This is a genomic window from Streptomyces sp. M41 (assembly GCF_043673425.1).
GTDB lineage: Bacteria > Actinomycetota > Actinomycetes > Streptomycetales > Streptomycetaceae > Streptomyces.
The window spans coordinates 115,344-166,314 of the sequence record NZ_JBIMKE010000018.1; the positions used below are offsets into that span (position 1 = coordinate 115,344).

Consider the following 50,971-nt stretch of genomic DNA (forward strand, 5'->3'; position numbering starts at 1 on the left):
AAGCGCCTCAGCAGGCGTACGGCGATGGCGGCGGGACTGGGCGCGGCGATCACGGTGGCGGGTACGGCGACGCACACCCGCGCGGCCCGGGGCGCCGCTGCGCCGGTGCTCACGATCCCGGGCGAGTCCCCGTCCCGTACGAACATCCCCGTGGCCCGCGACCGCCGCGCCTCCGGCGGCCGTTACCTCGCCCTGTCGACCACCGAGCCGCCCCCGGCGGACACCGGCTGGTACGCCACCTACCGCGTCCGCGTCCCGCGGGCGGGCGTCCACGCGCTGACCGCTGTCGCGACCGCGCCGGTGGAGACCGCGCACACGGAGGCGGTCGGTTCGTATCTTCAGCTGTCGGTCGACGACGGACCGTTCACCGACCTCGCCGGCTCACAGCCCCACTGGTACGCGTCCCGGCCGGCGTGGGGGGATCTGTCCGCACTGGAGCTGGGTGTGTGGGAACTCCGCGGTGGGGAGTGCACGTTCACTGTGCGAGTCGTCGAACCGACGGTCCTTGACAACAGCATCGCGTACGTCCTGTCCCTGGACCATCTCCTCCTGCGCCCCCTGCCCGGCGGACCCGCGCTCCGCGAGGTCTCCGTCCCCCGTCACCGCGCCGGTGAGCCCGCTCACCTGCGTCTGACCCTCCATGGCCGTGCCTCCCGCCCGTACCCCGTTCACTACGCCGTCGTCGACTACTTCGGCCAACGGGCAGCCGGCGGCCGTACGACCATCCCCGCAGGCCGCAGGAGCACCACCGTCGCCCTTCCGGCCGGCCTGCCGCCCGGCCACTACCGCGTCCACACCGACGACGGGACGACCGGCACCTTCGCCCGGCTCCCTGCGCGCCGCGCGGGCATCGACGCGTCCGTCAACCGCTTCGGTGTCAATGTCTGGTCCTCCTCACTGGTGCCACCTGCCCGGCTGGCCGAATTCGCCGCGGCCGTGCGGGACATGGGCGTGGGGTGGATCCGTGACGGTCAGTCCTGGCCGGCCGCGGAGCCCGCGCCCGGTGCGTACGACACCGCGCACCACGACCGGGCCACCCGCACCCTGCGCGCCCACGGTCTCGCCGTCCTGGACGTGCTCTCCCCCGCCCCCGAGTGGGCGATGACCGACGCCTCCCTGCCCCTCCCGGGGGATCTGCGGCACGCGTACCGCTATGCCCGCCGCCTGGCCCTGGCCGGCCCCGAGGCGCTCCAGCTGTCCAACGAACCCGACGTCGACACCACCCGCAGCACCGGCGACGCCCACGCCGCCTTCGTCAAGGCAGCCGCACTCGGCATCAGGGACGCCTGCGCCGAACCGCCCGCTGAACCGCCCGCCGAACCGCCCCTCGTCGTGCTGCCCGGCATCGCCCAGGCCGGCCCCTTCCAGGACCTGATGCTCGCCAACGACGTCGTCCGGTACGCCGACGCCTGGGCCTTCCACGGTTACCCGCACCCGGACGAGCAGCACGATCCCGCGTTCCCCGGCGCGGCGGACGAACAGCACGCGCTCGCCCGGCGGCACGGGGCGGACGCGGTGCCGCTGTGGATGACGGAATGCGGGGCGTTCCAGCAGACCCCGGACGATCTGACACCTCAGCAGGAGGTCGTCCAGGCGCGGTACCTGGTGCGCTCGATGGTGGAGGGGCTGGCCGCCGGGAACGCCCGGCAGTTCTGGTTCGCGGGCCCGCCGCTGCACGACGACGGCGTGTACTTCGGGCTGCTCGGCCGGGACTTCGGCCCCTGCCCGCGTACAGCGCCTTCGCCGCCCTGACCTCGCTGCTGGGCGCGGCCCGGTTCGTGGGGCGCCTGCGGCGGCTGCCGGAGGGTGTCCGCGGGTTCGTGTTCGACGACGGGTGCGGGCGGCGGGTGACCGTCGTATGGGCCGAGGCGCGGGCCGGCGCGGAGGCCGGGGGGCACGGGCGGGTGCGGGTTGCGCTGCCGGGGTCGGCGGGGGTGGCCTACGACATCATGGGACGCCGGATCGGGCAGCGGACCGCGGTGTTCGCCTCGCCGGATCCGGTGTACGTCGTCTCGCGCGCCCCCGCGTCCTCTGCCACTGCGGTCACCCCTCAGAGCCGGGGCGGGCATCGCTCGCGGTGTCCCCTGACCCCCGCCGAACACATCGTCCTCAGTCAGCGTTACGCCGCCCGCAACGCCGCTCACGGCAAGGACGACGGCGACGCGCCACCGCCGTACGGCTACCGCCTGGGCCGTCGCACGCGGATGACGGTCGACGTCTACAACTTCGGCGACTCGGCGCGGCCCGTGACCGTCACGGCGCAGGCGATGGGGGCGGGCTGGACGGTCGGGGCGGTGGGCGGCACGCGGGTGTATGTGCCGGCCGAGGGGTGTGTCGGTGTGGGTTTCGTGGTCGTCGCGGGACGGTCGGCGAAACGGCGCACGGACCAGCGTGTGGCGTTCCGGGCGAGGCTCGACGACGGGGACGAGGTACCGGGCAGCGTGGCGCTGGTTCACCTCAAGTGATCACCGGAAGTAGTGCCGCAATCGCTTGCCGTAGCCCACAGGGGCCCCAAAAGTCCGAGTTAACGCGAGTAACACCCCAGGTCAGACACAGTTTGGTGGAGAAACCGCATACCGACCACTCAGTTTGAGGAAACCCTCGCGTTTTCGCTTACTCCGAAGTAACGTGCGTGGCTCGCCCGCCCCCCACCTCCCTGCGGTCCGCCGCACCGGACCCGAGCCACGCAAGGAGTACGGGATGTCCCCGTCCTACGACTCGTCACCGCCCTACCCATACGGGCCAGGTGACCAGACACCGTCGTACGCCACCTACCCGTGGCAGCCCGCCGCCCCGCCGGAGCCCCCCACACCCCCACGGCACCGGACCCCCGACCACCCGCCCCTCGGGCACCACAGCGACCTGCGGATCCTGCGCACGGCCTACCGGTGGCAGCGGCGGGTGGCGACGCTCACCGCACTCGGCTACTTCACGCTGTTCCTCATCCTGTCCGCCGTCGCGCCCGGATTCATGTCGAGCTCGGTCACCGACGGACTGCCCGCCGGCCTGCTGCTCGCGCTGCTCCAACTCCCCGTCACCTGGCTGGCGATCTGGCTGTACGAGCACACCGCGCGCCGCCACGTCGACCCTCTCGCGGACCGCATCCGCAAGGAGGCCGCGGTGGACGCCAAGCGTGAGGCAGGCAAGAGGGGAACGGAACGATGACGGACTTCAGCTCCGACGCGCAGGCGATGTCCCTGGTCGCCTTCTGCGCCGTGGCCACGATCACGCTGCTGCTGTGCGTGATGACGGGCCCGGACCGGGACGACCTCGACGAGTTCTACACCGGCTACAGCTCCCTGTCGCCCATGCGCAACGGCCTGGCGATCGCGGGCGACTACATCAGCGCGGCGACCGTGCTCGGCACGACCGGCGTGATCGCGCTGTGCGGCTACGACGGCATCGTGCTGGCGCTGAGCACGGCCCTGTCACTGATGCTGCTGATGTTCCTGCTGGCCGAACCGCTGCGCAACGCGGGCCGGTTCACGATGGGCGACGCGCTGGCCCGCCGGATGCCCGGGCGGGGCGTGCGCATCGCGGCCTGCGTGGTGACCCTGGCCGCGCTGATGCCGCTGATGCTGGTGCAGCTGGCCGGTACGGGACAGTTGCTGGCGTTCATCCTGGGCTTCTCGGGCGATTCCTTCCAGACCGGATGCATCGTCGGTCTGGGCGTGCTGATGATCAGCTACGCGGCGATCGGCGGGATGAAGGGCACGGCCCTCATCCAGATCCTGAAGATGGTGATGCTGCTCGGCTCGGGCGCCGTCGTCGCCGTTCTGGTACTGGAGCGGTTCGACTGGGACCCGACCGCGTTGTTCAGTGCGGCGGCGCAGCAGAGCGGGGTCGGCTCGGCGTTCCTGGAGTCGGGGCTGCAGTTCGCGGGCGGACCGTATCCGCGCCTCGACATGATCAGCTCCCAGCTGGCGGTCGTTCTCGGCGGGGCGGTCCTGCCGCACATCACGATGCGCATGTACACCGCGAGCGGAGCGCGTCAGGTAAGGCGTTCGATGTCGTGGGCGGTGTCCAGCGTGGCGGTGTTCGTGCTGGTGATCACGGTGGTCGGCTTCGGCGCGACCGCGCTGATCGGCCGCCAGGTCATCGCCGGGGCGGACCCCCAGGGCAACACGGCGTATCTGCTGGGCTCCAGGGCCGCCTTCGGCGCCGAGGTCTCGACCGCGGAGACCCTGCTCTTCACGGCGGTCACCACGGCCATCTTCCTCACCGTGCTCGCCTCGGTCGCGGGCATGATCCTCGCCTGCGCCAACTCCCTCGCCCATGACGTGTTCGCCACCCGGGTACGGGAGCTGTCCGGACGCCGCGAGATGACGCTGGCACGGCTGTCGGCGCTGGCGGTGGGCGTCCCGGCGATCATTCTGGCGACGATGGTCCAGCACCGCAGCCTGCAACCCCTGGTGACGCTGTCCTTCACGCTGGGCGCCTCGGCGATCGCCCCGGCCCTCGTCTACAGCCTCTTCTGGCGCCGGTACACGAAGACCGGTCTGCTGTGGACGCTGATCGGCGGCACGGTCGTGGTCCTGGCGCTGATGCCGGGCACCAACCTGGTCTCCGGCTCCCCCATCTCGGCCTTCCCCGACGCCGACTTCAACTGGTTCCCGTTCACCACCCCCGGACTCGTGTCGGTCCCGGCCGGCTTCGCCCTCGGGTGGCTGGGCACGGTCCTGTCGGGCCGGGAGAAGACCGAGGAACAGCGGCAGCAGTACGAGGCCGTGGAGGCATGGATTCTGGCGGGGGCGGTGCGCAGGGGGAACTGACGGGGCGGTGACGGGTCGGGCGCGGCGGCCGGAGGTTCGGCCGCCGCGCATGACGGTTCATGCGGCACGCGTCATGCGTCAGGTGCCGGGTGCCGGGTATCGGGTGCCGGTGTCGGATGTCCCGCTCACTCCCGGGCCGTCTGCCCCGTAAGTGCCGTCAGGCTGTTGCGCATCTGGCCGATGTGCGCCCGCACCTCGTCCCACATCGCCTGGTGCTCGCGCAGCACGCGTTCCGTCTCCTCGGCGATCTGGTCCGTCCGCCGCCGGGCCTCCGCGAGCACCTCCGCCGCGCGCGCCTGCGCCTCCTCCTGCAGCCGCTCCGCCGCAGCCTCCGCCTCCACCAACTCCTGCCGCGCCTCCACCACCGAGGCCTCGGCCTGCGCCATCCGCTCCCCCTCCGCCGTCCCCAGCGCGATCAGCCGCTCCTCGTCCTCCCGCTCGGCCTCGGCCCACCGCTGCGCCTGCTCCTTGGCGAACTCGGCCTGCAACCTCGACGTTCGCTGCCGCACCTCGCGCAACGCGCCGAGCTCCTCCCCGCGCCCTTCCTTCACCGCACGCCGGGAGGCGATACGGATCTCCCCCGCCTCGGCGCGGGCCGCGGTCAGCCGCTGCCGGGCGTACTCGTCGGCGTCGGCGCTCACGACATCGGCATGCGCCTGTGCGGCCTCCCGCACGCCGTCCGCGTACGCCTGCGCCTCGTCCATCAGTCGCTGCGCCTCCTGACGCGCGCCCTCCCGGACGGTCGCCGCCTCCTCCTGAACCAGCTGGAAGACTTGCCGCGCCCGTTCGCCGAGCGTCTCGTACGTCTGCGGGGTGAGCTGCGCGACCACCTCCCGCAGCCGTTCCGCCTCCGCGTCCATCTCCTTGGCCAGCACGGTGAGCCGGGCGGCTCGTTCCCAGGCGGCGTCGCGGTCACGGAAGAGGGCGTCGACAAAGGCGTCGACCTGTTCGGGGCGGTAGCCACGCCCTCGTACGACCACGAAGTCGTGGGGCGAGACCGGTGAGCCGCTCATCCTGGGACCCCTTCCGCCGAACGGATGCGAAATGATGATTTAGCGCACATCTTGATGTATCGGACATAAGGGCTCATAACGCGACACTCCGCACGCAGGGGCGGCTGGGCGTGCGGAGAGGGGGAGAAGTGCAGGTGAGGAGGGTGGGGAAGGGGATCGAGGGAGGGTGGAGAAGGGTCGGGTGAGGCGCGCAGAAGAGGGGCGGGGCGCGGGGTCGGGTCAGCTGGGCATGCGAAAGGGCCGGCCCCGGTCGTGCAAGACGCACCGGAGACCGGCCCTTCGTGGCGCCCGTCGTACAGACCTCGTATCGCCCTCGGGTCAGTTGAGAGCCGTATCGCCTCGAATCAGCTGAGAGATGTACGCGGACGCCCTCACAGCAAGCCGTCCCACATCTGCTCCAGCAGCACCGACCACCAGCTCTCCGGCGAGCCGAGCGCCGCCGGGTCGAGGCCGGCGAGCTGGGCCTGGAAGTCGACGGTCCAACGGCCCGCCTGCTCCTGGTTCAGCCCGAACCGCAGCCGCCACATCCGGCCCAGCAGCGCCAGACAGCGCTGGAACTCGGGCAGCCCCGTGTTCACGAACTGCGGCGGCATCGGCGCACCGCCCGGCCCCGCCTCCACCGGCACGGCGACGATGTTCGCCGTCCCGTACTGCACACAGATCGCCCTGCCGAAGTCGCTGCCCATCACGAGGTACGAGCCCGAGTCCGACGCGGGCTGCACACCACGCTCCTGCGCCAGCTCCGCCAGCGTCGGAACGGGCCGCCCCGGCTGGGCCTGCGCCCAGAAGAACGGACCCATGTCCATCGGCAGGCCCCCGACCACCAGGCTGTGCGCCACGACCGGCGGCACGCCCTGCCGGGACACGGCGGCCTGCTCGAACCGGAAGATCCCCGGCCCGAACGCCCCCGCCAGCTCCTGCGCCACGCCCTCCGGCGGAATCGGCGGCACCGGGTGCACCGGCGGAAGCGGCGCCCTGACCGGCGCCGGCCGCGCAGGGCCGTCGGCCACCTGGTGCAACTCACCCTGATGCGCGAGCAGTTGCCCCATGCCCTGCTGCCGGCTGGCGTGATCCGTACCGTACGGCGCGATCGACGTGATCCGCGCCTGCGGCCACTGCTCCCGGATCATCCGCGCGCAGTAAGCGCCCGGCAGCTCGCACGACTCCAACTCGGTGTGCAGCTCCAGCACCTGGTCCGGCGGCACGTTCATGCCGCGCAGCTCGTGGAAGATCTGCCACTCCGGGTGCGGCGTACCCGGCGCCGAACGCCGGATCAGCTGCTGCTCCGACCCGTCCTGCGCGCGGTAGCGCAGCACAGCCTGATAGCCGGGGCCGACGGTCGGCTGACCGGTGGGCTGCTGCGGATAGCCGTAGGCCGGAGGCTGCCCCGGCACGGGCTGCCCCGGCACGGGCTGCCCGTGCGGCGGCGCGACGGCACCCGGGGCCACGGGAGGCTGCGGGCCGCCGGGAGGCACTCCGGGTCCGTGCGGTCCGCCGGGCGGGGCGGGAACACCCGGCCCACCGGGTACGCCGGGAGCGCCGGGCATGCCGGGAGCACCCGGCGCCTGCGGAGGCGGCGGCACACCCGGACCGCCGACCGGCGGCGCGGACAGCACGGTCTCCGCGTGGTGAACGGCACCAGGCCCCCCGCCCACGGAGCCCTGACCCCCCTGGCCACCGTGACTGCCGTGCCCACCGGGCACGCCCGGCGCACCGGGAGGCTGGGGAGCACCGGGAGGCTGTGGCGCGCCTGGCACACCAGGGACGCCGGGAGGACCGGGCGGCTGCGGCGCCCCCGGAGCGCCGGGCACCCCGGGGGCACCCGGAGGCGGCGGCGCACCGGGGCCACCGACCGGGGGCCCGGCCAGCACCGTGGCGGCATGATGCACACCGCCCGGAGGCGTACCGCCGGGCGCACCGGGCGGGTTGGGAGCACCCGGCGGGTTGGGAGCACCGGGCGGATTCGGTACGCCTGGCGCACCGGGCGTACCAGGGGCGCTGGGCACTCCGGGCGCACCCGGAGGACCGGGCGGCTGCGGAGCCCCCGGCCCGGCAGCACCCTCGGGCCCATCGAGCCCATCGGGCCCCAGTGCCGACACGAGCTGCGTCGGAACGTACCCACCACCGGCCGCCCCCGGAGCACCCGGCGCCCCCGGCGGCGGAGGCGGCGTCGCTCCGGCCCCCGGACGGTGAGCCGGAGGTGCGGCCTTGCTCGTCGCTGCATCGGCGATGTCCCCGGCGTTCGGGGCGTGCGGCGGCGTGGCACCCGGCGGCGGAGGTGTACCCGGCGCACCGGCACGCTGCGGATAGCCGTACGACGGCGCACCCGGCGGCGGAGGCGGAACAGCACCCGGCGCCCCCGGCGGCGGAGGGGTCGGACCTGCGTGCGGCGCACCCGGCGGCGGAGGCGTCGAACCTGCATGCGGCGCACCCGGCGGCGGCGTACCGCCCTGCGGGGCCCGCGCACCTGGCGCGTTCGGATCGTCCAGCGCCGGCTCCACAGCCGTACGCGGAAGCTGACTGCCACCCGACATCAGCGCGGTCTTGGCATCCGGCCCGACAGGCGGCGGCGCGATGTCATCGGCGTTCAGCGGAGGCGCGAAGACCGTCTCCGGCAACGGCACGGAACGGTCCTCGCCCGGATCGGCGTTGGTGTCCGTCCCGGCCCACGGAGTCGCCCCCTCGGGCACCCCGGGAACAACAGAGGCACCGGGTACGCCGGCTGCTCCCGGCGCGGAAGCGGCCGAAGCCCCGGCCGGCCCGCCGGAACCCGCCTCCGCCGGAACCCCGCCCTGTGTCTCGGCAAGCGCCCCGGCACCGGACGTACCACCGCCCGAACCGTCGGCACCACCGGAGACACCGGAACCGACCCCGGCCCCGGCCCCCGCGTCCACACCCGAACCGGAGGTCGAACCGGAACCCGAACCGGAGATCGAGCCGGAACCCGGACCGGAACCGGAATCAGCACCCGAAGCGGAGGCCGAACCAGAACCCGGACGAGCCTCCCGCCCATCCGGCCCGCCCATCCGATCCGCCGCCTCCTGCAACCACTCCGGCGGAGTCAGCAGGAACGACGTCTGGTTCAGATCCACCCGGGCCGGAGCAGCCGGCGCCGGTTCCGGGACCGTGCCCGCACGGCCGTACTCCTCCTCGTACCGGCGAATCACCTCACCCACCGGCAGCGAAGGCCACAGCGTCGCCTCCCCGCTGTCCCGGGCGATCACCAGCCGCTGCGCGCCACCGTCCGAACGCGGCCCGTCCGAACGGTCCTCCGCCCACACCACGAACCCGAGCTCGAACTCCCGCACCCGCACCTCACGATGCTGGTACGACGGCACATCCCCGTTGATCCACTCTTCCGCGCGCTCCTGCGCCTGCGCGAACGTCACCATCGCGAAGCTCACTCCCCCACAGCCGCGGCAGCCGCGGGCACCACACGAGCGAACCCACCGTCCACCATCAGATTCGCCACCGTCTCCAACTCCGGCGGAGAACCGGCCAGTCGGGACAGGAACGCGTCGAAGTCGTCACCGCACGGCAGCAGCAACCGCTCCACCCGCTCCGCCGGCGGCCACTCGGGATCCACATCCCGCGCGTCGTCGTACGCGCAGAACCACACCGAACCGATCCGGTCGCCCTTCACCTTCACGGCCAGCAAACCGCCCTGCACGAACCCGACACCCAGATAGTCCTTGGTCAGATGGTCCCGCAGGCACTTGTTGACATACACCAGGTCATTGACCGCCGCCTCGTCCCGCACCGTGAACAGCGGCTGATCGACCAGCAGACCCAACTCCGGGTCCAGAGCAGTCCCCACCGGAGCACACCCGCCGGCCGCCTTCAAGAACGACCGATACGCACCCGGCAACCGGTACCCGAGGTCCTCCTCAGCCCCCAGCACCTGCGACTCCGTCACCGCCACACCCGACTTCGGCAGCCGGAAATGCGCCGGCCGCGTCTCCTGCAACGGCCGCGTGCCCCGCTTGTCCTGGTCCACGTCCGACGTGGCTATCCCACCGTGATGCCGCAGCAACGCCTTCACCTCGACCGGAACCAACTCCAGCCGCCGCGAACCCATCACGTGATGCCATGTCCACCCGTGCGGCGTGGCCACCGCCGGAACCGTGTCCCACAGATCGTGCCCCGACGCCGCCAGCGCCGCATTCGCCGACACATAGTCCGTCAGCCGCAACTCGTCGACACCGAAACCCTCCGGCGGCTCAGCGATCTCCACCGCAGCACGCGCATAAGGGGAGAAGTCCGGATAACCGCGCTCGTCGACCCGTACTCCTCTCGGGTGACGGGTCGCACGCACCGGATCCGGGAAATGCACGACCTGCCCGGCGTAGGCCGCGTTCGGCGGCACGGCTTGTCCCCCGGCCTGGCGGCCGGGAGGTGCCCCCAGCCCGAGCCGACCTGTCGTCATGGCGGTTGCCCCCTGCGGCGTTCTGATACGACCCGCCACGACCACTCTCGGTCACAACGGCCTCGTATCGACTGTCTCGTCTGCGTCCACGCGTCACCGCATGGAAAGCGGTGCCGACAGCCTATGCGGTACGACGACACCGGTCACCGGCGCCGGTCACGACCCCCTCCGCTTCCGTGACCAGCCGTCACCCCACCGTGACAGCCCGCCCAAACCCGGGCGTGTCGCGCCGCCCCAGCTTCCGCACCCGCCACGGCATTTGGCACTCTGTGACCTCCGAGAGCATGCCCGGGGGATGCTCGGGAGGGGATGATGACCATGAACGCCACGCAGACGGGCCCGCACGCAGGCAGGTCCGGCGACCCCCGCATCAGCTGGAGCGCCACCGAAAACCCCCACGCACCCGCCCTGCGCCACCGCCGCGACGGCATACTCCCCACCGTCGCCGCCGCACTCTCCGTCCGCGGCGCCACCCTCACCGGCACCGCCGCCCGCGGCGACCAGCCCCCCGCCCTGCACCACCTCGTCCAGGACTTCCTCGACACCCTCACCAGCGGTCAACGCGACCGCTTCACCGGCCGCTGCGCCGAAACCATCCTCATCTCACGCCACATCACCAACGCCGACGCCGCCCGCAGCAAACGCTCCGCCCGCAAACCCATGACCAACGGCGAAGCCCGCAAAGCCCTCAAACAGTCCAAACTCACCGCCCGCCGGATCCGCGAGGACGGCGACCCCCTGCACGGCAGCTTCGCCACCCCCTGCCGCGCCTGCACCGCCCTCAGCGCCCACTTCGGCGTCCGCATCGTCGACCCCGCCGCGACGGACGACTGACCCCCGCCACCCCACGCCCCACGCCCCACGCCCACGCCCCCCCACTCCTCACACCCCGGCCCCCCACCTCCCCCGCACATCCCGTAGGCACAGACGAACGAAGGGCAGATGCACACCGACCGCACCTCCTCCACCCGCTTCCCCGTCCCCGTCGACGCCGCCCTGCGCGCCGCCGGCTGGCAACCCGGACGCTGGGACATCAAACAAGCCGAGATCTGGGCCGACATACTGCGCGAACACGCCTCACCAGCCGGCCACCGCCACGCCGTCTTCCCCGCCGCCGTGGAAGCCTGGGCCGAATTCGGCGGCCTCCACATCACCCCCACCGGCACCGGCCGCCAGGTCGCCCCCGCCAACCTCCACTTCGACCCCCTGCACGGCCTCCACATGGCCCGCACCCTCGGCGACCTCGGCCGCGCCCTCGACACCGAGGTCTGCCCCCTCGGCGCCGAGACCGACACCCAAGCCCTCCTCGCCATCGACAACGAAGGCCGCATCTACACCCTCGACCACACCGGCGACTGGTACCTCGGCCCCGACATCGACCACGCCCTCGCAGGACTCGTCGCAGGCATAGAACCGGCACGACTCACAGCCGGCTGAACAGGCCACCCGCCCCCGAGCACACAAAGACGCGCCCATACGCCCGCCGAGCGCACGGACGCCACGCCGACGAGCCCACGGACGCTACGCCGCCGGAATCACCGCCGACACCCGAAAACCACCCGCATCCGTCGGCCCCGACACAAACACCCCACCCAACGCGGCCACCCGCTCCTTCATCCCCACCAGACCATTGCCCCCCGACGGCAACCGCGCCGACGACGCCGACGACAACTCCGGCGGCGGCTCGTTCTCCACCTGCATCGCGATCTCCGACCCCCGATGCGCCAGCCGCACGTGCGTCTTCGCCCCCGCCGCATGCTTGTGGACGTTCGTCAACGCCTCCTGCACCACCCGGAACGCCGTCTGCTCCACCTCCCGCGCATACACACGCGACTCCCCCTCCACCGACAGAGCCACCACCATGCCCGCCGCGGCCGACTGACCGATCAACTCATCCAGCTCCGACAGACAAGGCCCCTCACCGGCCCCCTCCTCACCACCGGACCACCCCCGATCAGCAGCCGCGGCAGCCGCCGCCCCCACCGCCGCGAGCGGCACCACAGCCCGCTGCTCCCGCTCCGCGACACCCCCACTGCGCAACACCCCGAGCATCTCCCGCAACTCGGTCAACGCCTGCCGGCCCATGTCCCCCACCAACGCGGCGTTCTTCACCGCCTTCTCCGGATCCTTGCGCGCGACCGCCTGAAGCGCCGCCGCATGCACCACCATCAAACTCACCCGATGCGCGACGACGTCATGCATCTCCCGCGCGATCCGCGTCCGCTCCTCGCCCCGCGCCCACTCCGCGCGCTCCTCCGCCCGCTCGGCGAGCAGCTGAAGCTCCCGCTCCAGACTGTCCGCCCGCTCCCGCAGACTCTCCATCAGCCGCCGCCTGGCCCCCACATACAAGCCCAGGAGCAGCGGAGGCGCCGTCAGTCCGATCGCCGTGGTCACGGAGGCGAACGGAATCACCCAGTCACCGAAGGTCAGATTCCCCCGCGCCACGTCCTGCCGCACCCACACGAACGTCACGATCAGCGTCCCGACGAACGACATCCCGGCGAGCGAGGCGATGATCCGCCGCGGCAGCTCCGAGGCGGCGAGGGTGTACAGGCCGACGATGCCCATCAGGAACCCCATCTGGGCGGGCATGACGGCGATCGACACCAGAACGACGGCGATCGGCCACCGCCGCCGCACCACGAGCACCGCCCCGGCCAGTACGCCGAACACCACCCCCGCGGCCACCGGGATCCCGGCATCCCGCGCGAACCGAACCCCCTCGGCACCACACTCCAGCGCGGACGCGACCCCCAGACCGACATCCAGCACGGCGCTGCGCAACCTGCCCCACCACCACGGCCCCGCACCCGGTGGCGGGTGCCCGGCGTGGTCTTCCCCCGTCGTGGTCATGCCTCCAGCCTACGGGCGGGCCCACCCGGTTTTCCGGCGACTTTTACGGACTGGCCTACACCACAGCGCGTAACCGAACGTAAGCGAAACAGCCCGATATCCCTCGAACTGCTGAACCACCCGCCGATCGCCCCGGAACCGCTCGTTCCACTCGGACGGTATGCCCATGGCACATTCACGGGGCAAATACGCCGACTTCGAGGGGCTGCGGGAGCAGGCGGTGGCGCTGCGGCGCGCAGGTCTCAGCCGACGCCAGATCCGCGACCGGCTGCACGTCGACAACAACGACATCCTCAACCGCCTCCTTCAGGGCGAGCCCCCACCGGAGTGGACCAAGCGCCCGAACGCGAAGGACGACTTGCGGGACAGGGCACGGGAGCTCCGCCTCCAGGGCTGGACGTACGACCAGATCCAGGTCGAGCTGGGGTGCTCGAAGAGTTCGATCTCGCTGTGGGTACGGGATCTGCCGAAGCCGGAACGCAGGCGCAGCACCGACGAAGCAGCGGCGATCGGCAGGCGAGGCTGGGAGGCGAGGCTGCGCATCCGCGACGAGGAGCGGCGACAGACCAAGGAAGTCGCCAAGCAGGCGATCGGCGGCCTTTCGGCTCGCGAGCTTTTCCTGGTGGGCGTGAGTCTCTACTGGGCGGAGGGCAGCAAGGACAAACCTTACGCGCGGCGCGAGAACGTGACCTTCGTCAACAGCGATCCGGGCATGATCCAGGTCTACCTCTCATGGCTCGACCTCCTCGGCGTCGACCGTGATCGACTCCGGTTCAACGTCATGATCCACGAGACTGCGGACGTGCCGGGCGCCGAGCAGTTCTGGGCCGACCTGGTCGGCGCCGACCGCTCCGCCTTCAACAAGACGACCCTCAAGAAGCACAACCCCAAGACGGTCCGCAAGAACGTCGGTGACGCCTACCGAGGCTGCCTGGTGATCAAAGTCCTCAAGGGTGCCGACTTGTACCGTCGCATCGAGGGGTCTTGGTACGGCATAGTGGAGTCCACGCGCGAACCCGATCAACAGAATCGGACATAGCGCATAAACCATCCCGGATCGTCTAAGGGCAGGACAAACGGTTTTGGTCCGTTGAATGAGGGTTCGAATCCTTCTCCGGGAGCTCACAGAACACACCGGCACGGTTCGGGCCCTGACACCCAAGTCAGGGCCCGCTCTCATGTCCCCCGCGAAACGCCCCGGTATCCTGCGGATGTCACCCCACCCCCTCCACAGCCGAAGGGCATCCCGTGAGCGCCATTCGCCCGGCAGCCGTCGTCGTTCTCGCAGCGGGTGAGGGCACCCGTATGAAGTCGGCCACACCGAAGGTCCTCCACGAGCTCTGCGGGCGCAGCCTCGTGGGGCATGTGCTCGCCGCCTCGCGCGAGTTGCGGCCCGAGAACCTGGTCGTGGTCGTGGGGCACGCGCGCGAGAAGGTCGCCGCGCATCTCGCCGAGATCGACTCCGAAGTGCGCACTGCGGTGCAGGCGCAGCAGAACGGCACGGGTCATGCCGTTCGGATGGCGTTGGAGGAGCTGGGCGGGGCTGTGGACGGGACGGTCGTGGTGGTGTGTGGTGACACTCCGCTGTTGACCGGTGAGACGTTGCGGCGGCTGGCCGAGACGCACTCCGCGGACGGTAATGCCGTGACTGTTTTGACGGCTGAGGTTCCGGATGCGACCGGGTATGGGCGGATCGTGCGGGACGAGGCGTCGGGTGCGGTGACGGCGATCGTCGAGCACAAGGACGCGAGTGAGGCGCAGCGGGCGATCCGGGAGATCAATTCCGGGGTGTTCGCGTTCGACGGGCAGTTGTTGGCGGATGCGTTGGGCAAGGTGCGTACCGACAACAGTCAGGGCGAGGAGTACTTGACCGATGTGCTCGGGATTCTTCGTGAGGCGGGGCATCGGGTCGGTGCGTCGGTGGCGGGTGATCATCGGGAGATCGCCGGGATCAACAATCGGGTGCAGCTCGCGGAGGCGCGGCGCATCCTGAACGATCGGTTGCTCACGTCGGCGATGCTGGACGGTGTCACGGTGGTGGATCCTGCGACGACGTGGGTGGATGTGACGGTGTCGTTCGAGCAGGACGTGGTGGTGCACCCAGGGACGCAGTTGCAGGGGGCGACGCATCTGGGTGCGGGTGCGGAGGTCGGGCCGAACTGCCGGCTGCGGGACACGCGGGTGGGTGCGGGTGCTCGTGTGGACAACACGGTGGCGGAGCGTGCCGTGGTGGGGGCGGAGGCGAGTGTGGGGCCGTTCGCCTTTTTGCGGCCGGGTACGCGGTTGGGTGCGAAGGGCAAGATCGGGACGTATGTGGAGACGAAGAACGCCTCCATCGGTGAGGGTACGAAGGTGCCGCATCTGTCCTATGTGGGTGACGCGACGATCGGTGAGTATTCGAACATCGGTGCCGCGAGTGTGTTTGTGAACTATGACGGACAGGACAAGCACCACACGACGATCGGTTCGCATTGCCGTACTGGTTCGGACAACATGTTTGTGGCTCCCGTCACGGTCGGGGACGGTGCCTATACGGCGGCCGGCTCTGTGATCACGAAGGATGTGCCGCCCGGTTCGCTCGCTGTGGCCCGTGGTCAGCAGCGGAATATCGAGGGCTGGGTGGCTCGTAAGCGTCCGGGCAGTGCGGCTGCGAAGGCGGCTGAGGCGGCCTCTCGCCAGGGTGAGCGCGAGGACTGACCGGAAACCGGTGCGTGAAACACGGCGTACCGTGATAAGTGCACACCCGCACCCCACCAGCTGAGACGGCTTCCCGCTGCCAGTCGGGACGGCCTGCTCGAACACCCAGCTGCGACACCTCTGAGGAGACAGTGCTGTGACCGGGATCAAGACGACCGGCGAGAAGAAGTTGATGTTCTTCTCCGGCCGCGCCCACCCCGAGCTTGCCGAGGAGGTCGCCAGGCAGTTGGGTGTCGGGGTCGTCCCGACGAAGGCCTTCGACTTCGCCAATGGCGAGATCTATGTGCGGTACCAGGAGTCGGCGCGTGGTGCGGACTGTTTCCTGATCCAGAGCCACACGGCTCCGATCAACAAGTGGATCATGGAGCAGTTGATCATGATCGACGCGCTGAAGCGTGCGTCGGCCCGCTCCATCACGGTCATCGTGCCGTTCTACGGTTACGCGCGGCAGGACAAGAAGCACCGTGGGCGTGAACCGATCTCGGCGCGCATGATCGCGGATCTGATGAAGACGGCGGGTGCCGATCGCATTCTGACCGTGGATCTGCACACGGATCAGATCCAGGGTTTCTTCGACGGGCCGGTCGATCACCTGTTCGCGCTTCCGCTGCTCGCGGACTATGTGGGTCAGAAGGTGGACCGGGAGAAGCTGACGGTCGTTTCGCCGGACGCCGGCCGGGTGCGGGTGGCGGACCGTTGGTGCGACCGGCTGGGTGCGCCGCTGGCGATCGTGCACAAGCGGCGTGACAAGGACGTGGCGAACCAGGTGACCGTCCACGAGGTCGTGGGTGAAGTCAAGGGCCGCGTGTGTGTCCTGGTGGACGACATGATCGACACGGGTGGCACGATCTGTGCGGCTGCGGACGCGCTGTTCGCGCACGGGGCCGAGGATGTCATCGTGACGGCGACGCACGGTGTGCTGTCGGGGCCCGCGGCGGACCGGTTGAAGAACTCGCGGGTGAGTGAGTTCGTGTTCACGAACACGCTGCCGACGCCGGGTGAGCTTAGCCGGGATCTGGACAAGCTGAAGGTGCTGTCGATCGCGCCGACGATCGCGAGTGCGGTGCGTGAGGTGTTCGAGGACGGGTCTGTCACGAGCCTGTTCGACGAGCAGTAGAAGTGCGCGTCAGGGGTCTGCGGTAGAGATCCTTTTGGGTGCGGCCTCCTGGTCCGAGTAGACTGCTTCAGTTGCTCGGCGAGGGAGGCCGTTTCCCTGTGTGGGATGCGGTGGTCCGTTATCGACGCGCTCTTCGTAGCAGGCCGTTCGTGGCCGGGTGACCACGTCCGTCTCTACTTCTACGAGGAGTGATCCATATGTCCGAGGTGAAGCTCAGCGCCGAGACGCGCACCGAGTTCGGCAAGGGTGCCGCGCGCCGTATCCGTCGTGACGACAAGGTTCCGGGTGTGCTGTACGGCCACGGTTCCGACCCGCTGCACCTGACCCTGCCGGGCCACGACCTGCTGCTGGCGCTGCGTACGCCGAACGTCCTGATCTCCCTGGACATCGACGGCAAGACGAACGAGCTGGCGATCCCGAAGGCCGTGCAGCGTGACCCGCTGAAGGGCTTCCTGGAGCACGTGGACCTGCTGCTGGTCAAGCGCGGCGAGAAGGTCACGGTCGAGGTTCCGGTGCACGCCGAGGGCGAGCTGGCCCCGGGTGGCAACCTGCTGGAGCACGTCCTGAACGCGCTGCCGGTCGAGGCCGAGGCCACGCACATCCCCGAGTCGCTCACCGTGTCGGTGGAGGGCCTGGAGGCCGGTGCCTCGGTGCTCGCCAAGGACATCACGCTGCCGAAGGGCACCACGCTGGCCGTCGAGGAGGACGCTGTCGTCCTGCAGGTCCTGGCCGCGCAGGCCGAGGAGGTCGTCGAGGGCGAGGAGACCGAGGGCGAGGAAGTCGCCGAGGCCTGATCCTCTGCGCGGCCGGGGTCCGTTCCCCGGTTCGGCCGGGGTCGGTTTCCCCGGCTCTGTCATCGGTTCGTCAGCCGCTGTTCCCGGTGGGGGCAGCGGCTGGCGTGTATCAAGGAGACGTGGACGTGGGGACATGGACGTGACGACCGACCCGAGCGCCCCTTGGCTGATCGCCGGCCTCGGCAATCCGGGGCCGGATTACGCGATGAACCGGCACAACGTGGGGTTCATGGTGGTGGATCTGCTGGCGGAGCGGATCGGGGGGAAGTTCAAGCGGGCGGGCAAGGCTCAGGCGCAGGTCGTCGAGGGGCGGATCGGGCCGCCGGGGCCGCTGAGCCGTCGGGTGATCCTGGCGAAGCCGATGTCGTACATGAATGTCTCGGGTGGTCCGGTGACCGCGTTGCGGGACTTCTACAAGGTGCCGGTGGCCAACATCGTCGCTGTTCATGACGAGTTGGACATCGATTACGGCACGTTGCGTCTGAAGCTTGGCGGTGGCGACAACGGGCACAACGGGCTGAAGTCGATGACGAAGGCGATGGGGTCGGACTATCACCGGGCGCGGTTCGGGATCGGGCGGCCTCCGGGGCGTCAGCCGGTGGCGGACTTCGTGCTGAAGGATTTCTCCGCTGCCGAGCGCAAGGAGTTGGACTATTTCGTGGATCGTGCGGCGGACGCGGTGGAGTGTCTGGTGATCGAGGGGTTGGAGCGGGCGCAAAGCACGTACAACTCCTGACTTGTCCGCCCGGGGCGGCGGACCGAAGTTGACCGAGCGCAGGGGCATGGCCAAGGATCGCGGCCATGCCTTCTGCCGTTGTCTCCACTCAGGGCGCCGTGACCGTGCTGCGGTTCGGGCGGTTGGCCGCGATGGGCACGGTCGCGATGCTGATCCTGATCGCGGGTGTGTGGGCGTCGTGGGGCAGTGCCCAGCATGTGATGCTCACAAAGGGGCGGGAGAGCGGCACGATCGAGGTGGCGCGGTGTGGTGCGGATACGTGCAGTGGGCCGTATGCGCCGATTTCAGCCGGTTCGCAGGCGCGGAAGTCGGTCGTCATCGAGAACAACGCGGCCGTGCGGGTGGGACAGACGTACACGGTCGTGGTGAAGCCGGGCAGTGACGCGGTGGTGCGGTCGGGGCCGGCAGGTGTCCTGTATGCCTGGGTTCCCCTCGGTGGTGCGTTGCTGCTGGCGTCGGTGGTGGTCGCGGGCGGACTGCGGCGCACCCGGGTGGCGTGGCTGCTGGCGGGCTCGGGGACGGCGCTGCTCACGGCGGCGTTCCTGGTGGTCTGAGGGGCCACTGGGGTCGGCCGTAGGGCTCGGGGAGAGCCGTAGGGCCCGTTGAGAAGTGGGAAGGGCAAGGGCAGTGCCCCCCGTGTACCTACGCGGCACGAGGGGCACTGCCCTTCCCGTTGTTCCCGGTCCGGCCGGTCAGCCCGTGTTGCGCAGGCCCGCCGCTACGCCGTTGACGGTGAGCAGCAGGGCGCGGGAGAGCAGCGGGTCGGGTTCGGTGCCGGTGGCCGCCGCCTCGCGCTGGCGCTTGAGGAGGGCGACCTGGAGGTAGGAGATCGGGTCCAGGTAGGCGTCGCGGATGGTGAAGGTCTGCTTGAGGACGGGGGTCGCGTCGAGGAGTTCGCTCTCGCCGGTCACCTTCAGCACTTCGGCGACGGTGAGTTCGTGTTCGGCGCGGATGGTGTCGAAGACGTGCTTGAGCTCGTCCGGGACGAGGGTGTCGACGTAGTGCGCGGCGATCCGCAGGTCGGTCTTCGCGAGGGTCATCTCGACGTTGGAGATGAAGTTGCGGAAGAAGTGCCACTGTTCGTGCATCTCGTCGAGCACGGTGTCGAGGCCGGCCTCGCGCAGGGCCTTCAGTCCCGATCCCACGCCGAACCAGCCTGGGACGATCTGCCGGGACTGGGTCCAGCCGAAGACCCACGGGATGGCGCGCAGTCCGTCGAGCGAGACTCCCGAGCCGGGGCGGCGGGAGGGCCGCGAGCCCAGGTGCAGGTCGGCGAGCTGGTCCACGGGCGTCGACGCGAGGAAGTACGTCGGCAGGTCCGGGTCCTCGACGAGCTTGCGGTACGCGGCGTGGGCGGCGTCGGAGACGACGTCCATGGCGGCGTCCCAGCGGGCGAGTGCCTCACCGGACTGGCGGGGCGCGGTGTGCAGGGCGGAGGCCTGGAGGGTGGCCGCGACGGTCAGCTCCAGGTTCTCCCGGGCCAGCGAGGGCACGAGGTACTTGTCGGAGATGACCTCGCCCTGCTCGGTGACCTTGATCTCGCCCTCCAGGGTGCCCCAGGGCTGGGCGAGGATGGCGTCGTGGGAGGGGCCGCCGCCACGGCCGACGGTGCCGCCGCGGCCGTGGAAGAGGCGCAGGCGGACGCCGTAGCGGTGGGCGACGTCACGCAGCCGGCGCTGGGCGCGGTGGATCTCCCACTGGCTGGTGGTGATGCCGCCGAACTTGGAGGAGTCGGAGTAGCCGAGCATGACCTCCTGGACGTCGCCCCGCAGTGCCACGAGCCTGCGGTACGACGGGTCGGAGAGCATGTCCTCCAGGATGGTGTCGGCGGCCTTGAGCTCGTCGGTGGTCTCCAGGAGCGGCACGATGCCGATCTTGGCCCAGCCGGCGTGCAGGTCGATCAGGCCGGCCTCGCGGGCGAGGACGGCGGCGGCGAACACGTCGTCGGCGCCCTGGCACATGGAGATGATGTACGACTCGATGACCTCGGGTCCGAAGACCGCGAGCGCCCGCTTGACGGTCTGGAACACGCCGAGGGTCTTCTCGCCGGCCGCGTCCACGGGTGCGGGGGTGGGGGCGAGGGGCCTGCGCGAGCGGAGCTCCTTGGCGAGGAGCTTGGTGCGGTAGTCGCGGGGCATGTCGGCGTAGCGCCAGGACTCCTCGCCGAGGCGGTCGAAGAGCTGCCCGAGGGCGTGGTGGTGGGCGTCGGCGTGTTCGCGTACGTCCATGGTGGCGAGCTGGAGGCCGAACGCGGACAGGGTGCGGATGGTGCGGTTCATCCGGCCCTCGGCGAACAGGCCGCCCCGGTGCTCGCGCAAGGAGGTCTGGATCAGGGTGAGGTCCTGGAGCAGTTCGCCGGTGCCGAGGTAGTCCCGGCCGGGCTCGTGCGGGATGTTCCTGGCCAGGCGGGTCTTGGTGTTCTCCAGCTTCTGCCGGATGCAGGTGGCCTTCAGCCGGTAGGGCTCCTCGGCGTTGAGGCGCTTGTAGCGGGGGCTGATCTCGGGGAGGGCTTCGAGGTCGGCCTTGAGGGACTCCAGGAGTTCCTCGGTGGCGCCGGAGTAGCGGATGGAGTTCGACAGGAAGCCGCGCAGCTCGTCGATCATCTCCAGGGCGTCGTTGATGCCGTGTTCGTGCTGGAGGATGAGGATGTCCCAGGTCACCTGGGGGGTGACGTTGGGGTTGCCGTCGCGGTCGCCGCCGATCCAGGTGCCGAAGGTGAGGGGGCGGGTGTCGTCGGGGAGGGAGTGGCCGACGCGCTCCAGCTCGGCGGTGAGGTCCTCCAGGACGTCGCCCACGGCGCCGGCGTGGAGTTCGTCGAGGTAGTAGATGGCGTTGCGGGCCTCGTCGGCGGGCTCGGGGCGCACGACGCGCAGCTCGTCGGTCTGCCAGACGAGGTCGATGTTCTCGGCCAGTCGGGTGTCGTGGCGGCGGCGGTCGCCGTCGAGGACCGGGGTCTCCAGGAGGGCGGCGATACGCCGGAGCTTGTTGAGGACCGAGCGGCGGGCGGCCTCGGTGGGGTGCGCGGTGAAGACGGGGCGGACGTTGAGGTGCTGGACCGTCTGGCGCAGATGCTCGGGGTCCGCGTCCTTGAGCCGATCGGCCGTACGGGCGAGCAGACCGCCCTCGGCGGCGCGCCGGGCGCGCAGCTCGCGGCCTCGGTGGACCTGCTCGGTGACGTTGGCCAGGTGGAAGTAGGTGGAGAAGGCGCGGACCAGCTTGGCAGCGGTCTCCAGTTCGGTGCCGCGCAGCAGCTCGGCGGCGGCCTCGCCGTCCTCCCGGGTGAGGCGGCGGACCTTCTCGACGAGCTCCAGCAGCTCCGGGCCCTCCTGGCGGACGAGGGTCTCACCGAGGAGATCACCCAGTCGGCGGATGTCGGCGCGCAGCTCGCTGCTCGTCGTCGTGGTCTGGTCGTCGGCACTGCTCACAGGTGCGGCTCCTTGCAGTGTTGAAGCTCGTCTGGAGGGAACCCGGCGCCCGGGGACCGCGCGGCGGGCGCCGCTTACGGGTCCTGGCATCCGGGAAGAATTCAGAGCGGACCGCGCTGTCCGACCGACTCCAAGGATAGGTGTCCATGCGGACGCGCAGACTGTCGGGCTCTTGCCGCCGGGCGCCGCACTGCCATACTTACGACGCCGTAGGTTACGGGGCCGTAGGAACCGTCGTAACGGAACCTGGGAAAAGCTCCCGCGACCCCGGCACCTGCCACAACCCTCGACCCCACAGGGGACGCCCATGACCACGAGCTCCGATGTGATCGAAGACGCCCCGAAGGCGAACGACGACACGACCACCTCTTCCGCCACGCTCGGCGGGGAGAAGAAGCGGTCGATCGAGCAGATCGCGCTCCTTCTGTTCATCACGGTCCCGTTCCTCGCGCTCGTCGCGGCGGTTCCGCTGGCCTGGGGCTGGGGAGTCAGTTGGCTCGACCTCGGCCTGATGGTCTTCTTCTACTTCCTGGGCTGCCACGGCATCACGATCGGCTTCCACCGGTACTTCACCCATGGTTCGTTCAAGGCCAAACGGCCGCTGCGGATCGCGCTGGCGGTCGCCGGCTCGATGGCGGTGGAAGGGCCGATCGTCCGCTGGGTGGCCGACCACCGCAAGCACCACAAGTTCTCGGACGCCGAGGGCGACCCGCACTCCCCGTGGCGGTTCGGCGAGACCCTTCCGGCCCTGATGAAGGGCCTGTGGTGGGCTCACATCGGATGGATGTTCGATGAGGAGCAGACGCCGCAGGAGAAGTACGCTCCGGATCTGGTCAAGGACCCGGCGATCCGCGCGATCTCCCGTCAGTTCGTCTACTGGACGGCGCTCTCGCTGGCCCTGCCCGCACTGATCGGCGGTCTGGTGACGATGTCCTGGTGGGGCGCGTTCACCGGCTTCTTCTGGGGCTCGCTCGTCCGGGTGGCCCTGCTGCACCACGTGACCTGGTCGATCAACTCGATCTGCCACGCCGTGGGCAAGCGCCCGTTCAAGTCGCGTGACCGCTCGGGCAACGTGTGGTGGCTGGCGGTCCTGTCGTGCGGCGAGTCCTGGCACAACCTGCACCACGCCGACCCGACGTCCGCGCGGCACGGTGTGGAGCGCGGACAGATCGACTCCTCGGCGCGGTTCATCCGCTGGTTCGAGATGCTCGGCTGGGCCTATGACGTGCGCTGGCCGTCACGCTCGCGTATCGATTCACGCCGGAACAGCGAGGAAGGCGGCTCCCGGCGCCGGAAGGAACCCGTAAAGGCGGCATGATTGACGCCGTGGCGACCGACTCCAGCAGCACCTCCAGCAACGACAAGCCGCGGCGCACGCGCCGTACCCGGATGACCGGTGCGGAGCGCCGCCAGCAGTTGCTCGAGATCGGTCGCACCCTGTTCGCCGCGAAAGGCTTCGAGGGCACGTCGGTGGAGGAGATCGCGGCGAAGGCCGGGGTGTCCAAGCCGGTGGTGTACGAGCACTTCGGCGGCAAGGAGGGCCTGTACGCGGTGGTCGTGGACCGCGAGATGCGGCGGCTGCTGGACATGGTGACCAGCTCCCTGACCGCCGGCCATCCGCGTGAGCTGTGCGAGCAGGCCGCGTTCGCGCTGCTGGACTACATCGAGGAGTACACGGACGGTTTCCGGATCCTGGTCCGTGACTCGCCCATCCCCCAGTCCACCGGGTCCTTCGCCTCGCTGATCTCCGACATCGCGACCCAGGTGGAGGACATCCTGGGCCGCGAGTTCAAGAGCCGAGGCTTCGACCCGAAGCTGGCCCCGCTGTATGCGCAGGCCCTGGTCGGGATGGTCGCGCTGACCGGCCAGTGGTGGCTGGACGTCCGCCGTCCGAAGAAGGCGGAGGTGGCGGCCCATCTGGTGAATCTGGCCTGGCACGGGCTGGACGGCCTGGAGGCCAAGCCGCATCTGATAGGGCGCCGCAAGAACTGACGCGCTCCGATCGGGTGCAGCAAAGACTGACGCGCGCCCTGATAGGTCGCCGCAGGACCGACGCGCGGGGCGCCGTGACGGCACCCCGCGCGTTGAAGCTGATCCGGTGCGCTCGGCTCAGTGCTTGAAGGTGTCCTTGCCCTTCTCCTTCGCCTGCCGTGCGTCACCCTTCATCTGGTCGGCCTTGCCTTCGGCGGTCATCCGCTCGTTGCCGGTCATCCGGCCGACGGCTTCCTTGGCCTTGCCCTTGACCTGTTCCTTCTTGGCCCGGGACTTCTCTTCCTTCGCCACGGTCCTCACTCCTCGCGAGGGTCGACGTCGGTGTCCCTGAGCGAGTGACCTTCGACCGGGGTGCTCAAACGCACTCCACGTCCACGTCCACGTCTTGATGAAAGCAGCAACCACAAGATTAATTTTGTGCCATCATGCGCACATGACTGAGATCACGATCAGCGCGGCCCGTTCCCAGCTCGGCGACCTTGTCCGGCGCGCGGCCCACAGCCGCGAGACCATCGCCATCACCGACCACGGGCACGTGGCGGCGCTGCTTGTCTCGCCGCAGGTGATAGAGGATCTCGAGGACGCCCTGGCGGTCGCGGACTATCAGCGGCGTAAAGCCGAGGGCACGGTCGGCGAGGGCGCCATCCCGCACGAGGAAGTCGGACGCATTCTGGGGCTGCGCCCGTGACCTACCGCATCATCTGGGAGCCGAGCGCCACGAACGCGGCCGCCCGATTTCTCAAGGACGACCCCACCGGACTCGCCGCGGTCTACGAGGCTGTCGACGCACTCGCCGACTCGCCGCGCCCCATGAACTCCGTCGCCTACGGCGTCGACATCCGGCGCCTGCGCGTGGGCGACTACCGCGTCCTGTACGTCATCGACGACGAAGTGATCCACATCCTCGTCACCCATCTGGGCCGGACGTCCTGAGCGCCACCGGCTCCAGGAATTCCAGGCGGTTGCCCACGGGGTCGTACGAGTAGAACCGCCTGTGCCCCGGCAGGTTCTCGTCCCATTCCACCCGCGCCCCATGAGCCGCCAGCCGGGCGCCGTACTGCTCGATCCCCGTGACCCGCAGGCCGGGGTGCGCCTTTCTCGCGGGGCGGAAGTCGGCCTCGAAGCCGATGTGCAGCTGTACGGCGCCCACCTGGAACCAACAGCCTCCACGCGCGGCGAGCACCGGCGGTTTGGGTATCTCGGTCATGCCGAGGACGGCGACGTAGTACGCCCGCAGGCGGTCCTCCGAGCCGGGTGGGGCCGCGAGCTGGACGTGGTCGACGGCGTTGATCATCGTGCCTCCCTGCGAGCCACGGCGAAGATGCGGCGGAACGGGAACGGGGTGCCGTGCGGGCCGGGCGGGTAGGCCTCGCGCAGGGCGGCCCGGTAGTCGTCGAGAAAGGCATCCCGCGCCTCGGGGTCGTCGGCGAGCGCCGTGAGCACCGGCCGCAGTCCGGTCCCCTTCACCCAGTCCAGCACCGGATCCGCCCCGGTCAGCAGATGCACATACGTCGTCTCCCAGACGTCGGCCGCGCAGCCGAGGTCGGTCAGCCGGGTCAGGTAGTCCTGCGGGGTGAGGACGGCGTCGGTGTGGCGCAGGGTCTCGGCGAGGCCGTACCGGGGTGCGAGGTCACGCATCAGGCGGTGGCTCGGGGCGTCGAAGTTGCCGGGTACCTGGAAGGCGAAGGTGCCGCCGGGGCGCAGGCCCGCCACCCACTCGCCGAAGCGTTCCGTGTGCCCCGGCACCCACTGCAGCGTGGCGTTGCTGATGATCAGGTCGTACGGCTCCTCGGGCGTCCACGTCCGGACGTCGGCGTGGGCGAAGCCGAGGCAGCCGCCGCCCGCCGTCGGCCCCGCGTGCTCGGCGTGGGCCCTGTCGAGCATCTCGGCGGAGTTGTCGTAGCCGGTGATGTGCGCGCCGGGCCAGCGCTCGGCCAGCAGGGTGGTGACGTTGCCGGGGCCGCAGCCGAGGTCGGCGATGCGGGGCCGCTCGCCGGGGAGACCGGGGACGCGGGCGAGGAGGTCGGTGAAGGGCCGGGCGCGGTGGCCGGCGTGACGAAGGTACTGGGCGGGGTCCCAGGTGGGGGCGGCGGCAGCGGACATGGCGGGGCCTCCTCGCGGTCGCTTCTGGCGCTCTCCAGCCTGCCTCGGGAGATATCTTGACGTCAAGAGACTTCACGTCGACACAACCACTACACTGATCGCCATGGAGGACGAGGTCGATCGGCTGGTCGCAGCGTGGCGCCGGGAGCGCCCGGACCTCGACGTGGAACCGCTCGAGGTGCTCAGCCGGGTGAGCAGACTGGCCCGGCATCTGGACCGCGCACGCCGGCTGGCCTTCTCGGAGCACAGCCTGGAGCCCTGGGAATTCGACGTGCTGACCGCGCTCAGGCGCGCGGGGACGCCGTATCAGCTCTCCCCGGGCCAGCTGCTGACGCAGACCCTGGTCACCTCGGGCACGATGACGAACCGCATCGACCGCCTGGCCAAGAAGGGCCTGGTGGAGCGCCTGCCCGACCCCAGTGACCGGCGCGGGGTGCTGGTGCGCCTCACCGTGGAGGGCCGTGACCGCGCGGACCAGGCGCTCGCCGGGCTGCTCGACCAGGAGCGCGCGATCCTCGCCGAGCTGTCCCGCACTCAGCGGGGTGAACTCGCGGGTCTGCTGCGGCAGCTGACGGCCCCGTTCGACAACATCCCTGGGTAGGCGCTCCGCTGGGGGAGCCGGGTGGGGTTGTGCCGTGATGGGTCGTCGTTCGGCTGGCTCGCCGTCGTCGCTGGTCGCGCAGTTCCCCGCGCCCTTAAAGGGGGTTGCCGTGCAGCGGCGATGCGTGGTGCCGCCATAGGACGTCGTACGGCTGGCGCGCCGTCGTGGCTGGTCGCGCAGTTCCCCGCGCCCCTTAAGGGGGTTGACGCTCGGCGGCGATGCGGTGGTGCCGCCATACGACGTCGTACGGCTGGCGCGCCGTCGTGGCTGGTCGCGCAGTTCCCCGCGCCCCTTAAGGGGTTGCCGTGCGGCGGCGTCACGGAGTGATGGGTCCTTGTGCGGCTGTGTCAGGCGCTGCTGCTTTCCTCCGGGAGGATTCGGGGGGTTGGGTTCAGGTCCACCGGGCCTACGCCTGCTCGGCGGGCGAGGGCCACCGCGGCCAGTGTCGAGTGGACGCCCAGTTTTCCGAGGACGTTCTGCATGTGGGTGCGGACGGTGTGCGGGGACAGATACAGGCGCTCGGCGACGGCCTTGCGCCCCAGGCCCGCCACCATGCATCGCAGCACTTCCCGTTCGCGCGGGGTGAGGGACTCGACCAGCCGCTCGCTCTCGGTGCGGTGCTTGCGCGCGGCCGTCAGCTCCCGCAGCACCCCGGTGAGCAGGGCGGGCGGCAGATGGGTCTCCTCGCGCAGCACCCCGCGGATCACGGTGAGCAGCCGGGACAGCGAGCAGTCCTTGGCGACCCACCCGGACGCCCCGGCCTGCAGGGCGAGCGCGGCTCGGCGCGGGTCGTCCTTCTCGGCGAGGACGACGATCCGTACGGCCGGCTGCGCGGACCGGACGCCGACGACCAGCGAGATGCCGTCGACCAGCCCGTCCTCGCCCACCTCCTGGACGGGCACGGCCGGCCGGACCCCCGGCACATTGCCGCCCAGGTCGGCGTCGACGAGCAGCACGTCGAAGCGGCGCCCCTCGGCCGCCGCGCGCTCCAGGCTGCGCAGCGCGGCCGGACCGCTGCCTGCGGCGCACACGTCGACGTCGGGCTCGGCGGCCAGTGCCGCGGCGAGCGACTCGGCGAAGATGCGATGGTCGTCGACGACCAGGACTCGGATGCGAACCACGAAACCCCCTTCCCCAAGCTCCCGAAGAGCAGGGGATACCCCATCGTCATGAGGACGACACCGGGAGACGAGCACGGTCGCGGGCACGACGCCCGAAGCACGGATGGCCGCACGGCCGCCGCCGTGCAAGAACTGCTACCCCCCACTTCGGGTGCCGAACCCGACCTGTCTCGCCCCCTGATCAGCACCGGCCCCCACCGGTGCTGTTCATCAGAGTACGGCTGGGGGCCGGGAGCGGAAGGTAATTTGCAGAACTGGTTGGCCGACGCGTTTATGGTGAGCCGCATGTTTCGCATGGAGACAGAAGTCGACAAAGCACGGCACGATCTTCTTCGCCGGCGGCTGCGGGAGACCAACACCGCGGCCTCCCCGATCCTGCGCGCCCTGCGCGGAACCCCAGGTGAACGCGAACTCCCGCTCCAGGTCTGGGCCATGGACGACGCCGGTGCCGTGGCCGGCGGTCTCGTCGGCCACACCTGGACCACCTGGCTCCATGTCACCTATCTCTGGGTGGACGAACGCCACCGCGGGGCCCGGCTCGGTTCGCAGCTGCTCGCGCGCGCGGAGAGCGTCGCCCGCGACGAACGGGGCTGCACGGCCGTACGCCTGGAGACCTGGGACTTCCAGGCGCCGGAGTTCTACAAGAAGCGTGGCTACGACGTGGTGTGCGTGATCCCCGACTATCCGCCGGGGATCACGGAGTACACGCTCACCAAGCGGCTGGGGTGAGCCGGTCAGCGCACCCGCCGCGCACCCGCCGCGGGCACCGCCTCGAACACCCGGGGCGCCGTGAACCCGGCGGCGGCGAAGGCCGACTCGACGGACTTGGTGACGGTCTCGACGTCGGCCGCCTCGGCCAGGACGATCGCCGAGCCGCCGAAGCCGCCGCCGGTCATCCGGGCGCCCAGGGCGCCGGTGGCCAGGGCCGTGTCCACGACCAGGTCCAGCTCGGGGCAGGAGATGCGGAAGTCGTCGCGCAGTGAGGCGTGGCCGGCCGTCAGGACCGGGCCGATCGCGCAGGTGTCGCCCGACTCCAGCAGGGCGACGACCTGCTCGACACGCCGGTCCTCGGTGACGACGTGGCGCACCAGCCGGCGCACCTCCTCGTCGTCGCCGAGCCGTGCCAGGGCCGCGTCCAGCTCGTCGTACGCCACGTCCCTGAGCGCGTCCACGCCCAGCAGCGCCGCGCCCTTCTCGCAGCCCGCGCGGCGTTTGCCGTACTCGCCCTCGCTGTGGGAGTGCTTGACCCGGGTGTCGACCACCAGCAGCCGCATGCCCTCGGCGGCCAGGTCGAAGGGGATCTGCCGCTGCGAGAGGTCGCGGGTGTCCAGGAACAGGGCGTTGCCGGGCTCGCAGCACGCGGACGCCGTCTGGTCCATGATCCCGACCGGGGCGCCGACGTAGATGTTCTCGGCGCGCTGGCACAGGCGGGCCAGCTGCCAGCCTCTCAGGCCGAGTTCGTACAGGTCGTTCAGGGCGAGTGCCACGACGACCTCCAGGGCCGCCGACGAGGACAGGCCCGCACCCGCCGGGACGGTCGAGGCCAGGTGGATGTCGGCGCCGGTCACGGTGTGGCCGGCCTGGCGCAGCGCCCAGACGACACCCGAGGGGTACGCCGTCCAGTTGCGGTCCGACTCGGGCGCGAGGTCGTCGACGCGCAGCCGCACGGCGCCGCCCTCGACGTCCGCCGAGTGCAGGCGCAGCATGCCGTCCGTGCGTCGTGAGACGGCGGCGACGGCGGTGTGCGGCAGGGCGAACGGCATGACGAAGCCGTCGTTGTAGTCGGTGTGCTCGCCGATCAGGTTGACCCGCCCGGGCGCGGCCCACACCCCCTCCGGCTCGGCCCCGTACAGCTCCTCGAACCGCTCCGCGACCGTGGCCGCCGTGTCGACGCTCATCCCCTGACCCTGACCCTTTCCTGCGTTCTACTTGTCGCGCCGCTGCGCGAACTCCCAGGCGTCCGCGACGATCCCCGCGAGGTCCGCGCGGGACGGATTCCAGCCGAGCCGCTCGCGGGCGGTGTCCGCGGAGGCGACCAGGACGGCAGGGTCGCCGCCCCGGCGCGGGGCCACGACCTCGGGGATCGGGTGCCCGGTGACCTGCCGGACGGTCTCGATGACCTGGCGGACGGAGAAGCCGTTGCCGTTGCCCAGGTTGCAGATGAGGTGCTCGCCCGGGGTGGCGGCGCGCACCGCGAGCAGGTGGGCCTCGGCCAGGTCGGCGACGTGGATGTAGTCGCGCACACAGGTGCCGTCCGGCGTCGGGTAGTCGTCGCCGAATACGGAGATCGCCTCGCGCCTGCCCTGGGCGACCTGGAGGACGAGCGGGATGAGGTGCGACTCGGGGTCGTGGCGCTCGCCGTACGCGCCGTAGGCGCCCGCGACGTTGAAGTAGCGCAGGGACACCGCGCCGAGGCCGTGGGCCGCCGCCTCGCCGGTGATCATGTGGTCGACGGCGAGCTTGGAGGCGCCGTAGGGGTTGGTCGGTGCGGTCGGCGCCGACTCGAGGATCGGCACCTCGGCCGGCTCGCCGTAGGTGGCCGCCGTGGAGGAGAAGACGAGCTTGCGCACACCGGCGTCGCGCATGGCGGCGAGCAGGGCCATGGTTCCGCCGACGTTGTTGTCCCAGTACTTCTCGGGCTTCACGACCGACTCGCCGACCTGCGAGAACGCGGCGAAGTGCAGCACCGCGTCGAAGGAGGAGTCCAGCCACTTGGCGGCGTCCCGGATGTCGCCCTCGATGAAGGACGCGCCGGACGGCACACCCGCGCGGAAGCCGGTGGAGAGGTTGTCGAGCACGACGACCTCGTCCCCGGCCTCGATCAGGTGCTGGGCGACCACGCTGCCGACATAGCCCGCGCCACCCGTGACCAGATACTTCCCGCTCATGAACCCGCTACCTCTCGCAGTCGCTCGGCCGCGCGCTCCGGCGGCACGTCGTTGATGAACACACTCATGCCGGACTCGGAACCCGCGAGAAACTTCAGCTTGCCGGAAGTGCGGCGAATGGTGAAAAGCTCGAGGTGCAGCGCGAAGTCCTCTCGCACGACGCCCTCGAAGTCCGCCATCTGCCCGAACGGCGCCTGGTGCCAAGCGCTGATGTACGGCGTCGGAGGCTCACCCGCACCGAAGATCCGGTCCAAGCGCCTCAACAGTTCCAGATAGACCTTGGGGAACTCTGAGCGCGCGTCCTCGCCGAGGGCGAGCAGATCGGGCACCCGGCGCTTGGGGTACAGGTGGACCTCGTACGGCCAATGGGCGGCGTAGGGCACGAACGCCGCCCAGTGTTCACCCTCCAGGACGACCCGTTCACCGGCGAGTTCACGCTCCAGGACGGCGTCGAAGAGGTTCTCCCCGCCGGTGGCGTCCTTGTGGGCCGCGACGGAGCGCAGCATCAGGGCGGTGCGCGGGGTGGTGAAGGGGTAGGCGTAGATCTGCCCGTGCGGGTGGCCGAGGGTGACCCCGATCTCGGACCCGCGGTTCTCGAAACAGAAGACCTGCTCGACGGAGGGCAGAGATGACAGCTCGGAGGTCCGGTCGGTCCACGCGTCGAGCACGAGTCGCGCCTGTTCCTCGGTCAGATCGGCGAAGGACGCGCTGTGGTCGGAGGTGAAGCAGACGACCTCGCAGCGCCCGGAGTCACCGGCGAGCGAGGGGAAGCGGTTCTCGAACACGACGACGTCGTACGACGCGTCCGGGATCTCGCTCAGGCGACCGCCCGCCGAGGGGCACAGCGGGCATTCGTCGGCCGGCGGGTGATACGTCCGTCCCTGCCGGTGGGAGGCGATGGCGACGGCGTCGCCGAGCAGCACGTCGTGGCGGACCTCGGAGGTGGTGACGGTCGGGTCCAGCGGGCGGTGGTCCACGGCGTCCCGCACGGTGTCGTCGCGCAGGTCGTAGTAGACGAGCTCACGACCGTCGGCCAACCGGGTCGAGGTCTTCTTCACGGCGGACTCCATTTCGAGCCACTCAGGTTTTCCGAGACTCCATCGAACAGAACCAAACATAGAGAAACACAACTCACCACCGCAGTCAACATCACAATCAAACAGAGAGCATCATCAAAAGTGTTCAATTACTGAACACCGGGGCGTAGGTTCCGCTCTGTATCGGTTCGCGAAACGAAGCGAGTACATATGCAAACCCCCTCGATTTCCCCCACACCCTCCACACTCCCCACATCTCCGGCATCCCCCACATCCCTCACGTACCTCGCAGCCGAGCTACGGCTCCCCACCAACTGGCTCGACTACACGCTGCTCGGCATCTACTTCGTCGTCGTGCTGGGCATCGGCTTCGCCGCCCGACGCTCGGTGAAGACCAGCCTCGACTTCTTCCTGTCCGGCCGCTCACTGCCCGCGTGGGTCACGGGCCTCGCGTTCATCTCCGCCAACCTGGCGGCGACCGAGATCCTCGGCATGGCCGCGAACAGCGCGCAGTACGGCGCCTACACCGTGCACTGGTACTGGATCGGCGCCATCCCGGCCATGGTCTTCCTGGGCCTGGTGATGATGCCCTTCTACTACGGCAGCAAGGTCCGCTCGGTGCCCGAGTTCCTGCTCCTGCGCTTCGACAGGTCGGCGCACCTGCTGAGTTCGATCCTGTTCGCCTTTGCGGCCATCCTGATCGCCGGCGTGAATCTCTACGCCCTGGCGATCGTGGTCGAGGCCCTGCTGGGCTGGCCCCAGTGGGTGGCGATCGTCGTCGCCGGCTTCTTCGTCCTGGCCTACATCACCCTCGGCGGACTGTCCTCGGCGATCTACAACGAGGTCCTGCAGTTCTTCGTGATCCTGGCCGCGCTGATCCCGATCACGGTGCTGGCGCTGAAGAAGGTCGGCGGCTGGGACGGTCTGACGGACACTCTGACCAAGTCCCACGGCGACGACTTCGTCACCGCGTGGGGCGGAACCGGCATCGGCGAGGCGAACCCGCTCGGTGCGAACTGGCTGACGATCGTCCTCGGCCTGGGCTTCGTACTCTCCTTCGGCTACTGGACGACGAACTTCGCGGAGGTCCAGCGCGCCCTGTCCGCCAAGAACCTCTCGGCGGCCCAGCGCACCCCGCTGATCGCGGCGTTCCCGAAGATCTTCATCGTCTTCCTGGTGATGATCCCGGGACTGGCCGCCGCCGCCCTCGTCCCCGGCTTCGGCACGGAGGAATCGGGCTACCAGTACAACGACGCCATCCCGTACCTCATGGAGGGCCTGCTCCCCAACGGCGTCCTGGGCATCGCGGTGACCGGCCTCCTCGCCGCGTTCATGGCCGGCATGGCGGCCAACGTGTCGTCCTTCAACACGGTGTTCACCACGGACATCTGGGCGAAGTACGTCGTGAAGGGCCGCGAGGACTCCTACTACGTCCGCTTCGGGCGCCTGATCACCGCCATCGGCGTCCTCGCCTCCATCGGCACGGCGTTCCTGGCCTCGTCCTTCTCCAACATCATGAGCTACCTCCAGACCCTCTTCTCCTTCTTCAACGTGCCGATGTTCGTGGTCTTCATCATCGGCATGTTCTGGAAGCGGGCGTCGATGAAGTCGGGCTTCTGGGGCCTACTGGCGGGCACGACGGCGGCGATGGTCAACTACTTCGTCCTCTACAAGCAGGACGTCATCTCCATCCCCTCCGACCAGGGCGCGAACTTCGTCTCCGCCATCGCGGGCTTCGTGGCCGGCGCGGTCGTCATGTTCGCCGTCTCCCTCTTCACGGCCCCCAAGCCGACCGAGGAACTCCAGGGCCTGGTCTACGGCACCCGCTCCCCCGGCATGAGCGAGCCGCCCGCGCCGGGTGACGAGGCCTGGTACCGCAAGCCGGCGCTGCTGGGCTGGGGCGCGGTGGTACTGGCCGCCGTCTGCTACATCCCCTTCTCCTTCTGACGACTCCGGAGGCCGAACGACCATGACCGAACAGCCCGACCACCCCGGGTACTCCGAGAAGGACGTCCTGCGCGAGGTCACCGAACTCCAGGAGAAGTCCACGACGGCCGCCCGTCTCTTCGACATCCGGCGCATCATCGGGGGCCTCTTCGTGATCTACGGCGTCATCGTCACGATCACCGGCCTGACCGACGACGACGCCGCGATCGACAAGGCCGAGGGCGTCAACATCAACCTCTGGACGGGCCTGGGCATGCTGCTCCTGGGCCTGTTCTTCCTGGCCTGGCTGAAACTCCGCCCCACGGCCCCACCACCCCCACCGATCACCCCGGAGGCGGAGGACAAGCCCGAGTAGCCCGCCGTACAGCACCCGTCGTGGGAAGACCCGCCACCCCCACGGCGGGTCAGCCGCGCACGGCGGGAACGCGCACGGCGGGAAGGGGACGTGGTGCCGGGGGTGTCCGCCCGCCAGGGCCGGCGTCCGGCATCAACGCGAGCCCTCACCCGCGTCCGACCCGCCGCGCGCCCCCGGTGGCACCCGCGTCACCGCACCCGCCCGGTCCAGCAGCCCTGTTCGGGCCGCCAGGGCCGCCGCCTCCAGTCTCGAGCCGACGCCCAGTTTCATCAGCACCCGTTGGACATGGGTACGAGCCGTCGACGGAGCGATCCCCATCCCGGCGGCGATCAGACGGGTGTCCTCGCCGTCCGCCACCCGGACCAGAACCTCGACCTCACGCGGCGTCAGCATCTGAAGCAGCCGCTGACCCTCGTCGTCCGGCTGCACAGCGGGATTGAGCAGTTCGCTGAACGCACCCTGCAACAGCTGCGGCGCCACCGCCGCCTCCCCCGCCCGGGCCTTCATGATCGCCCGCTCGACGCCCTCTATACGTTCGTCGTGCCGCACATACCCGGACGCCCCCGCCGCGAAGGCCGCCGCTATGCCCCGGGGACTGGGCACCGGCCCCAGCACCAGCACCGCCACCGACGGCCGCTCCCGCTTGATCCGTACCACCGGATCGAAGATCCCCGGCTCGGCCGGCGCGGCCGTCCCCAGCAGGCACACCTCGGGCGCCCGCGTGATCACCAACTCCGCCGCCCCCGCGGCGGGCGCCGCCGCGGCCAGCACCCGATGCCCCCTCAACTTCAGTGCCGAGGCCAGCGCCTCGGCGAGCAATCGGTGGTCGTCGACCACCATGAGCCGCACTCCCATCGAGCAACCCCCCAGTCCCCCCAATGGATCCCCATCAATACCCCTGACCGGCCGCGCCGGTCCGGATGCCCCACTCTGGATGCCCACTGGTCCGCACGGACAGAAGCCCCCTCCCGGCTCCCCCGCCTTTCTGCCCCCGGAAGCTACACGCTTGTTCGACGTTGCGCTCCCCCTACCGGTGAGAAGTGCCCCGGAACGGCGGATTTTCTGGCTTTCCCCGCATTCGAGGAACGATCAGCGGTACGCACACGGCCCCGCTCCTGACCAGGCAGGAACGGGGCCGTCGTCGGCAGGTGGAGTCGGCGGGCGGAGTCGGCTGTCGTCAGCTTCCCGCGCCGAACGCGATCACGTGGTACTTCTTCTGGTACGCGGTCCCCAGCTCACTGGCGAACCGAGCCGACATGTACAGCCGCCCCTGCTCATAGAGGAGTTCGGCGTACTCGGGCAGCATCCGGGTCTCGACGTCCCGCACCGTGCGCGCCGCCGGATTCTCCAGCAGCTTCGTCTCCTTGAAGCTGCCGCCGTCGATGCTGACGATCTGCCCGCCCTTGTCGTACGGCGGCCTCTTGTATGCGATCACGTTCCCGCCGTCCATCCGCAGCGGCGTGATCGTGTACCGGTCCCCCGCGTCCGCGCGCTGCCCGGTCTGCTTGCCGGTGGCGAGGTCGAACGCGACGATCTCGTTGGTCTGGCCGTACTCCCCGCCGCCCTGGTGCTGCTTGGTCTCCACGTAGAGCCGGTCGTTGCCGACCACGACTCCCGTGCACGCCTCGATCGTGGTGACACCGGAGCAGCGGGCCGCGTACTGCTCGGACGGCACGGAGATACGGATGCGCAGCTTGCCGGTCTTGTTGTCGATCGAGAAGACGTCCGAGATACCGATGGACTCCGTCTTGCCGAGCTCCGCGGCCACCACCAGCGGGTCGGTGGAGACGACGCTCGCGTACTCGACGCCCTCGGGCATCTTGTACTCGGAGATCACCTTCCCGGACTTCGGGTCGATGACCTGGATGTTCAGCTGCGGGTTGTCGTAGGAGCCGCACTTGCGCAGCACGACCAGTTTCGGACCGCCGCCGTACCCGAGGTCGTAGCAGTTGTCGTTGGCCTTGGGCACCCACAGCTGCTTGCCGGTGGCGAGGTCGAACGCCGCGCCACCGCTGGTGCCGGCGGCGGCGACGGTGCCGCCACTGAGGGTGACGTTGTCGAACTGGATCTGCCGTCCGTCGACCTCGGCGCTCTTCGTCCACAGCTTCTTGCCGGCGTCGAGGTCGATGGCCGCGACCTGGCTGCAGCCGTGCGAGGGCCGCTCCTTGGTCGGTTTCGCCGGCTCGTAGGCGATGGCCGTGAGGTTGTCCTCGGTGGTGTGCTCGGTGGCCCGGCAGACGGGACCGGGCAGCTTGATCGTCCACAGCTCCGTGCCCTTGTCGGGGTCGTAGCCGACGATCTCGGAGACACCGCTCTTGACGTACGCCTTGTCGGTCAGCCAGGAGCCGGCCACGTTGATGCTGGTGTCGTCCGGGACGTCGGGCGACGGAATCTGGAACATGACCCGGGAGTTGGGGTCGGAGGGCACCTTCTCCTTGCCGGGAGTGGTGTTGCCGCCGCCCGTGCCGCCGCCGTTCCCGTCGCCGGTGCCACCGCTGGAGTTCGCGGTGTCGTCCTTGCCGCCGTCGTCACCGGACTTGGCGTACCAGACGCCGCCGACGACCAGGGCGATCGCCACGACGGCCGCCACGATCACGGCCAGCTGCGTGTTGAACTTCCGTCCGCCACCGCCCGGCCCGCCCGGCTGGGGGTGCATCGGCATCCCCGGCTGCGGATAGCCGTAGCCGGGCGGCTGCTGCCCGTACGGGTTCTGCGGCTGCCCGTAGGCACCGGGCTGCTGCCCCGGATAGCCATACCCGGGCGGAGGAGCCTGCGGCGGAACTCCCTGGGGCGGTTGGGGTGTTTGGGGTGCCTGGGGGTAGCCGTACCCGGCCGGGGGCGTGGGTGCGCCCTGGGGTTGCTGCGGTGGCTGCGGCTGCTGCGGAGGCTGCGCGGGCGGCTGGGGCGGTCCGAAACCGCCGCCCGGCTGCTGGGGCGGCTGATCCTGCGGCGGGCCGAACCCTCCCCCGGGCGGGGGCTGGTTCGGCGGCGGGGGCGGCGGCTGGGTCATGGCGTGGGCACCTCAGTGGAGGGGAGCGGCGGGGCGGTGGGAAGCGGGGACTCGGGAGGCGGAGCAGGGGACACCCGGGACACCCGGTCGACGGCTCACTTGCCGAAGGCGAGCATCAGCTTCTCCTTGGCCTCGTCGTTGCCGCTCAGCCGGGTGCTCGCGAGGTAGAAGCGCCCGTCGACGTAGTCGTAGATGCGGGAGAAGAAGCCGTTCTCGACGCTCGAGGCGCTCGCCGGGTTCTGCAACAGCGTCTGCGGCTTGTGGCTGCTGCCGGTGACCGGAATGGCCAGCACCTGGCCGCCCGCGTCGTACGACGGCTTCACATAGGCGACGAGCTTTCCGTCCTCGACCTTGACCGGCATCATCGGCTGGTCCGCCGGGGACTTCACGCGCCACTTCTCCTTGCCGTCGGAGAGGCTGATCGCGACGATCTCGTTGGCGCTGGAGAGCGCCTCGGTCGGCAGATAGAGCATGTCGTCGTCGGCGGCCACACCGGAGCAGCCGCGCAGGTTGCGCTCCAGGATGGCCCAGCCGCACTCCACGCCGAGCTTCAGCTCGACGTCGACCTGCGAGCGGAGCTTGCCGCCGGAACCGAAGACGGAGATGTTCCCCTGCTTGTCCTCGTTGGTGCCGTAGACGATCAGGGGGTCGATGGAGAAGACGCGGGCGACCTGCCACCCCTTCTCGTACTTCCGGGTCCACTTGGCCTTGCCCGTCGCCGGGTCCAGCTCCTGGATCTCGTCGTGTTCGTTGCTGCCGGTGGCGTCGCAGGACGAGACGGCGATCAGCTTCTCACCGCCCGCGAAGGCGGCCGGGAAGCACTTGTCGCCGTACCGCTTCTTGTCCCACAGCTTCTCGCCGCTGTCGACGTCGTAGGCCACGCCGGACTGGGAGCGGCCCACCATGAGCGTCTTGCCGGTGATGGACAGGTTGATCTTGATGGTGTTGTCGAACAGCTCGCCGTTGGAGATCTGGGCCTTCCAGCCCTTGGCGCCGGTGCTGAGGTCGATCTGCTGGATCTGGTTGCACTTGGCGCGGTCGCTGCTGCCGCTCTCGTAGGCCACGACGACCTTGTCGTCGGCCGACTTCTCCTGGGTGACCGCGCAGATCTTCTCCGGGAAGGTGATCGGCTCCCAAGTCTCCTCGCCGTCGGCGATGTTGTAGGCGAAGACCTGCTTGTACGCCGCCTTCACCGCGGACTTGTCGGTGATCCACAGGCCGGGGGCGTCGGCGCCGGCCTTGGGGGCGTCGGGCGCCTGCTTGTACCAGAGCACCTTCGACTCGCCGGGCTGACGGCCGCCGTTGAGGTTCTCCGGGTCCGCGCCGCCCTCGCTGCCGCCGCCGGTCTCGGAATCGGTCGGGGACCCGGAGCCCTTCGGGTCGCCGCTGCCCTGGGCGACCGGCTTCTTCGGGTCGTCGTCGCCGCCGCGGGTCACCGCGAAGACGGTGCCGCCGATGACGATCAGCGCGGCGACGGCCGCGCCGATGGCGAGGGCGGGCTTGCCCTTGAAGGGGTTGCGCGAGCCGGAGCCGGGCGCGCCCGGGTAGGGCTGCTGGGGCGGATAGCCGTAACCCTGGGCCGGTCCGGCGGGCTGCTGGCCGTAGGGGCCGGGCTGCTGCGGATAGCCGTACGGTCCCGGCTGCTGCAGCGGCTGGCCGTACGGACCGGAGTTGTACGGGGCGGCGGGCTGGCCGGGCTGCTGCGGGTAGCCGTAACCGGGCTGCGGGGCCGGCGGCGGCGGGCCCTGCGGGGGCGGCGGCGTCTGCGGCGGGCCCTGCGGCGGCGGGGGCGTCTGGGGGGCGCCCTGGGGCGGCGGGGGCGGGGTCTGCGGAGGCTGCGGTGCGCCGAAGCCACCCTGACGGGGGTCCTGCGGTGCGCCGGAACCGCCCTGCGGCGGCTGGTTGGGCGGCTGGCTCATGGGCGGTTTCCCCCTTGGTGACCCGGTGTGGTGCCACGTGCTGTGCCGTCGCGTTTCCGCCACACCGGCGTTTCTCAGATTGTTCTCAGACGGCTCTTTCTATCACCCGCCACCGACAGCACAACGGGCCCCGCCCTCCCCTGTTCCCAAGGGAGGACCGGGCTGTGATGCCCTCGTTATGCGCCTTCACGCGCCCTTCACGCGGCGTGGTGCGCCGCGCTCAGGCGTCCTCGGCGAGTTCCAGCCAGCGCAGCTCCAGTTCGTCCCGCTGACCGGCCAAGTCACGCAGCTCGGCATCCAGTTCTGCGACTTTGCCGAAGTCGGTGGCGTGCTCGGCGATCTGCGCGTGCAGCTTGGTCTCCCGCTCGGAGAGCTTGTCGAGCTGCCGCTCGATCTTCTGCAACTCCTTCTTGGCGGCCCGCAGATCGGCGGCACTCTTCTCCGGTACGGCCTTCTCCGCGGCCGGGGTGCTTGCCGCGACGGCGACCTGCGCCTCCATGCGGTGGCGTCGCTCCAGGTATTCGTCGATGCCGCGCGGGAGCATCCGCAAGGTGGCGTCGCCGAGCAGGGCGAACACCCGGTCCGTGGTGCGCTCGACGAAGAACCGGTCGTGGGAGATGACGATCATCGAGCCGGGCCAGCCGTCGAGGACGTCCTCGAGCTGGGTCAGGGTCTCGATGTCGAGGTCGTTGGTGGGCTCGTCGAGGAAGAGAACGTTCGGCTCGTCCATGAGCAGGCGCAGCAGCTGGAGCCGGCGCCGCTCACCGCCGGACAGGTCGCCGACCGGCGTCCACTGCTTCTCCTTGCCGAAGCCGAACGTCTCGCACAGCTGTCCGGCCGTCATCTCGCGTCCCTTGCCGAGGTCGACGCGGTCGCGCACCCGCTGGACGGCTTCCAGGACCCGCCAGTCGGGGTCGAGCTCGTCGACCTCCTGGGACAGATAGGCGAGTTTGACGGTTTTGCCTACGGCGATCCGGCCGCCGGCCGGCTGTGCCTCGCCGTCGGTCCGCGCCGCCTCTGCCATCGCCCGCAGCAGTGAGGTCTTGCCCGCGCCGTTGACGCCGACGAGTCCGATGCGGTCGCCGGGGCCGAGCTGCCAGGTCACATGCTTGAGCAGCATCTTGGGGCCGGCCTGGACGGTCACGTCCTCCAGGTCGAAGACGGTCTTGCCGAGCCGGGACGAGGCGAACTTCATCAGTTCACTGCTGTCCCGGGGCGGCGGTACGTCCTTGATGAGCTCGTTGGCGGCCTCGACGCGGAAGCGCGGCTTGGACGTACGCGCGGGGGCGCCGCGGCGCAGCCAGGCCAGCTCTTTGCGCACCAGGTTCTGCCGCTTGACCTCCTCGGTGGCGGCGATGCGCTCACGCTCGGCGCGGGCGAAGACGTAGTCGGAGTAGCCGCCCTCGTACTCGTAGACGTCGCCGCGCTGCACGTCCCACATGCGGGTGCAGACCTGGTCGAGGAACCAGCGGTCGTGGGTGACGCACACGAGTGCCGAGCGCCGCTCGCGCAGGTGCTGGGCGAGCCAGGCGATGCCCTCGACGTCGAGGTGGTTGGTGGGCTCGTCGAGGACGATGAGGTCCTGGTCCTCGATGAGCAGCTTGGCGAGCGCGATCCGGCGCCGCTCACCACCGGACAGCGGGCCGATGACGGTGTCCAGGCCCTGCGGGAACCCGGGCAGGTCGAGGCCGCCGAAGAGTCCGGTGAGGACGTCCCTGACCTTCGCGTTCCCCGCCCACTCGTGGTCGGCCATGTCCCGGATGACCTCGTGCCGGACGGTCGCCTCGGGGTCGAGCGAGTCGTGCTGGGTGAGGACGCCGAGCCGCAGCCCGCCGGAGTGGGTGACCCGGCCGGTGTCGGCCTCCTCCAGCTTGGCCAGCATTCGGATCATGGTCGTCTTGCCGTCGCCGTTGCGCCCGACCACGCCGATACGGTCCCCCTCGGAGACGCCGAGCGAGACGCCGTCGAGCAGGGCACGGGTGCCGTACACCTTGCTGACGTTCTCGACATTGACCAGGTTGACGGCCATTTCTCTCCTGCCCGGATGGATCGCTCGGCCTCCCAGGGTAGTCGGCCGGTACGACACCCCCGCCCGCCCGCGGACCGGCCGCTACTCGGACGTAGGGATTCCCCTAATTGACGCGATCTCTTAGCCGGGGCCACGGTGTTCGCACGCAATCGCGTACCACCCCCCACGCCCGCCCCGGGGATCCGATCCCCGGGGCGCAGCGCTGTGCACGGTGACTCTCGTAGCGGTCAGCCCGGCAGCACCGTCGCGCCCGGGGCCGGGCCGGAGGTGGTGCGTACGGTTCGGCAGGTGGACGACGAGCGCAGGGCCTCGGCGATCTTCTGTGCCGACTCGGGGTCCCGGGCGAGGAACGCCGTCGTCGGGCCCGAGCCGGAGACCAGGGCCGTGAGCGCGCCGGCGGCGCGGCCCGCGGCGAGGGTGTCGGCGAGCTCGGGGAAGAGGGAGAGCGCGGCGGGCTGGAGGTCGTTGGAGACGGTGCCGGCGAGCGCGTCGGGGTCGCCCTTGGCGAGGGCGTCCAGGAGTGGTTCGTGGGCGACGGGTTCGGGGATCTTCGTGCCCTCGGTGAGCCGGTCGAACTCCCGGAAGACGGCGGGTGTCGACAGTCCGCGCCCGGCCATCGCGAACACCCAGTGGAAGGTGCCGCCCACCTCCAGCTCGCGCAGCTGCTCGCCCCGCCCGGTGCCGAGGGCCGCCCCGCCGACCAGGCTGAAGGGCACGTCGCTGCCCAACTCGGCGCAGATGTCGAGGAGTTCCTCGCGGGTGGCGCCCGTCCCCCACAGCGCGTCGCAGGCGAGCAGGGCGCCCGCGCCGTCCGCGCTGCCGCCCGCCATGCCGCCGGCGACGGGGATGTCCTTGGCGATGTGCAGATGCACGTCGGGGGCGCGGCCGTACCGCGCGGCGAGCGCCTCGGCGGCGCGGGCGGCGAGGTTCGTACGGTCGAGGGGGACCTGGTCGGCGTCCGGGCCGGCGCAGGTGACGCGCAGGCCCTCGGGGGAGTCGGTCGCGGTGACCTCGTCGTAGAGGCCGACGGCGAGGAAGACGTTGGCCAGGTCATGGAAACCGTCGGGGCGCGCGGCGCCGACCGCGAGCTGGACGTTGACCTTGGCGGGGACCCGCACGGTGACGCTCGCGCTCACTTACTCGGACTCCTTGTGGTGGGCGGCGGCCCGCGCGGGCCCGGCGGCGGCTTCCTTGTGCTCCGCGACGGCCGCGAACTCCTCCACCGTCAGAGCCTCTCCGCGGGCCTGCGGCGAGACGCCGGCCGCGACGAGTGCCGCCTCGGCGGCGGCGGCGGAACCGGCCCATCCGGCGAGCGCGGCGCGCAGGGTCTTGCGGCGCTGCGCGAAGGCGGCGTCGATCACGGCGAAGACCTCGCGCTGGGAGGCGGTCGTCCTGATCGGCTCGGTGCGCCGGGTCAGGGAGACCAGGCCGCTGTCGACGTTGGGCGCCGGCCAGAAGACGTTGCGGCCGATGGCACCGGCCCGCTTGACCTCGGCGTACCAGTTGGCCTTCACGGACGGCACGCCGTACACCTTGGAGCCGGGCGCCGCGGCGAGGCGGTCGGCGACCTCCGACTGGACCATGACGAGGGTGCGTTCGATGCTCGGGAAGGTGGCGAGCATGTGCAGCAGGACGGGGACGGCGACGTTGTAAGGGAGATTGGCGACCAGCGCGGTGGGTGGCGGGCCGGGCAGCTCGGTGACGTGCATCGCGTCGGTGTGCACCAGCGCGAAGCGGTCGGCGCGCTCCGGCATGCGGGCCGCGATGGTGGCGGGGAGCGCGGCGGCAAGTACCTCGTCGATCTCGACGGCGGTGACGCGGTCGGCCACCTCCAGCAGCGCGAGGGTGAGGGAGCCGAGCCCCGGGCCGACCTCGACGACCACGTCGTCGGGGCGGACCTCTGCGGTGCGGACGATACGGCGGACCGTGTTCGCGTCGATCACGAAGTTCTGGCCGCGCTGCTTGGTGGGGCGCACACCGAGGGCTGCCGCCAGTTCACGGATGTCGGCGGGGCCCAGGAGGGCGTCGGGGGTGGGGCTGCTCACCCGACAAGGGTACGGGCGCCGCCGGGCGCACTCCGACGCGCGTGGCCCCCGGTCACCGCGCGCACCGGCCCGTCGGTCGCCGTCACCCGTGCAGCCGCCCCCCGCAGTGCGGCCAGGGACTCGTGCCCTGCCGCACGAACAGCTTCTTCGCGCGCATCGTCTGCTCCGCCGCGGGAGCGTCCTGCGGCCGGCCCTTCCCGCCGAGGTTCTGCCAGGTCCGGGTGTCGAACTGGTACAGGCCGCCGTACGTCCCCGACGAGTCCACCGCGTCCGGCCGGCCCCCGGACTCGCACGCCGCCAGGCCCTGCCAGTTCAGGCCGTCCGTGCCGCTCGCCGTCTCCGGCAGCGGTTTGGTGCCGACCTTCACCACCTGGGTGCGCGGCTCGCGCACCACCTCGGACCGGATCCGCCGCGGCTTCTGGCTGACGCCGTTGACCGTGCGCAGCGAGTAGGTGACCCTTCGCAGGCCCGGCTCCCCCGCCCGTGCGACGACCTCCGTGCCCCGGTAGACCGACGGGTCCTCGACGCGCTGCACGGCGAAGGCGATCGACTCGTCGTGGATCTCCTTGCGGCCGGTGATCCTGAGGACGGTGACCGTCTGCCCGTCGCGCGGGAACCCCTCCAGCGGGACGGACGTGGTGTCCTGCCCGCGCAGCGTGATCCCGGCCTGCTCCACGACCTCGCGCACGGACGCCGCGTTCGTCCGGATGGTGCGGGCGCGGCCGTCCGCCATGACGGTCACCGCACGCTCGGTGCGCACATCCAGCGTTAGCCCCTCACGCCCGATGCGCCGGGAGCGCGACGTCGACAGATACGCGCCCTCCGCACGCACCCCAAGCTGCTTGAGCGCCGCCTCCACGGTGCGTTCCGTCGTCCACACCTCACGCCGCTGCCCGTCCAGGGTGAGCCGCACGGGCCGCCCGTAGCGCACCGCGATCTCGTCCCCGCTGGCCAGTCCCGCGCCGGCGGACGGCGCCACCACGTCGTGCGCGCCCACCTCCACGCCCTCCTCGGCGAGCAGTTCGGTGACGTCGTCCGCGAAGGTGTGCAGAGTGCGCGGTGTGCCGTCGACGCTCAGTTCGACCACCTTGTCCTTGGCGACGAACGCCGTCGTCCCGCCCGCGAGGAACGCCACGACCAGCGCTTGCGGCACCAGCCGGCGCATGGATCCCTCCCCGCGGTCGGCGGGCCGCGCCCTGCGCCGGTGCGCGGCCCGCCGACCGCCCCTCGTCCGCGGCCCGGGCGCCGGCACGGTCGCGTCGGCGTCCTCGTACGCGGGCCCGTAGGTGTCCTCGTACGTCCCGTGTGGCCCGTACGCCGCCCCGTGTGCCCCGTACGCCTCGTGCGCGGTGTGCGCCGGGTGCGCCGGGTGCGCCCCGGGGGTCTCGTAGGGCGCGTACGCCCCGTGGGCCTCGTATCTCCCGCGCATCTCGTAGGCGGGGGCGTACGTGTCCGTACGCGCCTCGTACGCCCCCTGCATCCCGCGGCCCAGCGTCTGGGCGCTGTACGGGTCGAAGCCGCCGTAGGCCGGGGGCTCGTGGGCGGGGGTCGGGCCATACGTCTCGAACTGCGCGTTGCTCACGACGACACGCTCCAGCGGGGGACTCCGGATCGGGCCCACAGAACCTAGCGGAGGGGTGGTTACTCTCCAAAGTGACTCGACTACCCGCTGTAGCGAGCCGGGGGCGTGGAGAGGTGCGGGGAGCCCGTGCGGGCGTTATCGGGCGGTTATCGGTCAGTAGCCGAAGGCGCGCGCCGTGTTCGAGCCGAGGGCCGCCGCCAGCGCGTCCTCCTCGATGTCCCGCACGGCGGCCATCGCGCGCACCGTGACCGGAATGAGATACGGCGCGTTGGGCCGTCCGCGGTACGGCACCGGCGTGAGGAAGGGCGCGTCGGTCTCCACCAGGAGCAGCTCCAGCGGGGCCACCGCCACCGCGTCCCGCAGATTCTGGGCGTTCTTGAAGGTGACGTTGCCGGCGAAGGACATGAAGTATCCGGCGGCGGCGCACACCTCGGCCATCTCGGCGTCGCCCGAGTAGCAGTGGAACACCGTCCGCTCGGGAGCGCCCTCCTCCTTCAGCACCCGCAGCACGTCCGCGTGGGCGTCACGGTCGTGGATGACGAGGGCCTTGCCGTGCCGTTTGGCGATCTCGATGTGGGCACGGAAGGACGCCTCCTGCGCCTCCTTGCCCTCGGGTCCGGTGCGGAAGTAGTCGAGGCCGGTCTCACCGACGCCCTTCACCTGGGGGAGTGCGGCGAGGCGGTCGATCTCTGCGAGCGCCTCGTCCAGCGCCGGCGTACCACCGGGCTCGCGCGCCCCCTGCCGGGACCAGCCGTCGGGGTCCCCGTGCACGATGCGCGGCGCCTCGTTCGGGTGCAGGGCGACGGTCGCGTGCACGGCGTCGTACGCCGCCGCCGTCTCGGCCGCCCACCGCGAGCCGCGTACGTCGCAGCCCACTTGCACGAGCGTCGTCACTCCGACCGACGCCGCCTTCGCGAGGGCCTCCTCCACCGTGCCGGACTGCATGTCGAGGTGGGTGTGGGAGTCGGCGACCGGCACCCGCAGCGGATCGGGGAGGGGCGGGGCGGCGTGCTTGTCGGCGGCGTTCGAAGGCATGCCCCGATCCTACGAAAGGGGCCCGCCGTCCCGGACCGCGCTCGGTCGCCGCCCGCCGGCGCTCAGCTCACCTGCGACGGAAGACGTTCAGCTCGCCCTGCGGTGGAAGACGTTCAGCTCGCCCTGCGGTGGAAGACGTTCAGCAGGTCCGACAGGTGCCAGTGGTGCTTCGGCGACTCCTCGGCCGCCGCCGCGTCCGGCTGCCCGGGCGCCGACCGCTCGGACCTCGACTGCTCGGACCCCTGCTGCTCGGACCCCGGCTGCCGGGGGACCGTGCGGACGCGGTGCAGGGAGTTCTGCACCGAGGCCACCTGCCCGGCGCGCATGATCCGGACGGTGTGGCCGTCGCAGTTGTGACACGTGGGCCGGCTCAGCGGCGACGGGACGACCTGGCCGTCCGCGACGTACATCACGAACTCGTGGCCGTCACCGTCGATGTGGTGCTCGATCTCGTACGACTGCTCCCAGCCGTGCCCGCATCGCATGCAGGCGAAGGAATACGACTCGTGGACGACGGCGGTCGCGGCGCTGCGAAGGCCGGTGGCGTGCTGTGCGATCTCGCTCATGCCAGCTCCTGTGGTCCGCTGGTGGGGCGGGTTGCGTCCCTGCGTCCAGTGGACTCCTCGGCCGGTGTGAACGCACGGGACCTGTCGAGTGTTTGGGCCCCTTTGAACGTTCCTTGCCGCAACGGCCGTGCTGCTTTACCCGCCCATGGGGCGCCCGCTCAGCCGAGATACGCCCTGCTCACACGGCGTTTCACGCCTTCGCGTCGCCCGCCCCCGTGTTCTTCCCCGCGTTTTTCTCCGCGTTCTTCTCCGCGTTCTTCGCCGCCACGACCGCGTCGAAGACGTCCCGCTTGGGCACCCCGGCCGCCGCGGCCACCGCCGCGATCGCCTCCTTGCGCCGCTCCCCCGCCTCCTCGCGCACCCGCACCCGTCGCACGAGTTCCGCGGCGTCGACCTCCTCGGCCCCCTTCGGCGGCGCGCCCTCGACCACGACGGTGATCTCCCCGCGCACCCCCTCGGCCGCCCAGGCCGCGAGCTCCGCCAGCGCGCCCCGCTTGACCTCCTCGTACGTCTTGGTCAGTTCCCGGCACACGGCGGCGCGCCGCTCACCGCCGAACACCTCGGCCATCGCGGCGAGCGTGTCGTCGAGCCGGTGCGGCGCCTCGAAGTAGACGAGGGTGCGCCGCTCCTCGGCGACCTCGCCGAGCCGCGACAGCCGCTCACCGGCCTTGCGCGGCAGGAACCCCTCGAAGCAGAACCGGTCGACGGGCAGCCCCGACAGGGCGAGCGCCGTCAGCACCGCGGACGGCCCCGGCACGGCGGTGACCCTGATGTCCTTCTCCACCGCGGCGGCGACCAGCCGGTACCCGGGATCGGACACCGACGGCATCCCCGCGTCCGTGACGAGCAGCACCCGCGCGCCGCCGAGCAGCTCCTCCACGAGCTCGGGCGTACGGGCGGCCTCGTTGCCCTCGAAGTACGACACGACACGCCCCTTGGGGGTCACCCCCAGCCCCTGCGTCAGCCGCCGCAGCCGCCGCGTGTCCTCCGCGGCGACGACGTCGGCCCCGGCCAGCTCCTCGGCGAGCCGGGGTGGCGCGTCCGCGATGTCGCCGATGGGGGTGCCTGCCAGTACGAGGGTTCCAGTCACGTCCCCCATCCTCGCAGGGACCGCGGAACCCCAGCACAACAGCCGTCGGAGGCGAACGGCTACGCCCCCTTACCGCACATGCACGGGACTCCCACAGAACGGTTCCCTACGATGGCGCGGTGACCAGTACCGCGTCCTCCATGGACACCCGGCAGGACCAGGCACCGCACGAGCAGCGGCCGTCGTGGCAGCAGCGGCTGCGCCGATTCGGCTACACGGCGGCGCCCAGAAGCGACGTACACGACCGCTTGGTGCCGCCGTACGTCCAGCCCAGCCCGCGGATGTGGCAGTTCCTCGGGATCTCGCACCCGCTCGCCGAGCGGATCGCGCGCTGGTCCGGCTGGGGCGGTCCGCTGCTGGTCACCCTGCTGGCCGGGGTGCTGCGCTTCTGGAACCTGGGCAGCCCCAAGGCGGTGATATTCGACGAGACGTACTACGCCAAGGACGCCTGGGCGCTCGTCCACCGCGGTTTCGAGGTCAGCTGGGACAAGAACGCCAATGACGCGGTCCTGAGACTGGGCGACCAGATCCAGATCCCTACGGACGCGGCGTACGTCGTGCATCCGCCCGTCGGCAAGTACGTGATCGGGCTGGGCGAGCTGATGTTCGGGTTCAACCCGTTCGGCTGGCGCTTCATGACGGCGCTGCTGGGCACCCTGGCGGTCCTGATGCTGTGCCGTATCGGCCGCCGCATCTTCCGCTCCACCTTCCTCGGCTGCCTCGCGGGCGGTCTGATGGCGGTGGACGGGCTGGCCTTCGTGATGGCGCGCACCTCGCTGCTCGACGGCGTGCTGATGTTCTTCGTGCTGGCGGCGTTCGGCTGCCTCGTCATCGACCGGGACCGGGCACGGGCGAAACTCGCCGCCGCGCTGCCGGCCGACGCCGACGGCCGGGTCCGGCCCGACGCGCACATCGCCGAGACCCTGTCCCTCGGTGTGCGGCCCTATCGCTGGCTGGCCGGTCTGATGCTGGGCCTGGCCATCGGCACCAAGTGGAACGGCCTGTACTTCCTGGCCGCGTTCGGTCTGCTGACGGTGCTGTGGGACGTCGGCGCCCGCAGGGTCGCCGGTGCCGGACGCCCGTACCTGACGGTGCTCAAGCGTGACCTGGGCTTCGCCTTCCTGGCGACCGTGCCGGTGGCGCTCCTCACCTACATCGCGTCATGGACCGGCTGGATCCTCTCCCCCACCGACGGCACCGGCGGCTACTACCGCAACTGGGCCACCGCCGACGGCCGCAGCAGCGACTGGTCGTGGCTGTTCCCCGACTGGTGGCTCAGCCTGTGGCACTACGAGAACCAGGTGTACGACTTCCACGTCGGCCTGTCGTCCCCGCACACGTACCAGTCCAACCCGTGGAGCTGGATCGTCGACGGCCGCCCCGTGTCGTACTTCTACGAGTCCCCGCTGCCGGGCAAGGACGGCTGCCCGGTCGACGCGGGCGAGAAGTGCGCACGCGAGGTGCTGGCGATCGGCACACCGCTGCTGTGGTGGGTGGCCGCCTTCGCGCTGCTGTACATCCTGTGGCGCTGGCTGTTCCGCCGCGACTGGCGGGCCGGCGCGATCGCCTGCGGCGTGGCGGCCGGCTACCTCCCCTGGTTCCTCTACCAGGAACGCACCATCTTCTTCTTCTACGCCATCGTCTTCCTCCCCTTCCTCTGCCTGGCCGTGGCCATGCTCCTCGGCGCGATCATCGGCCCACCCCGCACCGGCGACACCCGCCGCGTGGCGGGCGCGACGGGGGCGGGCGTACTGGTCCTGTTGATCGCCTGGAACTTCATCTACTTCTGGCCGATCTACACGGGGACGTCGATCCCGATCGACGAGTGGCGGTCGCGGATGTGGTTGGACACGTGGGTCTAGACACCTGAGTCTCCGGCTGCGATGGCGCCGGGTGGCATCACCCCTGCACCACTCGGCGCCATCCGGTGCCATCGGTGACAGGTGGCGCCATCCGGTGCCATTGCCCGTGAATGGCAGGGGGTGGGCCCGCACGGCATCACCTTGGCGGCGGACCGCTTTCTCGCATCTCCGCAGGTAGAGCGGCCGAAGGCGGGCACCTTTAGCTCGAGGCGCCATTCAGGCTTGCATGTGGCGCCATTGTGGTGCCATGATGGCGTCATGGACCTCACCCCGTATGTCGACACCCTCCGCCGCGAGCTCGCGGTGGCTGCCGAAGCCGGTGGCGGCGAAGCCCGGGAGCTGGCCGAGAGGCTCACCGCTCCGCTGGAGTCGGCGACCCGGCTGATCATGCTCAACGTGCTCTCCGCAGCGATGGACGAGATCACCCGCGAACTCGCCCCGGGCTCGGTCGACGTACGGCTGCGCGGGCTCGACCCCGACTTCGTGGTGACGCCGCCGCCCACCGACGCCGGCGCGCCCACGGAGCCGACCGTGCCCGTGGAAGCCCTCCGGGCACCGGCTCCTGCCGAGGGCGACGAGGGCGGCACCGCCCGCGTCAACCTGCGGCTGCCGGCCCACCTGAAGGCCCGCGCCGAAGAGGCCGCCAACCGCGAGGGCCTGTCGGTCAACGCCTGGCTGGTGCGTGCCGTCTCAGCCGCCGTCGACGGCGGCCCCCGGCCCCGTACGGCCGAGAAGGCCCAGAACGTCGGACAGAGCTTCACCGGCTGGGTGCGCTGACCGCGCTCTCCCGCCCGCAGTCGTCGACTCACCCGCACCACCTCACCCACACCACGTCCCACCAGCGGGGACGTCCAGAAGACCCAAGAGGACGGGACAGCCATGCCTTCTTACGACACTCCCGAAGCGATCTCGGCCACGGCGCACGTGGAGGCCGGCTCCATCCAGTTCACCGCGGGCGACCGATACGACACGGTCGTCGAGGTGCGGCCCCGTGACCCGAAGAAGGACGGGGACGTGCGGACGGCCGACCAGACCGAGGTCAGCTGCGTGGGCGGCGTACTGACCGTCCGGACGCCCAAGCCCAACCTCTTCGGCCGCACCGGCGTCGTCGACGTGACGGTCGACCTGCCCGCCGGCTCACGCGTCGACGTGACCGGCGCCTGGACCCAGGTGCTCGGCGAGGGCCGGCTCGGCGAGGTCCGCGTGAAGACCTCGTCCGGCGACGTCCGCCTCGATGCGACCGGACCGCTGCAGCTGACCGCGTCGCACGGCTCGATCACCGTGGACCGCGTCGAGGGCGGCGCGGAGATCACCACCAGCTCCGGCAGCCTGCGCCTGGGCCTCATCGACGGCCCCGCGGTTTTGAAGAACTCCCACGGCACCACGACCGTCGACGCCGCCACCGGCGAGCTGCGGGTCAGGGGCGCCAACGGCGACATCGAGATCCGGCGCGCCGAGGACTCCGTCACCGCCACGACCGCGTACGGCACTGTGCGGGTCGGCGAAGTGGTCCGCGGCACCGTCCAGTTGGAGACGAGCTACGGCGCCATCGAGGTCGGCGTCCGCGAGGGCACGGCCGCCTGGCTCGACGTCAGCTCGGGCGCCGGTCAGGTGCGCAACGCCCTCACCGCGTCCGGGACGCCACAGGAGTCCGAGGACACCGTCAAGGTCCGTGCCCGCACCAAGTTCGGCAACATCGACATCCGCCGCGCCAAGGTCTGAGCGCGCCACCACTTCCCGCCCCGACCGGCGCCCCTTGCCTCGATCGGCGCACCCCCACCCACTTCAGCCTTCTCCTGGAGGGCCCCATGCCTTCATCTGTCATGTCCACATCCGCTCGACGGGACGGTCATCCCTCACCCCCCGCCATCTCCGCCGTCGGCCTGCGCAAGTCCTATGGCGAGCAGAGCGTGCTGGACGGTATCGACCTGCGCATCCCGGGCGGGTCCGTGTTCG

At 70.7% G+C, this 50,971-nt stretch carries 45 protein-coding genes, 1 tRNA gene and 1 pseudogene (1 of these 47 running past the window's edge); 25 read left to right on the forward strand and 22 right to left on the reverse strand.

The window, feature by feature from the left end; genetic code table 11:
- From ACHBTE_RS22280 to ACHBTE_RS22295, 4 genes are all read left to right on the forward strand, one after another.
- Nucleotides 1-1,752, forward strand: the 3' portion of a protein-coding gene (locus tag ACHBTE_RS22280; RefSeq protein ID WP_394725764.1) for a hypothetical protein. It extends 24 nt beyond the left edge of the window; only the last 1,752 of its 1,776 coding nucleotides appear in the window; its start codon lies off the left edge, out of view; the stop codon is at nt 1,750-1,752.
- A gap of 68 nt (nt 1,753-1,820) precedes the next feature.
- A complete protein-coding gene (locus ACHBTE_RS22285) occupies nt 1,821-2,465 on the forward strand; it encodes a hypothetical protein (protein WP_394725765.1) in 645 nt (214 codons plus the stop codon).
- 235 nt (nt 2,466-2,700) lie between these two features.
- Entirely contained in the window at nt 2,701-3,165 is a 465-nt protein-coding gene (locus ACHBTE_RS22290) for a DUF485 domain-containing protein (protein ID WP_394725766.1), read from the forward strand.
- The gene (locus ACHBTE_RS22295; RefSeq protein ID WP_394725767.1) at nt 3,162-4,772 is read left to right on the forward strand and encodes a cation acetate symporter; all 1,611 of its coding nucleotides are present in this window, start codon (nt 3,162-3,164) and stop codon (nt 4,770-4,772) included. Before ACHBTE_RS22290 ends, ACHBTE_RS22295 begins: the two co-directional genes overlap by 4 nt.
- 125 nt (nt 4,773-4,897) lie before the next feature.
- Here the strand turns inward: ACHBTE_RS22295 and ACHBTE_RS22300 are convergent, their stop codons facing one another.
- From ACHBTE_RS22300 to ACHBTE_RS22310, 3 genes are all read right to left on the reverse strand, one after another.
- Complete coding sequence (locus ACHBTE_RS22300; RefSeq protein ID WP_394725768.1) at nt 4,898-5,785, reverse strand: cellulose-binding protein; 888 nt, start codon at nt 5,783-5,785, stop codon at nt 4,898-4,900.
- 371 nt (nt 5,786-6,156) lie between these two features.
- Nucleotides 6,157-9,177, reverse strand: a complete 3,021-nt coding sequence (locus tag ACHBTE_RS22305) for an SUKH-4 family immunity protein (RefSeq protein WP_394725769.1) — start codon at nt 9,175-9,177, stop codon at nt 6,157-6,159.
- An 8-nt stretch (nt 9,178-9,185) separates the two neighbouring features.
- The gene (locus ACHBTE_RS22310; RefSeq protein WP_394725770.1) at nt 9,186-10,211 is read right to left on the reverse strand and encodes an SMI1/KNR4 family protein; all 1,026 of its coding nucleotides are present in this window, start codon (nt 10,209-10,211) and stop codon (nt 9,186-9,188) included.
- A 309-nt stretch (nt 10,212-10,520) separates the two neighbouring features.
- Here ACHBTE_RS22310 and ACHBTE_RS22315 point away from each other — a divergent pair, with 309 nt between their 5' ends.
- The gene (locus ACHBTE_RS22315) at nt 10,521-11,045 is read left to right on the forward strand and encodes a YwqJ-related putative deaminase (RefSeq protein ID WP_394725771.1); all 525 of its coding nucleotides are present in this window, start codon (nt 10,521-10,523) and stop codon (nt 11,043-11,045) included.
- A gap of 108 nt (nt 11,046-11,153) precedes the next feature.
- Entirely contained in the window at nt 11,154-11,648 is a 495-nt protein-coding gene (locus ACHBTE_RS22320; RefSeq protein ID WP_394725772.1) for an SUKH-3 domain-containing protein, read from the forward strand.
- An 84-nt stretch (nt 11,649-11,732) separates the two neighbouring features.
- Here ACHBTE_RS22320 and ACHBTE_RS22325 read toward each other — a convergent pair whose 3' ends face one another.
- Nucleotides 11,733-13,064, reverse strand: a complete 1,332-nt coding sequence (locus ACHBTE_RS22325; RefSeq protein WP_394725773.1) for a sensor histidine kinase — start codon at nt 13,062-13,064, stop codon at nt 11,733-11,735.
- Nucleotides 13,065-13,230: 166 nt separating this feature from the next.
- On the opposite strand from ACHBTE_RS22325, the gene ACHBTE_RS22330 reads away from it, so the two are divergent.
- The 7 genes from ACHBTE_RS22330 (at nt 13,231) to ACHBTE_RS22360 (ending at nt 18,962) form a co-directional block, all read left to right on the forward strand.
- Nucleotides 13,231-14,103, forward strand: a complete 873-nt coding sequence (locus ACHBTE_RS22330) for a hypothetical protein (RefSeq protein WP_394725774.1) — start codon at nt 13,231-13,233, stop codon at nt 14,101-14,103.
- 11 nt (nt 14,104-14,114) lie between these two features.
- Nucleotides 14,115-14,185: transfer RNA gene (locus tag ACHBTE_RS22335), tRNA-Gln, on the forward strand.
- A 127-nt stretch (nt 14,186-14,312) separates the two neighbouring features.
- A complete protein-coding gene (glmU, locus tag ACHBTE_RS22340) occupies nt 14,313-15,761 on the forward strand; it encodes a bifunctional UDP-N-acetylglucosamine diphosphorylase/glucosamine-1-phosphate N-acetyltransferase GlmU (protein WP_394725775.1) in 1,449 nt (482 codons plus the stop codon).
- 136 nt (nt 15,762-15,897) lie between these two features.
- Nucleotides 15,898-16,878, forward strand: a complete 981-nt coding sequence (locus ACHBTE_RS22345) for a ribose-phosphate diphosphokinase (RefSeq protein ID WP_394725776.1) — start codon at nt 15,898-15,900, stop codon at nt 16,876-16,878.
- Between the two features lie 197 nt (nt 16,879-17,075).
- Nucleotides 17,076-17,672 (forward strand): 50S ribosomal protein L25/general stress protein Ctc, encoded by a 597-nt coding sequence (locus ACHBTE_RS22350; RefSeq protein ID WP_394725777.1) that lies wholly within the window; start codon nt 17,076-17,078, stop codon nt 17,670-17,672.
- Between the two features lie 133 nt (nt 17,673-17,805).
- A complete protein-coding gene (gene pth / locus ACHBTE_RS22355; RefSeq protein ID WP_394725778.1) occupies nt 17,806-18,408 on the forward strand; it encodes an aminoacyl-tRNA hydrolase in 603 nt (200 codons plus the stop codon).
- 65 nt (nt 18,409-18,473) lie between these two features.
- Nucleotides 18,474-18,962: a hypothetical protein gene (locus ACHBTE_RS22360; protein WP_394725779.1), complete on the forward strand. Its 489-nt coding sequence runs from the start codon at nt 18,474-18,476 to the stop codon at nt 18,960-18,962.
- A 138-nt stretch (nt 18,963-19,100) separates the two neighbouring features.
- Here ACHBTE_RS22360 and ppc read toward each other — a convergent pair whose 3' ends face one another.
- Nucleotides 19,101-21,833: a phosphoenolpyruvate carboxylase gene (ppc, locus tag ACHBTE_RS22365; RefSeq protein WP_394725780.1), complete on the reverse strand. Its 2,733-nt coding sequence runs from the start codon at nt 21,831-21,833 to the stop codon at nt 19,101-19,103.
- A gap of 307 nt (nt 21,834-22,140) precedes the next feature.
- Here ppc and ACHBTE_RS22370 point away from each other — a divergent pair, with 307 nt between their 5' ends.
- On the forward strand, nt 22,141-23,151 hold the full coding sequence (locus ACHBTE_RS22370) for an acyl-CoA desaturase (RefSeq protein WP_394725781.1): 1,011 nt from the start codon (nt 22,141-22,143) through the stop codon (nt 23,149-23,151).
- Nucleotides 23,148-23,825 carry a TetR family transcriptional regulator gene (locus ACHBTE_RS22375; protein WP_394725782.1) on the forward strand — a complete coding sequence of 226 codons (678 nt, stop codon included), beginning with the start codon at nt 23,148-23,150 and terminating at the stop codon, nt 23,823-23,825. The genes ACHBTE_RS22370 and ACHBTE_RS22375 overlap by 4 nt, the downstream gene beginning before the upstream one ends.
- 117 nt (nt 23,826-23,942) lie before the next feature.
- Here the strand turns inward: ACHBTE_RS22375 and ACHBTE_RS22380 are convergent, their stop codons facing one another.
- On the reverse strand, nt 23,943-24,116 hold the full coding sequence (locus ACHBTE_RS22380; RefSeq protein ID WP_394725783.1) for a CsbD family protein: 174 nt from the start codon (nt 24,114-24,116) through the stop codon (nt 23,943-23,945).
- 142 nt (nt 24,117-24,258) lie between these two features.
- Here ACHBTE_RS22380 and ACHBTE_RS22385 point away from each other — a divergent pair, with 142 nt between their 5' ends.
- Together ACHBTE_RS22385 and ACHBTE_RS22390 are read left to right on the forward strand one after the other, a co-directional pair.
- Nucleotides 24,259-24,513 carry a type II toxin-antitoxin system Phd/YefM family antitoxin gene (locus ACHBTE_RS22385; protein WP_394725784.1) on the forward strand — a complete coding sequence of 85 codons (255 nt, stop codon included), beginning with the start codon at nt 24,259-24,261 and terminating at the stop codon, nt 24,511-24,513.
- A complete protein-coding gene (locus tag ACHBTE_RS22390; protein WP_394725785.1) occupies nt 24,510-24,758 on the forward strand; it encodes a type II toxin-antitoxin system RelE/ParE family toxin in 249 nt (82 codons plus the stop codon). Before ACHBTE_RS22385 ends, ACHBTE_RS22390 begins: the two co-directional genes overlap by 4 nt.
- Here the strand turns inward: ACHBTE_RS22390 and ACHBTE_RS22395 are convergent.
- Both ACHBTE_RS22395 and ACHBTE_RS22400 read right to left on the reverse strand, forming a co-directional pair.
- Complete coding sequence (locus ACHBTE_RS22395) at nt 24,733-25,119, reverse strand: glyoxalase (protein WP_394725786.1); 387 nt, start codon at nt 25,117-25,119, stop codon at nt 24,733-24,735. The genes ACHBTE_RS22390 and ACHBTE_RS22395 overlap by 26 nt on opposite strands.
- On the reverse strand, nt 25,116-25,928 hold the full coding sequence (locus tag ACHBTE_RS22400) for a trans-aconitate 2-methyltransferase (protein WP_394725787.1): 813 nt from the start codon (nt 25,926-25,928) through the stop codon (nt 25,116-25,118). Before ACHBTE_RS22400 ends, ACHBTE_RS22395 begins: the two co-directional genes overlap by 4 nt.
- Nucleotides 25,929-26,031: 103 nt before the next feature.
- On the opposite strand from ACHBTE_RS22400, the gene tamR reads away from it, so the two are divergent.
- Entirely contained in the window at nt 26,032-26,529 is a 498-nt protein-coding gene (gene tamR / locus ACHBTE_RS22405) for a MarR family transcriptional regulator TamR (protein WP_394725788.1), read from the forward strand.
- 347 nt (nt 26,530-26,876) lie between these two features.
- On the opposite strand, the gene ACHBTE_RS22410 is transcribed toward tamR, so the two are convergent.
- Nucleotides 26,877-27,650: a LuxR C-terminal-related transcriptional regulator gene (locus ACHBTE_RS22410; RefSeq protein ID WP_394725789.1), complete on the reverse strand. Its 774-nt coding sequence runs from the start codon at nt 27,648-27,650 to the stop codon at nt 26,877-26,879.
- Nucleotides 27,651-27,923: 273 nt separating this feature from the next.
- On the opposite strand from ACHBTE_RS22410, the gene ACHBTE_RS22415 reads away from it, so the two are divergent.
- Nucleotides 27,924-28,379, forward strand: a complete 456-nt coding sequence (locus ACHBTE_RS22415; protein ID WP_394725817.1) for a GNAT family N-acetyltransferase — start codon at nt 27,924-27,926, stop codon at nt 28,377-28,379.
- 5 nt (nt 28,380-28,384) lie between these two features.
- Here the strand turns inward: ACHBTE_RS22415 and galK are convergent, their stop codons facing one another.
- From galK to galT, 3 genes are read right to left on the reverse strand one after another with little or no spacing between them, the layout of a single operon-like run.
- Entirely contained in the window at nt 28,385-29,548 is a 1,164-nt protein-coding gene (galK, locus tag ACHBTE_RS22420; protein ID WP_394725790.1) for a galactokinase, read from the reverse strand.
- A gap of 27 nt (nt 29,549-29,575) precedes the next feature.
- On the reverse strand, nt 29,576-30,538 hold the full coding sequence (gene galE, locus ACHBTE_RS22425; RefSeq protein WP_394725791.1) for a UDP-glucose 4-epimerase GalE: 963 nt from the start codon (nt 30,536-30,538) through the stop codon (nt 29,576-29,578).
- On the reverse strand, nt 30,535-31,596 hold the full coding sequence (galT, locus tag ACHBTE_RS22430) for a galactose-1-phosphate uridylyltransferase (protein ID WP_394725792.1): 1,062 nt from the start codon (nt 31,594-31,596) through the stop codon (nt 30,535-30,537). The genes galE and galT overlap by 4 nt, the downstream gene beginning before the upstream one ends.
- 189 nt (nt 31,597-31,785) lie before the next feature.
- On the opposite strand from galT, the gene ACHBTE_RS22435 reads away from it, so the two are divergent.
- Nucleotides 31,786-33,522, forward strand: a complete 1,737-nt coding sequence (locus ACHBTE_RS22435) for a sodium:solute symporter family protein (RefSeq protein WP_394725793.1) — start codon at nt 31,786-31,788, stop codon at nt 33,520-33,522.
- Between the two features lie 22 nt (nt 33,523-33,544).
- Nucleotides 33,545-33,877 (forward strand): hypothetical protein, encoded by a 333-nt coding sequence (locus tag ACHBTE_RS22440; protein ID WP_394725794.1) that lies wholly within the window; start codon nt 33,545-33,547, stop codon nt 33,875-33,877.
- 132 nt (nt 33,878-34,009) lie between these two features.
- Here the strand turns inward: ACHBTE_RS22440 and ACHBTE_RS22445 are convergent, their stop codons facing one another.
- The 10 genes from ACHBTE_RS22445 to rsmI form a co-directional block, all read right to left on the reverse strand.
- Complete coding sequence (locus ACHBTE_RS22445; RefSeq protein ID WP_394725795.1) at nt 34,010-34,732, reverse strand: LuxR C-terminal-related transcriptional regulator; 723 nt, start codon at nt 34,730-34,732, stop codon at nt 34,010-34,012.
- Nucleotides 34,733-35,054: 322 nt separating this feature from the next.
- Nucleotides 35,055-36,887: a PQQ-binding-like beta-propeller repeat protein gene (locus ACHBTE_RS22450; protein WP_394725796.1), complete on the reverse strand. Its 1,833-nt coding sequence runs from the start codon at nt 36,885-36,887 to the stop codon at nt 35,055-35,057.
- Between the two features lie 95 nt (nt 36,888-36,982).
- Nucleotides 36,983-38,806, reverse strand: coding sequence for a PQQ-binding-like beta-propeller repeat protein (locus ACHBTE_RS22455; RefSeq protein WP_394725797.1), 1,824 nt, complete (start codon nt 38,804-38,806; stop codon nt 36,983-36,985).
- Nucleotides 38,807-39,026: 220 nt separating this feature from the next.
- On the reverse strand, nt 39,027-40,835 hold the full coding sequence (locus tag ACHBTE_RS22460; protein WP_394725798.1) for an ABC-F family ATP-binding cassette domain-containing protein: 1,809 nt from the start codon (nt 40,833-40,835) through the stop codon (nt 39,027-39,029).
- 227 nt (nt 40,836-41,062) lie between these two features.
- Nucleotides 41,063-41,971: a 4-(cytidine 5'-diphospho)-2-C-methyl-D-erythritol kinase gene (locus ACHBTE_RS22465; protein ID WP_394725799.1), complete on the reverse strand. Its 909-nt coding sequence runs from the start codon at nt 41,969-41,971 to the stop codon at nt 41,063-41,065.
- The gene (gene rsmA, locus ACHBTE_RS22470; protein ID WP_394725800.1) at nt 41,972-42,880 is read right to left on the reverse strand and encodes a 16S rRNA (adenine(1518)-N(6)/adenine(1519)-N(6))-dimethyltransferase RsmA; all 909 of its coding nucleotides are present in this window, start codon (nt 42,878-42,880) and stop codon (nt 41,972-41,974) included.
- A gap of 82 nt (nt 42,881-42,962) precedes the next feature.
- Nucleotides 42,963-44,462, reverse strand: coding sequence for a ubiquitin-like domain-containing protein (locus tag ACHBTE_RS22475; RefSeq protein ID WP_394725801.1), 1,500 nt, complete (start codon nt 44,460-44,462; stop codon nt 42,963-42,965).
- A 153-nt stretch (nt 44,463-44,615) separates the two neighbouring features.
- Nucleotides 44,616-45,497: a TatD family hydrolase gene (locus ACHBTE_RS22480; protein ID WP_394725802.1), complete on the reverse strand. Its 882-nt coding sequence runs from the start codon at nt 45,495-45,497 to the stop codon at nt 44,616-44,618.
- A gap of 113 nt (nt 45,498-45,610) precedes the next feature.
- Nucleotides 45,611-46,063 carry a hypothetical protein gene (locus ACHBTE_RS22485; protein WP_394725803.1) on the reverse strand — a complete coding sequence of 151 codons (453 nt, stop codon included), beginning with the start codon at nt 46,061-46,063 and terminating at the stop codon, nt 45,611-45,613.
- Between the two features lie 190 nt (nt 46,064-46,253).
- Entirely contained in the window at nt 46,254-47,153 is a 900-nt protein-coding gene (gene rsmI / locus ACHBTE_RS22490) for a 16S rRNA (cytidine(1402)-2'-O)-methyltransferase (protein ID WP_394725804.1), read from the reverse strand.
- A 119-nt stretch (nt 47,154-47,272) separates the two neighbouring features.
- On the opposite strand from rsmI, the gene ACHBTE_RS22495 reads away from it, so the two are divergent.
- The 4 genes and pseudogenes from ACHBTE_RS22495 to ACHBTE_RS22510 form a co-directional block, all read left to right on the forward strand.
- On the forward strand, nt 47,273-49,015 hold the full coding sequence (locus ACHBTE_RS22495; protein ID WP_394725805.1) for a dolichyl-phosphate-mannose--protein mannosyltransferase: 1,743 nt from the start codon (nt 47,273-47,275) through the stop codon (nt 49,013-49,015).
- Between the two features lie 258 nt (nt 49,016-49,273).
- Complete coding sequence (locus ACHBTE_RS22500; RefSeq protein ID WP_394725806.1) at nt 49,274-49,792, forward strand: hypothetical protein; 519 nt, start codon at nt 49,274-49,276, stop codon at nt 49,790-49,792.
- A gap of 102 nt (nt 49,793-49,894) precedes the next feature.
- A complete protein-coding gene (locus ACHBTE_RS22505) occupies nt 49,895-50,737 on the forward strand; it encodes a DUF4097 family beta strand repeat-containing protein (protein WP_394725807.1) in 843 nt (280 codons plus the stop codon).
- Between the two features lie 86 nt (nt 50,738-50,823).
- Nucleotides 50,824-50,971, forward strand: a pseudogene (locus ACHBTE_RS22510) (ABC transporter); the annotation flags it as partial.

Coding starts and splice junctions, on each gene's coding strand:
- ACHBTE_RS22290 (WP_394725766.1), top strand. CDS start 2,701: ATGTCCCCGTCCTACGACTCGTCACCGCCCTACCCATACGGGCCAGGT.
- ACHBTE_RS22295 (WP_394725767.1), top strand. CDS start 3,162: ATGACGGACTTCAGCTCCGACGCGCAGGCGATGTCCCTGGTCGCCTTC.
- ACHBTE_RS22300 (WP_394725768.1), bottom strand. CDS start 5,785: ATGAGCGGCTCACCGGTCTCGCCCCACGACTTCGTGGTCGTACGAGGG.
- ACHBTE_RS22305 (WP_394725769.1), bottom strand. CDS start 9,177: ATGGTGACGTTCGCGCAGGCGCAGGAGCGCGCGGAAGAGTGGATCAAC.
- ACHBTE_RS22310 (WP_394725770.1), bottom strand. CDS start 10,211: ATGACGACAGGTCGGCTCGGGCTGGGGGCACCTCCCGGCCGCCAGGCC.
- ACHBTE_RS22315 (WP_394725771.1), top strand. CDS start 10,521: ATGATGACCATGAACGCCACGCAGACGGGCCCGCACGCAGGCAGGTCC.
- ACHBTE_RS22320 (WP_394725772.1), top strand. CDS start 11,154: ATGCACACCGACCGCACCTCCTCCACCCGCTTCCCCGTCCCCGTCGAC.
- ACHBTE_RS22325 (WP_394725773.1), bottom strand. CDS start 13,064: ATGACCACGACGGGGGAAGACCACGCCGGGCACCCGCCACCGGGTGCG.
- ACHBTE_RS22330 (WP_394725774.1), top strand. CDS start 13,231: ATGGCACATTCACGGGGCAAATACGCCGACTTCGAGGGGCTGCGGGAG.
- ACHBTE_RS22350 (WP_394725777.1), top strand. CDS start 17,076: ATGTCCGAGGTGAAGCTCAGCGCCGAGACGCGCACCGAGTTCGGCAAG.
- pth (WP_394725778.1), top strand. CDS start 17,806: ATGGACGTGACGACCGACCCGAGCGCCCCTTGGCTGATCGCCGGCCTC.
- ACHBTE_RS22360 (WP_394725779.1), top strand. CDS start 18,474: ATGCCTTCTGCCGTTGTCTCCACTCAGGGCGCCGTGACCGTGCTGCGG.
- ACHBTE_RS22370 (WP_394725781.1), top strand. CDS start 22,141: ATGACCACGAGCTCCGATGTGATCGAAGACGCCCCGAAGGCGAACGAC.
- ACHBTE_RS22375 (WP_394725782.1), top strand. CDS start 23,148: ATGATTGACGCCGTGGCGACCGACTCCAGCAGCACCTCCAGCAACGAC.
- ACHBTE_RS22385 (WP_394725784.1), top strand. CDS start 24,259: ATGACTGAGATCACGATCAGCGCGGCCCGTTCCCAGCTCGGCGACCTT.
- ACHBTE_RS22395 (WP_394725786.1), bottom strand. CDS start 25,119: ATGATCAACGCCGTCGACCACGTCCAGCTCGCGGCCCCACCCGGCTCG.
- ACHBTE_RS22400 (WP_394725787.1), bottom strand. CDS start 25,928: ATGTCCGCTGCCGCCGCCCCCACCTGGGACCCCGCCCAGTACCTTCGT.
- tamR (WP_394725788.1), top strand. CDS start 26,032: ATGGAGGACGAGGTCGATCGGCTGGTCGCAGCGTGGCGCCGGGAGCGC.
- ACHBTE_RS22415 (WP_394725817.1), top strand. CDS start 27,924: ATGGTGAGCCGCATGTTTCGCATGGAGACAGAAGTCGACAAAGCACGG.
- galK (WP_394725790.1), bottom strand. CDS start 29,548: ATGAGCGTCGACACGGCGGCCACGGTCGCGGAGCGGTTCGAGGAGCTG.
- galE (WP_394725791.1), bottom strand. CDS start 30,538: ATGAGCGGGAAGTATCTGGTCACGGGTGGCGCGGGCTATGTCGGCAGC.
- ACHBTE_RS22435 (WP_394725793.1), top strand. CDS start 31,786: ATGCAAACCCCCTCGATTTCCCCCACACCCTCCACACTCCCCACATCT.
- ACHBTE_RS22440 (WP_394725794.1), top strand. CDS start 33,545: ATGACCGAACAGCCCGACCACCCCGGGTACTCCGAGAAGGACGTCCTG.
- ACHBTE_RS22445 (WP_394725795.1), bottom strand. CDS start 34,732: ATGGGAGTGCGGCTCATGGTGGTCGACGACCACCGATTGCTCGCCGAG.
- ACHBTE_RS22450 (WP_394725796.1), bottom strand. CDS start 36,887: ATGACCCAGCCGCCGCCCCCGCCGCCGAACCAGCCCCCGCCCGGGGGA.
- ACHBTE_RS22455 (WP_394725797.1), bottom strand. CDS start 38,806: ATGAGCCAGCCGCCCAACCAGCCGCCGCAGGGCGGTTCCGGCGCACCG.
- ACHBTE_RS22460 (WP_394725798.1), bottom strand. CDS start 40,835: ATGGCCGTCAACCTGGTCAATGTCGAGAACGTCAGCAAGGTGTACGGC.
- ACHBTE_RS22480 (WP_394725802.1), bottom strand. CDS start 45,497: ATGCCTTCGAACGCCGCCGACAAGCACGCCGCCCCGCCCCTCCCCGAT.
- ACHBTE_RS22485 (WP_394725803.1), bottom strand. CDS start 46,063: ATGAGCGAGATCGCACAGCACGCCACCGGCCTTCGCAGCGCCGCGACC.
- ACHBTE_RS22500 (WP_394725806.1), top strand. CDS start 49,274: ATGGACCTCACCCCGTATGTCGACACCCTCCGCCGCGAGCTCGCGGTG.
- ACHBTE_RS22505 (WP_394725807.1), top strand. CDS start 49,895: ATGCCTTCTTACGACACTCCCGAAGCGATCTCGGCCACGGCGCACGTG.